The 57,671-nt window shown below is 59.4% G+C and carries 50 protein-coding genes and 2 pseudogenes (2 of these 52 running past the window's edge); 33 read left to right on the top strand and 19 right to left on the bottom strand.

Translation table 11 applies throughout. The features are described from left to right. Both AC07V8_RS03685 and AC07V8_RS03680 read right to left on the bottom strand, forming a co-directional pair. A protein-coding gene (locus AC07V8_RS03685; RefSeq protein ID WP_494677323.1) for a hypothetical protein crosses the window boundary here: on the bottom strand, window positions 1-652 show its 5' portion. The gene continues 1,598 nt to the left of window position 1, outside the view; only the first 652 of its 2,250 coding nucleotides appear in the window; it begins with the start codon at window positions 650-652; its stop codon lies off the left edge, out of view. Window positions 653-677: 25 nt separating this feature from the next. Next, window positions 678-3,118 (bottom strand): annotated as a pseudogene (locus tag AC07V8_RS03680) (type VI secretion system Vgr family protein). A gap of 584 nt (window positions 3,119-3,702) precedes the next feature. On the opposite strand from AC07V8_RS03680, the gene AC07V8_RS03675 reads away from it, so the two are divergent. Together AC07V8_RS03675 and AC07V8_RS03670 are read left to right on the top strand one after the other, a co-directional pair. Beyond that, window positions 3,703-5,331, top strand: a complete 1,629-nt coding sequence (locus tag AC07V8_RS03675) for a restriction endonuclease (RefSeq protein ID WP_494677322.1) — start codon at window positions 3,703-3,705, stop codon at window positions 5,329-5,331. Between the two features lie 180 nt (window positions 5,332-5,511). Then, window positions 5,512-6,309, top strand: a complete 798-nt coding sequence (locus AC07V8_RS03670) for an alpha/beta fold hydrolase (RefSeq protein ID WP_494677321.1) — start codon at window positions 5,512-5,514, stop codon at window positions 6,307-6,309. A 468-nt stretch (window positions 6,310-6,777) separates the two neighbouring features. On the opposite strand, the gene AC07V8_RS03665 is transcribed toward AC07V8_RS03670, so the two are convergent. Continuing rightward, a complete protein-coding gene (locus tag AC07V8_RS03665) occupies window positions 6,778-7,164 on the bottom strand; it encodes a hypothetical protein (RefSeq protein WP_494677320.1) in 387 nt (128 codons plus the stop codon). A 191-nt stretch (window positions 7,165-7,355) separates the two neighbouring features. Further along, window positions 7,356-9,002 carry a M66 family metalloprotease gene (locus tag AC07V8_RS03660; RefSeq protein WP_494677319.1) on the bottom strand — a complete coding sequence of 549 codons (1,647 nt, stop codon included), beginning with the start codon at window positions 9,000-9,002 and terminating at the stop codon, window positions 7,356-7,358. Between the two features lie 43 nt (window positions 9,003-9,045). Between AC07V8_RS03660 and AC07V8_RS03655 the strand changes: the two genes are divergently transcribed. Then, window positions 9,046-9,309, top strand: a complete 264-nt coding sequence (locus AC07V8_RS03655; protein ID WP_494677318.1) for a hypothetical protein — start codon at window positions 9,046-9,048, stop codon at window positions 9,307-9,309. 386 nt (window positions 9,310-9,695) lie between these two features. On the opposite strand, the pseudogene AC07V8_RS03650 reads toward AC07V8_RS03655, so the two are convergent. Beyond that, window positions 9,696-9,896: pseudogene (locus AC07V8_RS03650) on the bottom strand (CBS domain-containing protein); the annotation flags it as partial. Between the two features lie 302 nt (window positions 9,897-10,198). On the opposite strand from AC07V8_RS03650, the gene AC07V8_RS03645 reads away from it, so the two are divergent. Continuing rightward, window positions 10,199-10,630, top strand: a complete 432-nt coding sequence (locus AC07V8_RS03645; protein WP_211474901.1) for a universal stress protein — start codon at window positions 10,199-10,201, stop codon at window positions 10,628-10,630. Window positions 10,631-10,712: 82 nt separating this feature from the next. On the opposite strand, the gene AC07V8_RS03640 is transcribed toward AC07V8_RS03645, so the two are convergent. Beyond that, entirely contained in the window at window positions 10,713-11,084 is a 372-nt protein-coding gene (locus tag AC07V8_RS03640) for a hypothetical protein (protein WP_494677317.1), read from the bottom strand. 367 nt (window positions 11,085-11,451) lie between these two features. On the opposite strand from AC07V8_RS03640, the gene AC07V8_RS03635 reads away from it, so the two are divergent. Next, window positions 11,452-11,739, top strand: coding sequence for a hypothetical protein (locus AC07V8_RS03635; RefSeq protein ID WP_494677316.1), 288 nt, complete (start codon window positions 11,452-11,454; stop codon window positions 11,737-11,739). A 147-nt stretch (window positions 11,740-11,886) separates the two neighbouring features. Continuing rightward, window positions 11,887-12,741, top strand: coding sequence for an NAD(P)-dependent oxidoreductase (locus AC07V8_RS03630; RefSeq protein ID WP_494677315.1), 855 nt, complete (start codon window positions 11,887-11,889; stop codon window positions 12,739-12,741). 92 nt (window positions 12,742-12,833) lie between these two features. Here AC07V8_RS03630 and AC07V8_RS03625 read toward each other — a convergent pair whose 3' ends face one another. Beyond that, window positions 12,834-13,754, bottom strand: a complete 921-nt coding sequence (locus tag AC07V8_RS03625; RefSeq protein WP_494677314.1) for a bifunctional helix-turn-helix transcriptional regulator/GNAT family N-acetyltransferase — start codon at window positions 13,752-13,754, stop codon at window positions 12,834-12,836. 1,146 nt (window positions 13,755-14,900) lie between these two features. Here AC07V8_RS03625 and AC07V8_RS03620 point away from each other — a divergent pair. From AC07V8_RS03620 to AC07V8_RS03555, 14 genes are all read left to right on the top strand, one after another. Beyond that, entirely contained in the window at window positions 14,901-17,630 is a 2,730-nt protein-coding gene (locus AC07V8_RS03620; protein WP_494677313.1) for a TonB-dependent receptor, read from the top strand. A gap of 15 nt (window positions 17,631-17,645) precedes the next feature. Then, the gene (locus AC07V8_RS03615; RefSeq protein WP_494677312.1) at window positions 17,646-17,819 is read left to right on the top strand and encodes a hypothetical protein; all 174 of its coding nucleotides are present in this window, start codon (window positions 17,646-17,648) and stop codon (window positions 17,817-17,819) included. 110 nt (window positions 17,820-17,929) lie between these two features. Beyond that, window positions 17,930-18,580 carry an energy transducer TonB gene (locus tag AC07V8_RS03610; RefSeq protein WP_494677311.1) on the top strand — a complete coding sequence of 217 codons (651 nt, stop codon included), beginning with the start codon at window positions 17,930-17,932 and terminating at the stop codon, window positions 18,578-18,580. Window positions 18,581-18,663: 83 nt separating this feature from the next. After that, the gene (locus AC07V8_RS03605; RefSeq protein WP_494677756.1) at window positions 18,664-19,575 is read left to right on the top strand and encodes a MotA/TolQ/ExbB proton channel family protein; all 912 of its coding nucleotides are present in this window, start codon (window positions 18,664-18,666) and stop codon (window positions 19,573-19,575) included. A 2-nt stretch (window positions 19,576-19,577) separates the two neighbouring features. After that, a complete protein-coding gene (locus AC07V8_RS03600) occupies window positions 19,578-20,006 on the top strand; it encodes an ExbD/TolR family protein (protein WP_098495917.1) in 429 nt (142 codons plus the stop codon). A 116-nt stretch (window positions 20,007-20,122) separates the two neighbouring features. Next, window positions 20,123-20,557 carry an ExbD/TolR family protein gene (locus AC07V8_RS03595; protein ID WP_098495918.1) on the top strand — a complete coding sequence of 145 codons (435 nt, stop codon included), beginning with the start codon at window positions 20,123-20,125 and terminating at the stop codon, window positions 20,555-20,557. A 194-nt stretch (window positions 20,558-20,751) separates the two neighbouring features. After that, on the top strand, window positions 20,752-21,681 hold the full coding sequence (locus AC07V8_RS03590; protein ID WP_494677310.1) for a glucosamine kinase nucleotide-binding domain-containing protein: 930 nt from the start codon (window positions 20,752-20,754) through the stop codon (window positions 21,679-21,681). Continuing rightward, window positions 21,675-22,409 (top strand): GntR family transcriptional regulator, encoded by a 735-nt coding sequence (locus AC07V8_RS03585; protein ID WP_061938885.1) that lies wholly within the window; start codon window positions 21,675-21,677, stop codon window positions 22,407-22,409. The genes AC07V8_RS03590 and AC07V8_RS03585 overlap by 7 nt, the downstream gene beginning before the upstream one ends. Further along, window positions 22,406-23,569, top strand: a complete 1,164-nt coding sequence (gene nagA / locus AC07V8_RS03580; protein ID WP_494677309.1) for an N-acetylglucosamine-6-phosphate deacetylase — start codon at window positions 22,406-22,408, stop codon at window positions 23,567-23,569. Before AC07V8_RS03585 ends, nagA begins: the two co-directional genes overlap by 4 nt. Further along, window positions 23,562-24,587, top strand: a complete 1,026-nt coding sequence (locus AC07V8_RS03575; protein WP_494677308.1) for an SIS domain-containing protein — start codon at window positions 23,562-23,564, stop codon at window positions 24,585-24,587. The genes nagA and AC07V8_RS03575 overlap by 8 nt, the downstream gene beginning before the upstream one ends. 144 nt (window positions 24,588-24,731) lie before the next feature. Beyond that, window positions 24,732-26,258, top strand: a complete 1,527-nt coding sequence (nagZ, locus tag AC07V8_RS03570) for a beta-N-acetylhexosaminidase (RefSeq protein WP_494677307.1) — start codon at window positions 24,732-24,734, stop codon at window positions 26,256-26,258. 15 nt (window positions 26,259-26,273) lie between these two features. Then, a complete protein-coding gene (locus AC07V8_RS03565; protein ID WP_494677306.1) occupies window positions 26,274-27,638 on the top strand; it encodes an MFS transporter in 1,365 nt (454 codons plus the stop codon). A gap of 2 nt (window positions 27,639-27,640) precedes the next feature. Then, complete coding sequence (locus AC07V8_RS03560) at window positions 27,641-28,564, top strand: glycoside hydrolase family 16 protein (RefSeq protein WP_494677305.1); 924 nt, start codon at window positions 27,641-27,643, stop codon at window positions 28,562-28,564. Window positions 28,565-28,593: 29 nt separating this feature from the next. Further along, window positions 28,594-29,781: a glycoside hydrolase family 18 protein gene (locus AC07V8_RS03555; protein WP_494677304.1), complete on the top strand. Its 1,188-nt coding sequence runs from the start codon at window positions 28,594-28,596 to the stop codon at window positions 29,779-29,781. A 36-nt stretch (window positions 29,782-29,817) separates the two neighbouring features. Here AC07V8_RS03555 and AC07V8_RS03550 read toward each other — a convergent pair whose 3' ends face one another. Both AC07V8_RS03550 and AC07V8_RS03545 read right to left on the bottom strand, forming a co-directional pair. Further along, window positions 29,818-30,171 carry a hypothetical protein gene (locus AC07V8_RS03550; protein WP_494677303.1) on the bottom strand — a complete coding sequence of 118 codons (354 nt, stop codon included), beginning with the start codon at window positions 30,169-30,171 and terminating at the stop codon, window positions 29,818-29,820. A gap of 120 nt (window positions 30,172-30,291) precedes the next feature. Further along, window positions 30,292-31,575 carry a carbohydrate-binding protein gene (locus tag AC07V8_RS03545; protein ID WP_494677302.1) on the bottom strand — a complete coding sequence of 428 codons (1,284 nt, stop codon included), beginning with the start codon at window positions 31,573-31,575 and terminating at the stop codon, window positions 30,292-30,294. Between the two features lie 586 nt (window positions 31,576-32,161). On the opposite strand from AC07V8_RS03545, the gene bcaP reads away from it, so the two are divergent. Continuing rightward, window positions 32,162-33,559 (top strand): branched-chain amino acid transporter BcaP, encoded by a 1,398-nt coding sequence (gene bcaP / locus AC07V8_RS03540; RefSeq protein WP_494677301.1) that lies wholly within the window; start codon window positions 32,162-32,164, stop codon window positions 33,557-33,559. Window positions 33,560-33,852: 293 nt separating this feature from the next. Here the strand turns inward: bcaP and AC07V8_RS03535 are convergent, their stop codons facing one another. Together AC07V8_RS03535 and AC07V8_RS03530 are read right to left on the bottom strand one after the other, a co-directional pair. Beyond that, complete coding sequence (locus AC07V8_RS03535) at window positions 33,853-34,023, bottom strand: hypothetical protein (protein ID WP_494677300.1); 171 nt, start codon at window positions 34,021-34,023, stop codon at window positions 33,853-33,855. A 42-nt stretch (window positions 34,024-34,065) separates the two neighbouring features. Continuing rightward, window positions 34,066-36,828 (bottom strand): M16 family metallopeptidase, encoded by a 2,763-nt coding sequence (locus AC07V8_RS03530; protein ID WP_494677299.1) that lies wholly within the window; start codon window positions 36,826-36,828, stop codon window positions 34,066-34,068. 381 nt (window positions 36,829-37,209) lie between these two features. Between AC07V8_RS03530 and AC07V8_RS03525 the strand changes: the two genes are divergently transcribed. The 9 genes from AC07V8_RS03525 (at window position 37,210) to AC07V8_RS03485 (ending at window position 49,825) form a co-directional block, all read left to right on the top strand. Further along, a complete protein-coding gene (locus tag AC07V8_RS03525; protein ID WP_494677298.1) occupies window positions 37,210-37,974 on the top strand; it encodes an SDR family oxidoreductase in 765 nt (254 codons plus the stop codon). 59 nt (window positions 37,975-38,033) lie between these two features. Beyond that, complete coding sequence (locus AC07V8_RS03520) at window positions 38,034-38,888, top strand: fumarylacetoacetate hydrolase family protein (protein ID WP_494677297.1); 855 nt, start codon at window positions 38,034-38,036, stop codon at window positions 38,886-38,888. A 17-nt stretch (window positions 38,889-38,905) separates the two neighbouring features. Continuing rightward, window positions 38,906-40,183, top strand: coding sequence for an L-fuconate dehydratase (locus tag AC07V8_RS03515; RefSeq protein WP_494677296.1), 1,278 nt, complete (start codon window positions 38,906-38,908; stop codon window positions 40,181-40,183). A gap of 140 nt (window positions 40,184-40,323) precedes the next feature. Next, on the top strand, window positions 40,324-41,100 hold the full coding sequence (locus tag AC07V8_RS03510) for an SDR family oxidoreductase (RefSeq protein ID WP_494677295.1): 777 nt from the start codon (window positions 40,324-40,326) through the stop codon (window positions 41,098-41,100). 112 nt (window positions 41,101-41,212) lie between these two features. Continuing rightward, window positions 41,213-42,796, top strand: coding sequence for a sugar ABC transporter ATP-binding protein (locus AC07V8_RS03505; RefSeq protein ID WP_494677294.1), 1,584 nt, complete (start codon window positions 41,213-41,215; stop codon window positions 42,794-42,796). A gap of 33 nt (window positions 42,797-42,829) precedes the next feature. Continuing rightward, on the top strand, window positions 42,830-43,864 hold the full coding sequence (locus AC07V8_RS03500) for an ABC transporter permease (RefSeq protein ID WP_494677293.1): 1,035 nt from the start codon (window positions 42,830-42,832) through the stop codon (window positions 43,862-43,864). Between the two features lie 87 nt (window positions 43,865-43,951). Further along, complete coding sequence (locus tag AC07V8_RS03495; RefSeq protein WP_494677292.1) at window positions 43,952-44,902, top strand: ABC transporter substrate-binding protein; 951 nt, start codon at window positions 43,952-43,954, stop codon at window positions 44,900-44,902. A 230-nt stretch (window positions 44,903-45,132) separates the two neighbouring features. Beyond that, on the top strand, window positions 45,133-46,209 hold the full coding sequence (locus tag AC07V8_RS03490; RefSeq protein ID WP_494677291.1) for a porin: 1,077 nt from the start codon (window positions 45,133-45,135) through the stop codon (window positions 46,207-46,209). 211 nt (window positions 46,210-46,420) lie between these two features. Beyond that, window positions 46,421-49,825, top strand: a complete 3,405-nt coding sequence (locus tag AC07V8_RS03485) for a glycosyl hydrolase family 95 catalytic domain-containing protein (RefSeq protein WP_494677290.1) — start codon at window positions 46,421-46,423, stop codon at window positions 49,823-49,825. 142 nt (window positions 49,826-49,967) lie between these two features. Here the strand turns inward: AC07V8_RS03485 and AC07V8_RS03480 are convergent, their stop codons facing one another. Further along, window positions 49,968-50,240: an oxidative damage protection protein gene (locus AC07V8_RS03480; protein WP_211442121.1), complete on the bottom strand. Its 273-nt coding sequence runs from the start codon at window positions 50,238-50,240 to the stop codon at window positions 49,968-49,970. A gap of 94 nt (window positions 50,241-50,334) precedes the next feature. Beyond that, window positions 50,335-51,645 carry an amino-acid N-acetyltransferase gene (gene argA / locus AC07V8_RS03475; RefSeq protein ID WP_494677289.1) on the bottom strand — a complete coding sequence of 437 codons (1,311 nt, stop codon included), beginning with the start codon at window positions 51,643-51,645 and terminating at the stop codon, window positions 50,335-50,337. Window positions 51,646-51,830: 185 nt separating this feature from the next. On the opposite strand from argA, the gene AC07V8_RS03470 reads away from it, so the two are divergent. From AC07V8_RS03470 to AC07V8_RS03460, 3 genes are all read left to right on the top strand, one after another. Beyond that, entirely contained in the window at window positions 51,831-52,334 is a 504-nt protein-coding gene (locus AC07V8_RS03470; protein ID WP_494677288.1) for a hypothetical protein, read from the top strand. A gap of 65 nt (window positions 52,335-52,399) precedes the next feature. Further along, on the top strand, window positions 52,400-52,636 hold the full coding sequence (locus AC07V8_RS03465) for a type II toxin-antitoxin system Phd/YefM family antitoxin (RefSeq protein WP_494677287.1): 237 nt from the start codon (window positions 52,400-52,402) through the stop codon (window positions 52,634-52,636). After that, on the top strand, window positions 52,636-53,013 hold the full coding sequence (locus AC07V8_RS03460) for a type II toxin-antitoxin system VapC family toxin (RefSeq protein ID WP_494677286.1): 378 nt from the start codon (window positions 52,636-52,638) through the stop codon (window positions 53,011-53,013). The genes AC07V8_RS03465 and AC07V8_RS03460 overlap by 1 nt, the downstream gene beginning before the upstream one ends. An 88-nt stretch (window positions 53,014-53,101) precedes the next feature. On the opposite strand, the gene AC07V8_RS03455 is transcribed toward AC07V8_RS03460, so the two are convergent. The 6 genes from AC07V8_RS03455 to cueR all read right to left on the bottom strand — a co-directional run. After that, window positions 53,102-53,449: a copper-binding protein gene (locus AC07V8_RS03455; RefSeq protein ID WP_494677285.1), complete on the bottom strand. Its 348-nt coding sequence runs from the start codon at window positions 53,447-53,449 to the stop codon at window positions 53,102-53,104. 231 nt (window positions 53,450-53,680) lie between these two features. Beyond that, window positions 53,681-54,172, bottom strand: coding sequence for a cupredoxin domain-containing protein (locus AC07V8_RS03450; protein WP_494677284.1), 492 nt, complete (start codon window positions 54,170-54,172; stop codon window positions 53,681-53,683). A 35-nt stretch (window positions 54,173-54,207) separates the two neighbouring features. Next, complete coding sequence (locus tag AC07V8_RS03445) at window positions 54,208-55,599, bottom strand: multicopper oxidase family protein (protein ID WP_494677283.1); 1,392 nt, start codon at window positions 55,597-55,599, stop codon at window positions 54,208-54,210. A 2-nt stretch (window positions 55,600-55,601) separates the two neighbouring features. Next, window positions 55,602-56,996, bottom strand: a complete 1,395-nt coding sequence (locus tag AC07V8_RS03440) for a TolC family protein (protein WP_494677282.1) — start codon at window positions 56,994-56,996, stop codon at window positions 55,602-55,604. 148 nt (window positions 56,997-57,144) lie between these two features. Then, complete coding sequence (locus tag AC07V8_RS03435; RefSeq protein WP_494677281.1) at window positions 57,145-57,549, bottom strand: hypothetical protein; 405 nt, start codon at window positions 57,547-57,549, stop codon at window positions 57,145-57,147. A 21-nt stretch (window positions 57,550-57,570) separates the two neighbouring features. After that, a protein-coding gene (cueR, locus tag AC07V8_RS03430) for a Cu(I)-responsive transcriptional regulator (protein WP_494677755.1) crosses the window boundary here: on the bottom strand, window positions 57,571-57,671 show its 3' portion. Its footprint extends 289 nt past the window's final position; 101 of the gene's 390 nt are visible here — the last part of the coding sequence; the start codon falls outside the window, past its right edge; the stop codon is at window positions 57,571-57,573.

Below are 57,671 nucleotides of genomic sequence, written 5' to 3'. Positions count from 1 at the left end.
AGGTTGGCGTCGTTTCAGGAAGATAGATATAGATATCTCCAAATACCGCATCTGTTCTACCGTCGTTCGTTGGCGTTTTGGTGGGGTCTTGCCATGCTAGATCGCGGCCAATAATTTTCTTTAAATTGTCGTCATCGCACGAAATCGCTAGTTCGCATTGTCCGCTGTGCAGATAGACACTGCCGGTGGAGCCGATGACGTCCTTGCGGTAAATTTTCTGACCTTCGGTAAGAGTCGATTTGACCTCTGACAGATGCATGTAGGACGAATAAAATTTTACTGTAGTTACCGTGTTACCATCCGCGCCAATTTCGGTCTCATGTTCAATGATGACCATGCCGTTATCTGTCCAACTTGCCTCTGTCCCAAACGGATTATAGGCTTGCCCATCGGCCGCGTCGTTAACCCTGGCACGCGCTTTATTCACATAGATTATCTTGCCGTCCGCAATGGCCCGTGCGGGTGCATAGCCATGGTCGGCAGTCGGCGCTTGCAGATGCATGCCGGTGTGCCATAGCAAAGATTGACTAACAGGAAAATTTCCCTCAGGAGCAGAAGTGGTTGATTCACGTGAATCGACCGGACGTAATCCATTCTCCAGTATTTTATTTTCTTCAGTTTCGCCAGTTAAAAAAGGAGGGCTAATCAGCATTATTTAATTCTCGCTTTTACAAATTTCAAATGGAGATTTTGCGTTTGGTGATGACTTTGGTTCTCTGCATTGTTGGCAAAATTGGCGGCCCTAAACTCTTTGGCCCTGGCAAACTGTGCGTCGCTGCGTGGGCAACAAATGCGCCATTGGTGCCGTGCTCAATGCCGCCAGCATTGAACTTGGCATAGCTGCCGCCACCATTGACGACGACTTCTTCCTTGGCGGTGATGGTGATGCGATTAGCCGTTTGTGTGATGTTCAATTTTGCCAAAATGTTGATGCTGTCCGACAGGGCTTGCATATCAATATCGCCGGCGGCTGCCACAAATTTCATACCGGCTTTTTGCACCATCAAACGGAAGGTCTTGGCAATGCTGGCAAATAGGCTGTCGCCGCTGGCAATCGACAGGCTCTTGCCGGTGGTAATGGCGGTGTGGTCGCCGCTTGCTATATGGGTACTGCCGCCAGTAGTGGACTCGATACCCGCCGGGCTGGCCAGCACCAGGTGTGGTGCGGAGAGTTCTGGAAAGCTGCCGTCGTCGCTTGCGCCGCTGCCCTTGATTGCATCATTCTGCGCTTTCAAGATCTTGGCGATATCGACTTGCTGGCCAGCCTTGTCCTGCGCGCCGGCCTGTTGTGCCATATCGGCCAGTGTTTCATGCTGGTCGCGCGCAGCCGTGAGACGCTGTACTGTCTCGCCCATGTCTTTCATGTGAGACGCGGCGTTGTTGCGTGCCTCAGTGGTGATCAGCATCCCCTTTGCTGAACGCGCCACGCCATGGCCGTCTGTCCTCAGCTCCCAGCCGTCACCCCGCGCATCCTTGCGCCCCGCATTGTCCTCAATTCGGGTAATGCTGCCTAGACTCAGCTGGCTGTGCTGGTGATCGCTTTTCAGCTGCGCCTGGATTTTCCCGTTGGTATCGTCCAGGATCAAATGGTTGCTTCTACCGCCTGCCTGATTGCCGCCGTTAGGCGTCAGTTCCCGGCTTCTGAAGCCCATCAATGACTGCTGGGTCGCCAGCTTCCAGGGCGGCATGTTGCGTTGGTTGTAGACGCTGCCGGTGACGATGGGGCGGTCGGGATTACCATCGAGCCATTGGACCAGGCATTCCGATCCGACGCGCGGGATGGATTTGGCGCCCAGCTCGCCGCCGGCCCATGCACTTGCCACGCGCACCCAGGCAGAGCTGCGCTCATCGTTGTTGCCGATGCGGTCCCAGTGGAACTGGACACGGATACGGCCGAATTCATCAGTATGGACGCTGCCCTGGCCTGAAGGACCGACGACCGTTGCGGTTTGCGGAAATGTGATCCTGGTGTCGACGCTGTTGAATTGGCGGCCGGGCCGCCAAGGAATGGTTTTTCGGATGCACGTGAAAGTATTGCTGTAGGCGGATTTCTCCGTTGTCTCTTGCAGATAATTATTCGTTGCCGTGTGGCGTACCGTCAGGATCAGGAATTCATTTTTTCCTGCCTCTTTATAACCATAGTGGCCGCTCAAACGGAACCAGTACCCAGGGATGACAGAGCGGTTATTGCCTGCGGCTTCAAAGTGTTTGCCTTTCGCTTCAATCTCCTCCATGCGCAGCCGCGACAACTGGTCGGCGCCTTGCGTGTTCTTGACGCCGTAGGCGCCCACGTATTCATAGGATTCGATATCGAGGACGCTGCTGCCTTGCTTGTTCAGTGTCGGCACGCCGGCATTGATCGGCACCGGGTTCTTGAAGTTGAAGCCACCTATCGATACGGAACCGGGAACGATCTGGCGCACTGGCGAAAACTCGCCTATGCCGTCTTCCTCGGTCGCGCCGCCGTGGCGCTGGAAACGGATCTCGGGGCTGCCGTCGATTGCTTCTGCACGCGTCGAATCATCGGTGATGATCAGCTTGTGGCCTTGGGCGCTGTGCTGGAAGTGATACAGCAAGCCGGCGTTTTCAAGGCGTCGGTGAATGTAGTTGTGGTCGCTTTCGTCAAACTGAAAGGCGTCCGTCATTGCCGGGTCTTCTCCGCTGACCTGGAAATCCCAGTCGGGCAGGGTGCCGTAGTCTTTGAAAATGCCGTCGATCTGTTCGCGCAGCGTCTTGCCGTGAAAAATGTAGTTGTCTTTGCGCAGGCGTAGATACTGTGTCCACGGACCCAATTTGGCCTGGTAAAAGGTGATAGCCCCATCCGTGCGAGTCAATCTGAACTCGAAACAGAATCCGGAAAAATATCGGAGGCTGCCGTCAGCCTTAACCAGTTCCACGCAAAACAGCTTGCCTTGTAGGTCTTTGAGCGCCAGGCCAGGATCATCCGAAAGCAATTCAATCGAAAATTCAAAGTCCCGCGAGGGCTTTCGGCAGCATCGAGTTTGTTTACCAGGAGCTGAGCTTGCGGCCCATCGTTATGGGGAAACGAGAGGCGAAGGATACGGCTATTCTGTCGCCCCTGTATCAAGGCTGATATGGATTGAAGCAAACTACTCATGCGGGGTTCCTCGGAATTGAACCGTTATCAATAAGAATGTTTTTTTAGCAATGTAGACAGGGCATTCTACTTAATAAATGCTTCATTAAAGCATAACCGCCAGCGCCTTTGATTGCTATTGAGAAATGTTTGTGAGTGATGGATTTTGCAAGAGTTGACACTTTTGTTGAAATTTTGAGACAGCAGAGGGGATGACAGAATTGGGCGTCCCCGAGTAGGGGCATGGCGGCGGAGGGTATGCGCAACGCGGGCGGAATTTGGGCGAAAACGGAGACTTTTCCAGCCCTTCCCAGACCTAGCCGCTTTTGCGTACCTTAGTGTTTGCGCGTCTACGACGGTTTGGAGCGGTTTGTAATGGTGGAGGCGGCGGGAATCGACCCCGCGTCTCTATGGACACCAGGGGAGCGCTGCCAATGCGTCTAGCCGTCCCTAAGCATGGCGATTTATCACATTGGCCTGTTTTTTTGGTCAAATTTGCATGACAGTCGAAAAAGTGGGCAGGTGGTGACGTAATATTGATGTTGTTACGCCAGAAATATTGGTTCTCGCCAAGATAAAACTAAACATCTACCCCAATTATCAAAATGGCTCGAAATCTATTTGTTACTGCTTTGCGCGAAGCAGGTAAGCAAGCTCAACGAAGCGCCCAAGCAGCTACAAGAGAGCGCGCTCGGATGTTGAGAGAGGAAGCTCGATTAACTAGGGAAATGGAACGCAACAACAAGCGTGAAGAAAAGGAAAGGCAGAAGCAATATACAGAGGATCGTATTGCTGAAGTTGATGATCAAAACGATGAAATCAATGAGTCGATTGAAGTATTAAATACCTTACTAATTGAGGGTATGAATACGGATCCAAGTTTAAATTTTGATAGCCTGCGAGTTGTTCCGAAAGAATGTAAGTTGGAATTCGGGAACCTCGCTACCCCACTTGTGCCTCCGGCCAAGATTGCAATACCTAAACCAAACGTCTTAATTGCCTGGCTCCCTCCCGTGAAGAAGGCCTATGACGCAAAGCGTGTGGCTTCGCAACGATTTCACGAAAAAATGCTTGCCGACTATCAAACTAAAGAAGCAACCCGAAAGACCTTCGTCCAAAAACTGGAAGAAGCGCATGTTCGTGAAGTGCATGAAGCAGAAAAAGTTGCAAACGACGCCAATGCTGAAATTGATAAATGGCAAAGAGCATTTTTAAAAGGAGAGCCCGAAGCGGTTGCGGAATATTTTAGAACTGTACTCGAAAGCAGCGATTACCCGGAAGGATTTCCACAGGATTCGCGAGCCATCTATATTGCGGAATCAAGGCAGTTGGTTATTGAATATGCTCTTCCACAAATGAATGACGTCGTACCAATGGTAAAAGCATATAAATACGTCAAAGCAAGCGACTCTATTACAGAATCTGCTCGCCCGGAAAGCCAGCGTCGTTCAATTTACAGTGAAGTCGTGGCTCAAACTACCCTTCGCTGCTTGTGGGAGATTTTTACGTCGGATGGCAATTGCTTAGTAGATACCGCGGTTTTGAGTGGCTATGTAGATGCGATCAATCCAAGTACTGGCAAGGCGATTAGACCGTGTTTGGTTACTGTTCGGGTAACAAGGGACGCAATGAACAATATCGACTTGCATATGGCTGAAGCCATTCCATGCCTTCGAGAATTGAAAGCGTCATTTTCAAAGAGCCCGGGTGAACTAGCCCCTGTAAGGCCGATTCTTGAACTGAACATGTTTGATGCAAGATTTGTACAAGAAGCTGACGTACTGTCGACCTTGGACCACCGATCAAATTTGATGGATTTGACACCGGGTGATTTTGAGTCGCTTATCACCAATTTGTTTCAAAAAATGGGGCTGGATACCAAGATGACTCAAGCGTCGCGCGATGGTGGTGTCGATTGTGTAGCATTTGACCCACGTCCCATTTTTGGGGGGAAAGTGGTTATCCAAGCAAAACGCTACAAAAATACCGTTGGCGTAAGTGCAGTTCGCGATTTATACGGGACGATGCAGAATGAGGGTGCATCGAAAGGTATATTGGTGACGACAAGCGGCTATGGGAAAGCCGCTTTTGATTTTGCGAACGGAAAGCCTTTGGAGCTGCTTGACGGCGGAAATCTACTTTATCTATTAAAAGAGCACTCAGGGCTGGATGCAAAAATCGTCATGCCTGACGAGTGGCAAGATATCTCACTGGATAGGCGGGAAAATGAATAAATGGGGCAAGCAAAGATATCCCCGATACCCACCAGCTCGCCGCCGCGGTATGACGGTAGCATCTGCATCGATTCAAGCCGCCTCTGAGCGGCTTTTTATTATATGGAGATGACAGAGGGGATTGATAATTCAAAAATAATGTAGACTCAAAACGGTTTAATGGCTTGAAAATAATTGAGCATGAAAAGATTTTCTTTTGATAGCGATGGCGTCTGTCTGTCTTATCTCGATTCCGGCGTCGACGCACCGTTATTGCTGGCAATGCATGGGCACTTTGGCTGCGCTCGCAATTTCTTGCCTTTGACACGGGCATTGGCGCAGGACTATCGCGTGGTCGCGTTGGATCAGCGCGGCCATGGCTGGAGTCAGCATCCTGAAGATTGCTCCAGAGGCGCTTATGTCAAGGACATATACAACCTGGTCAGGCATTTAAGTTCGAAACGTCCGCTGTTTTTGCTAGGGCATTCGCTTGGCGGCGTAAATGCCTACCAATTTGCTGCTCAGCATCCCGATATGGTTAGTGCATTGGTGGTGGAAGATATCGGCGTGCACGTCTCCCCCAAGATCGGCTTTGCTGCCGACTGGCCGCATCGTTACGCCAGCTTGTCCGATTTGCTGCAACTACTGACCGACAAGGGGCTAAGCGGTGACCGACATTTCCTGGATAGCGCTTGCGAATATGAGGATGGCTGGGGTTTTCGTTTCAGCCCGGATTGGATCGCCCGCTCCCAGCAAGCTGTGACTGGCGACTGGCGCGGCGATTGGCTGCAACTGCAATGTCCTACGCTGCTGTTGCACGGTACGCGCAGCAGGGACATGCGAACGGAAGACGGACAGTGGATGCTGGCTAATCATCCCAATTGCGCCTATCTGGAGTTTTCCGCCGGCCATACTATCCACGACGAGTTGCCCGATGAATTTGCCGACGCGGTCAAGAACTTCTTGCGCGGCAAGGCTGAAGAATGCCCTCATTTTTGAGCGGACTATCCTGTGTTTCTATCCAAGTGACAGCAAAGGATGCGCTCAGGCGCACCGGACGCTGATGGTATGGACCGCTGCCGTTGCGCCGGCGCCGTATGCTTTCGCTTGCCGGTCGAGGGTGCGAATTCCTGGCCAGTTTTCTTCGTGGCGAGGTTGCGCCATTTGGCGAATGTGCCAGTAATGCCAGGATCTGGGTCGATCTCATCCTCGCGTTCGACTTCTGCTTCCGCGATGCACGTCTCCAGCAACTAATGCGCTCGATCAGTTCCGTGAACAATTGATTGAGCCTCTATTCGCTGAATGCATCAGCGAATAGAGGCTCGATCAAGAGAAATCCATTGTACGTCGCTTATTCCATTGCTGCGAAATTTGGGATTCTCACGCTGTACCAAGGAGCATTACACACGCCTGTTATTCAACTGATTTCTTTGCAAGAGGGCTGTATAACGACTCCGTCAGGCTGCATTAGAGGGAGAAGCGCATGGTTCCGAGACTGCCTACTTCGACAACGCCATCGCTGTTGACGAATGAACGGGTGCCTTCAACCAAGATAGTATTGTCCGTCAGATACGCCCCATTCCAACTATCAACGATATTGTAAGGACGCTGATCCGGGCGTTGAGCACCGCCGAAGGAAATATTAAATGGAGCTACGCCGTCTTTGCCCTGGCTTTTGCTGAAGACCCAGCCGTAGTTGCCGACATTCCCTTCCACTGAAAATGCGCCGATCGGGCTGTAGTTGGCGCTGTAAACGCCGGCGATTACGCCATTCGACGGATTCGCCGAAGAAATCTTCAATGTGAAATTCTTGTCCGCAGATTTATAAATTCCAATTGCAGGTACGTTACTCATTGTGAATTTCCTTTCATGGAAAGTAGGGGCAGCCAAGCGCATTTTTTGCGCTTCTGCGCGATTGATAGTAGTCCATAAAAATCTAGATAACATCCTGTTAAAAGTGGCAGGAAGCGCTTATAGGAACCGTATTAGACGGCGTTGCCGCACGTCTTCCTCGCTCGTTTTCCCCGTTGCTTCTCGCATGGTCATCAATGCGTGACCCAGCTGGCAATCGGATTGACCAGATTGGCCGCATTGGCTGCGCTAAAGGCAGGTTTGGCGCCAAACTCCGTCACATACAAATCCAGTCGCGCCAGGCTTTTGACGGCGCTGAAATTGACGGCGAATCGGATGAAACTGGCGCCGTTAAGCGGGTTGTCCGAATTCGGATTCACTGTATTGCTGTTGTTTTGATGATAGCCCTTTGGCAGCAATACATTTTGCGTGCTGCCATCGGCAAACGTCGCGCGCAGCGTATAGTCGCATCCTGTATTTTGGCAGTAGTTCGCATACTTCAACTTCATTTGATCCCAGTCTGGCTGACTGGTTGGATCAAAGGTGTGCGGTATATTTCCCTGGCCTGCCGTGCTTACCGCCAGGCGATTCAAGGTGGCATCGGTTTTGGAGATATTGCCCATCACGGTGACTACCTGTTGGTTGCCTTGCATATCTCGTTGCAACTGACTTACGGTGGAGCTGGCGTCGACGTATGCGCCTTGGGCTGCCGACCAGCTGCTAAAGCGGAATGCACCGCTGGCCGCGGCCGGATCATAAACGATACGACCGTTCATCCATCCCTGTATCAGCGCACTGCTGTAATCGGCAAACATGCTCCAGCGATAGCCCGCTGGATGGTCGCCGCTGCCGCCTTGCATCGGGTCTTGCCGATAGCAGTGTCCCGCAGCATCCAGCTGGCGGCCGCTGGATTTGCATGGCAAGGCGGGCAGCACTGGGGACAGCAGCTGATTGCGAACTGCGTCATAACCCCAGCTTGAGCCGGACAAGCTGCCGCCGGGATAGGGAAACGTGCCGCTGTTGTACATGTCGCCTGCGTGCGACATGCCGTAGCCATGGCCCATCTCATGGACGAAGATGCCGCCATAATTGTCGGAATCGCCGTCGGCATTTCCGGCGCCCACGCTGGTCAGGCCGCCGCCCATGCCGATGAGCTTTCCGGTGAGAGGATCTTCCAGCACCATTGGCGCCCAATAGGCGACATTCAGATTGCCGTCGTTGTTCGCAGTCACGCTGCGCAATTCTGGAAGGACGCTGAGCATCTGTCCCATCAGCACATAACCGTCCGCGCCAGGCGAACTCCTCGCCGCCGCGAAAGAAGAATAGGCTTGCGCAGCCGCAGTGCCGGTGGGAGGCAGGACGAAATCATTGAACGGCAGATCCCCTGAAGTTGCACCTTCCACTGTTGCCACAGGAATTTCCTGGGCATAGTCGAGCGCGATGCTGCTCCCGTCCATCCCTAATTGTTCGTGATTTGCATCTGTCATGGCGCGAGTAGCGCCGAAGAAAAAGACCGGTACGGTTCTTACTTTCAGATTGACGCCGGCGGTTACGGTCAATGGCACTGTGCTCACCTCATTACCGCGGGTGATCTTCAACGTAGTTCCCGGTTGTATCCACTCTTTAGGCAACAGCACGCTGTATTTGCTGGATGAATAGCTGGGCATGCCGTTATCCGTTGCCGGCAATTTGTCAGGCGTATTCAGAACGAGGCTGCCGAGGTTGCCGCCTGCTATCTCGACTTGAATGCTGCCGCCTGCTGTGGTCGGCTCGACCATCAGCAACGCGGCTCGGTTGGCGAGCAGATTCAAGGTCCGGCTTTTGCCATTGGCAGTATTCATCGTACGGCCCGCTGGAGGAATGACATGCGTTTGTGCCAATTCAATGCTGTTCAGTGACAGCGTCCCGCTGGTAGCGGGCGTGGTCGGCGTCGTCGCAGTACCAGGAGGCGCAACTGGCGTAGTCGGCGTGGTGGCCGTGCCGGGTGGCGCAGTCGGTGTCGTCGCAGTGCCGGGTGGCGTCGGTACGGTCGATGTTCCCGGGTTGGGAGCCACGGCAGTGCTGGAAGTGCTAGAACTATTGGCGCTATCGCCGCCGCCGCAGGCGGACAACAGCAATGAGAGGGTGGCGGCGGCAGCCAGTGAATGACGCTTGGTGAGGAAAGGGGAGAAAGGCATTGCTTGTGTCCGTCTAAAATAAAAGATTCATTAAGGCAACATCCGTGCCACGGCCAGGACACGCCGTTGTGCTCACCATGGTCAAAGACAAGTACTGCAAATAAATGTCCGCCGGCGGTCAAAATTTGTCACTTTAAAACCGCCGTCATTTTTTGGAGAGGGGACCCTGCCTTCTCCCGCAACCAAAAAAAGACGGACCAGCTACTTGCTTGGTAGCTGGTCCGTTGTCGTTTCTGCCTTCTGTAATCGCTGGAGCTCACTTCATCGGTGTAGAAAATCCGTGCGTCGTTTTCGCCGCCGGTCCGTGTGAAAATCCTTCCAGCCGATACATCGCTGAATCCATGGACTCCCCCAGGCTCAGCTTAACAGCCGCTCGCGTTTTTGTTCTTCATCGAAAAACAGCCGCGACGGCTTGATCAGGTCGCTGCGGCTGATGATGCCGGTCAGGCGGCGGCTTTGCAGATCGGTGACCACCGGCAGCCGTTCCAGGTGGTGCGTCGCCATGCGTGCCGCGGCGATGCGGCAGGTCTCGGACGGCAGCGCGACCAGGGCAGCGGATTGCGCCAGGTATCCGGGATTGAACAAGGTTGTCAGCGGATTGCTGCCATCGGCTTGCGGGCCGAAGCTGCTGCGTTCGATCATTCTCACTGGCAGCAGGCTGCGCTGCCGCAATTCCACCGCCAGCAGCATCGCCGCCGGTCATGATGATCGGGCCTTCCGCGCCAAACGGGCCAGAGATCATCCGTCCATGCGCGTCGCCAGAGAATTTCGTACGCTGAAATGCAAAGGGCGCACAATAGCCATATCGCTTGATCCATTCGCATGGACGGACCAGTGGCCAGTGGCGGCAGGAGGATGTCATGTACAAGAAAATTTTGGTTGCCTATAACGGCACTCCGGAGAGTCAGTCCGCGCTGCACGAATGTATTCGCATCAACCCGCCGCCGTCGACTGAAATCCATTTGCTGGCGGTAGTTCAGCTTTGTCCGTACGGCATGGCGGGAGGCTATGCTCCCGAGATGGCATTCACGACCAACAGTCAGATGATGGAGCAAGAGTTGGAGCGGGGGCGGGCGCTGATGGCCGACGCCGGACTCGATGTGGTGCCTCATTTTCAGATGGGCGAACCGGTCGAGGTCATCGGTGCGCTCGCGGATGCATTGGGGATCGATCTTATTATTGTCGGCCATCCACGCCGTAAAGCGCTTGCAATGCGCTGGTGGCGCGGTTCCATGGATGCATTGCTGATCGAGAGGGTTAAATCCAGCATTCTGGTTGCCGTTCACCCTTGACTGGGTCACAAAGCCGCAGCCGATTGCCCCTCCGCCTCGACAGGCGCAGGCGTAATCGGCTAAGCGTTATCTATTGCCTGGATCAGGAAGCAAAGACCCGTAAATATCCAGTGCTCCAGTTGGTCCACTGGCCGGTTGCTCCGTTCCAGGCGCCGTGTAATGACGATCCATTCCAAATGGAGCACTGCACTGTATGGTCGTTGAACCAGATTGTTACTGGACTGCCGGAATTCTCCGGATTCCACGACCATTGCAAGGGATAGGAGGTTTCCTGATCAGGCGAAAACAACACTGTGACTTGCGTCGGCGACCTGCCCAGTCCATGGGTAAACGCCATGTTGTGATTGGTCTGGTTGTTGGCATCTACCCAGCCTGAGTCATAGCCGGCTGCTGGCGCAAAGGAAGCTTTTTCTTTGGAGACTTTCGAATCGGTGTAGACGACATTAGATTTCATGATTAATCCATCCATGGTTTTAAGTGTGCTTCTGAAAGGGAGGCAATAGCCAACAGATGCAAAAACGATGACAGGCTTAGATACTGAAATCTTTTCCGCTTGCCATGCCCGGCGCATATCCCTCGGATATGAGCGGCCATTAAATCACGTTGCCGTATGAAAATATGCTGTCACTAGTGATAGCTTGAAATCCCTGGAACTGGCTGTTTATGAGCAGAACAGGGGCTGAAAAATGCCGCCAGTCATTAAATATTTCTCTCGATTTAACAAATTTGAAAATGATTGTGAAATCGCTTATTTAACATTGGACAGCGCAGCGTGGTTTCCACGATGATTTTGCTGAGCAGTGTTTTTTAGGGGACTTGAAATGGAAGCGCTCATCAACGATACATATCTCAACAAGAGCATCGAAAAGATTCTGGGATGCGCGACGCTGGCGCTTTACGGCGAGGATATCCGCTTCTCGGTGCTTCTCGCAATCCGCGACGTTCGCGACTATCTGACTAACGTCAAGGCAGGAGATCCGGCGTTCAACCAGCGGGTGTTCCAGAACAGTTTGACCGCACTGGCAAACAGCACGCATCCCAGCATGCCCGACTATAAGAAAACCATCGAGTACGCGGCGACGCTGATGACTGTTGAATTGGGCGAATAACCATCGCTATCGCTATCGGCTGATAAGGAAGCATGTAGTCCTCAAGCATCAAGCCATCACAAAACCTTCGGTCGCAAACCGTTAAATTGATCCGGTGTTATATTTCGACACTCTGTTGTTCAGGCTCAATTTAAAAGGAATACGATCATGGCAAATATCGCTTTTCTCGGCACCGGCTTGCTCGGAAGCGCATTCGCGGAGGCCGCCGCAAAACGAGGCGATTCGGTCGCCGCATGGAATCGCTCCATCGACAAAGCACAAGCCCTTTCCCAGTTCGGCGTGAAGGCGGCAGCAACGCCTGCCGAAGCGGTGCGGAATGCCGCAAGAGTGCATATCGTGCTCAAGGACGACGCGGTGGTGGAGGAAGTAATTGCGGCGATCCGCAGTGAATTATCTCCCGACACAATCCTGATTGATCACACCACGACATTACCCGCGCTCACGGCCGAACGCGCCGCACGCCTGCATGCTGCCGGCGTGAAGTATTTGCACTGCCCAGTCTTCATGGGACCGGCGGCTGCTCGCAATGCGCAAGGCTCGATGATGGTCGCGGGGCCGGAGGCGCTGTTCGAATCGGTCCAGGCGGAGCTCGCCAAAATGACCGGGCGTCTCGCATACATGGGCGAGCGCGCCGACCTTGCTGCGGCCAACAAGCTGTTTGGCAACGCCATGATCATCGGCCTCTCGGCGGTGATGGCCGACGTGCTGACCCTGGCGCAGGCGAGCGACGTCAACGGCGAGGACGCCATCAAGCTGCTCGGGCTGCTGGATTTGAACGGCATGGTGGCGAGCCGGGGCGTGAACATGGCCAAAGGCAATTTCACCCCGAGTTTTGAATTGGCGATGGCGCGCAAGGATGTGCGGCTGATGCTGGAGACCACAGGCAAGCGGCCGATGGCGGCATTGCCCGCGATCGCGGCCAGAATGGACCAGCTCATTTCAGCAGGACATGGCGCTGCAGACGCCAGTGTCGTCGGCATCGACGCGGTGCCGCGGCCTTAGGGCCTGTTAACATTGGATTTGGGAGTGCGAACGCGCGGCAGGCGTTACAGGCCCTAGGCGCTGGCCGCCCTGCAAAGCTGAATCGATCGCGCTCACAGATCGCGCGCCCAGGTCTCGCCAACCAGATCCTTGCCGAAGCTGTGATGGGATTCCTCCGCGATCTTTTCAAAACCCGCTTTCGCGTAGATATCGCGGGCGCCCACCAGGATGCTGTTGGTCCACAGCAGCATCTTCTTGTAACCCGCGAATTTCGCGAACTGCAGGCATTCCTCGACCAGCCGCCGGCCTATCCCCATGCCGCGCGCGCTTGGCTCGACGTATAGCATCCGCAGCTTGGCCGTCGTTTCATCGTGGCGCACGACGAACACAGAGCCGGCTACCTTGCCGTCCTTCTCGGCGATCCAGCAGCGTTCACAAGCAGCGTCGAAATCGCGCATGTACTTGGCGACGATGTCGGCGACCAGCGCTTCGAAATCCGAGTTCCAGCCATAGTCCTGCGCATACAGCACGCCGTGGCGATGCACCACCCAGCCCATGTCGCCCGGCCGCGGATCGCGCAGCAGATAGGAAGCGGTGCGCTGGCCCAGCAGGCCTTCTATCTGCTGCATGGCGTCGACCAGCTGATGCTGTTCCGGCACCGATAATTTCCCTAGCATGGCGGCGACTTCGCGCTGAGACGCATCATTCAACGGCGCGAAAGTGGCGTGCCCGAGCTCGGTCAGGCGCAGCTGCGCAATCCTGCCGTCGGTTTCCGAACGCACGCGCTCGAGCAGACCTTTTTTCTCGAAGCCGGATATCACGCGGCTCAGGTAGCCGGGATTAAGGCTCAGCTCACGCGCCAGATCCGCCGCCGTCAGCGTTGACCGGTGCGCCAGCTCATACAGGATGCGCAGCTCGGTGAGCGAAAATGCGCTATCCAGCAAGTGCTCGTGCAGCACGCCTATCTTGTCGGTATAAAAGCGGTTGAAACGCCGGACCATATTGGCGCGATCGTCCAGTTGTTCAAGAGTCATATGATCTCAATAAGTTGCTTAAGGCTTCAATATAAGTGCTTTAGGCAACCAAATCAAGGCGGCGTGAGATTGTTGCCGGTAATCGGCCGTGTGGTCATTTTGCGGTGCACCAAACTGGTCCTTCCAATGTTGCCGGCCAGTGATGGCTGCAGGCGAATCGAGACCATGCCTCGCCGCCAGAGAAGCGCGACATCCCGCCCTTCATGCCGCTCAATTTGTCGTTTCGGCCGCAGCGTCGTGACTATATCCGCGGTAAATCACATTCACCATTTTGGGTATGGATGCACCAAAGTGGTATTACAAAAAAACTACCAATACAAACTGGTCTTGATCATTTATTCAACGATGGAAATGATGCTGCAATGCAGCGTTGTTTAGTGCCTTGGATAAGGCCGCTTGATTCACATGACGGCTTATATATTTTTATGAAAAGCATATAAAAAAATCATCGCTGATTGTTTTTAATTTAATTAAATATCTTTTTTGCACTGAAGAAAAGCTGCTTTCATATCAGCTATAAGTCCATGTTTTTATAGGGAAAAATGGAAATGTTAGGCGTGCGGAAGTGTCTGTTGAAACGCAAATGCATCCATGCGAAAGAAGTTCAACAAAAAATCCAATAATTTTTATTTTCTCGAAAAATCCATTTTTTCCAGGCCGGCTTTTCAAAAAAAGCGACCAGTCCAGTCGACTAAACAACACACATGTAGTTTGCGAAATAGTGAATGTAAACAACGGTATATATAGTTATACGAATTGTGTTTTTTGATACCAATAATTTATTTATGTAATACCAGTTGAATGCCTATTGACAGCCACTTTTCCGGTCCATAGAGTGTCCCCAGCGCAACGTTTCTAAATGGAATTTTGAAGCTTGGGCGCAAGGCAGGTTGGGGTGATGTGCGGGGCAGAGTACGCACGGCCTCTTCGCCGCCAGGTCTTTGGAGAAGGAACTGGCGGTGAAGTGGAAGCACCCGCGGTGACATGCGGCGTCTTGTTGGGTAGGTCTTGTTGTATTGGCGACTGTATCGAAAAAAGGTTCTCCCTTTGCCGGCTTGAAGCGACGTCAAACCGCATCGTGGAGAAGTAAATGAAAAATGGCCTGCGTCAGATAGGCTGGGCCGCAATCGATGGGGAGAACAGTAAGTGAATAAGAATTTGACACCAATAGCATCTGCCGTTGCACTGCTGGTCATGGCGGCAGCTATGCCGGCGTATGCGCAGCAAGCGGATGATGCAGCTGCAAAAGCTGACAGCAAGGCTACCGACAAGGGCGGCCAGATCGAGCAGGTCACCATCAGCGGCATTCGCGGTTCGCTGCAAAAATCCCTGGCGCAGAAACGCAATGCCGATTCGCACGTGGAAGTCATCACCGCCGAAGACATCGGCAAGATGCCGGACAAGAACGTTGCCGATTCGCTGTCGCGCGTGCCAGGCGTCACCATCGGTAACGCCGGCGCCACCGAAGGCGGCTTCGATGAAGCCGACCGTGTCAGCATGCGCGGCACCAGCCCGAGCCTGACGCAGACGCTGATCAACGGCCACAACGTCGCCTCCGGCGACTGGTTCGTGCTGGACCAGTCTGGCCAGGTCGGCCGCAGCGTCAGCTATACCATGCTGCCTTCCGAACTGGTCGGCTCGGTGGTGGTCCACAAGAGCTCTGAAGCCAGCCTGGTGGAAGGCGGGGTCGCCGGTTCGGTCGACATCATTACCCGCAAGCCGCTGGAGTTCAAAAAGCAATTTACTGCTGAAGCAACCCTCGGCGCCGTGTATGCCGATCTGCCGGGCAAGACCGATCCGCAGATGAGTGCATTGGTGAACTGGAAAAACGACGCGAACACCTTCGGCATCCTGGTGCAGGCATTTTCGGAAGAGCGCCATCTGCAGCGGCAAGGGCAGGAAATCCTCGGCTATACCAAGATCGCTCCGGGCAGCGCCATCGCTACCGCACATCCCGACCTGGCCGGCGTGTATGCGCCTAACCTGATCAACTCGGCCCTGTTCGAGCAGCAGCGCAAGCGCACCGGCGGCTTGATCGATGCCCAGTTCAAGGTCAGCAACGATTTTTCTTTCGACATCAACGGCTTTACTTCAGAAATGAAGGCTGCCAACTATAACCGGAGCTATGAATTCTGGGGTGCGCAGGTCATCAACGCCGGCGCCGGCCAATCGCCGAATCCTGGCTACACGGTGAAAAACAATACGCTGACATCGGCGACTTTTGCGCCGGTAGCGGGCACCAACTACGGCGTCTACGACCAGATTTCACGCCCGGACGAAAGCGCCAGCTCAAATTTCATCGAGCTCGGTACCAAGTGGCGCGCAACCGATTCGCTGAACTTCACCACCAAGCTGGGCACCTCTACCGGCGAAGGCAAGACGCCTACTCAGAACGTCGCTGAATGGAATGTCGGCGTTGGCGCCGGCGCCGGTTACCAGTTGAACGGCATCGGTACCGCCGCCAACTGGAACCTGGGCGCTACCAACAACGCCAGCCCTAACACCGGCACTACAGCGTTCGGCTGGATCTTCGGCGACCAGAACATCGACGTCAAGGACAAGGAAAACTGGGCTCAGGTCGATGGCGAATATTCCGCAGGCCTGGGAGCGTTGAGGACCGTTCAGTTCGGCTTGCGTTATAACGACCACAAGCGCAGTTCCGATGGCGTGATTGGTCAGGGTCCGTCGGCTGGCGCCAGCAATCCAGCCAATTTCCCGCAGGGCTTCCAAAATTTCCCTTCCAATTTCGGCAGCGGCCTGGGTAGTGGCTTCCCGACCAATGTCTGGTATTACACGCCGGGCCAGCTGGCAGCGTACAACGCCTTCACCAATCGCGATCCGGTCACGCGTGAAGACTGGAATTCCGAGTTTTCGGTCAAGGAAAAAAATACGGCCGGTTACCTGCAAGGCAATCTCGAAGGCGATCACTGGAGCGGCAATATCGGCTTGCGTCTGGTGCAGACTAAAGAGAGCGTCATCTCCAACGTCGCCGCGCCAGCCAGCGCGCCAGGTGCGGTCACGACCTCCGCTTTCGGTCCGTTCGTCAAGCAGCACGACGACAATACCTACAATGACGTGTTGCCGAGCATGAACCTGAAGTTCGACCTGAGCAAGGATGTGGTCGCCCGTTTTGCCGCATCCAAGACCATGACCCGTCCGGACTATTCTGCACTGGCCGGCCAGGTAACGTTGACGCCGCCGGCGCAATTCGGCTCCATCGGTTCCGGCAGCGGCGGCAATCCAGACCTGAAGCCTATTACTTCGAACAACTTCGATGCTTCGGTGGAGTGGTACTTTGCTCCGCGCTCGCTGGTGTCGGCAAGTATCTTCAACATGAACCTGACCAGCTATGTCGGCTTGGGCAGCGTCACCAGAAGCTATGTCACCAGCACGCCTGACCATCCTGCCAATTACATGGCGGATTATGTGCTGACGGTGCCAACCAATACCAGCGGCACGGTCAACGGTATTGAGCTCGCCTATGAAATGCCGCTGGGGAAAAACTTCGGTTTTGCCACCAACGCCACTTTCATCAACGCCTATGACGCCAGCAACGGCCCTCTGGTCGGCGCTTCGAAACGTACCGCCAACCTGACGGCTTACTTCGAAGATGAACGCTTCAATGCGCGCATCTCGTATAACTACCGCAGCGCCTTCTACAGCGGCCTGGATCGCAGCACAGCGTTCTATCAAGCCGGCGTCGGCACCCTGGCCATGTCTCTCGGCTACAAGTACAGCGAACAGCTGGCCTTCACGCTGGATGCGCAGAACCTGAACAACCCGACCCTCAAGTACTACGCGCTGAGCGAAGACCAGCCACGCGCGTTCTACAAGAACGGCCGCCAGTTCTACCTGAATGCCCATCTGAAGTTCTAGTAGCAAACTGCCGGCATGCCGTCGCAACACGCGGCCTGCCGGCAGCAACTGAAGTTGTGTGCGGTTGAAGTAAGAGTTGACGTTGATTTTGCCGGGAGAGCGCTGATGACCGGATTTTTTTGCAGCTTGGCTTTGATGAAAGCGCTCTCCGGTCTTTTTACCGTTCAGGTCAGATACGGTTCGATGTAATTATCAGCAAACCAGTACAAGTTCAGGACGCCGACAGACGACATGCCGCGCCGATGTCGTTGTCAATACCGAGATTGCCCGCAGTCAGGCAAACAAACAGGAGTCGTTGTATGGATTTCGCGCAGGATGGGAAAAATCCCTCCAAGAATGTAGTCGGCATCAGTGTCGTTGTTGTTCTGCATGTTCTTCTGATTTATGGACTTCTCACAGGATTGGCGCGCAAGGTTGTGGAAGTGATCCAGCAACCGGTCGAAACCAAGATCATCGAAGAGATCAAGCCGCCGCCCCCGCCGCCACCGGACAAGCCAGTGCCGCCGCCGCCAAAATCGGTCGCGCCGCCGCCGCCATTCGTTCCTCCACCCGAGGTCAAGGTCACGCCGCCACCCACAGACAATGTGATTGCCGCGGTCACCAATGTCAAACCGCCGAGCAACGATTTGCCGACATCCGTGGCGCAGCCGGCCACTAACGGCGAGGCCGGCCCGGCGCACACCAGCGCCAGGATTGCAGGAAATTGCGAGAAGCCGGAATACCCGCGGACTTCCTTGCGCAACGAGGAAGAGGGCATGGTCACGGTCAAGCTGACGATCGGCGCCGACGGCAATGTGCTCGATTCCGCGGTTGAAAAGAGCAGCGGTTTCAAGGATCTGGACCGGGCCACGGTGAAAGCCTGGAGCCTGTGCCATTTCACCCCGGCCATGGCCGACGGCAAGCCCGTGCAGTCTTCGACAAAAATGCAGTATGTCTGGAAGCTTGAGTAGGCTCGGCATCGAACGGCGCAAGCCTTACACCACGTCGCGATTGCGGCAATCTACTTTCTAAAATTTGGAGCAACAGCATGTCTATCACACGTAATCGCTTATCCGCCCTGGTCACAGCCCTGATGATTTCAGCCGCGGCGCTGTCGGCGCCGCTGGCCGTTGCGCAAACCGCGGCTTCGGCCCCGGCTGCATCCGCGGCAGCCGTTGCTGCACCTGCTCCGGCTGCTACTGCCGCAGCGTCGCTGGCCGACGCTCCAACCCCGCCGCCGGCTCCGGCAGCCAAGGAAACCGTCGACAATCCCTACGGCCTGGACGCCCTGTGGAAAGGCGGCGACTTCGTTGCCCGCGGCACCCTGATCATCCTGGTGCTGATGTCGATGGGCAGCTGGTACATCATCATCACCAAGCTGATCGAACAAGTGAAGCTGATGGGCCAGGCGACAAACGCCAAGAAGACCTTCTGGAAAGCCGCAACGGTTGAAGCTGGCATCGCCGGCCTCAAGCCAAACAGCGCTTACCGCTTCATCGCACAAAACGGCAGCACATCGACTTTGCACCACGACGGCGCCTTGCTGGAACAGATCGACCTGAACACCTGGGTGACGATGTCGATCCAGCGTTCGGTGGAAAAAGTCCAGAGCCGCCTGCAAGACGGCCTGGCTTTCCTGGCAACCGTCGGTTCGACCGCACCGTTCGTCGGTCTGTTCGGCACCGTCTGGGGTATTTACCACGCGCTGACGGCAATCGGCATCGCCGGCCAGGCGTCGATCGACAAGGTTGCCGGTCCGGTCGGTGAAGCGCTGATCATGACTGCAATCGGTCTGGCAGTGGCTGTGCCTGCGGTGCTGGGCTACAACTGGCTGGTTCGCCGCAACAAGAGCGCCATGGAAGAAATCCGTTCGTTCAGCGCCGACCTGCACTCGGTCCTGCTGAGCGGCGTGATGTCTTCGAGCTCGGCTAGCCAGGTTGCTCACATCAACAAAAAGGTTGGCTAATCATGGCGATGTCACTCGGCTCTCCCGATGGGGATGAAGACGAAGTGATCGGCACGATCAACACGACGCCGCTGGTCGACGTCATGCTGGTCTTGCTGATCATCTTCCTGATCACGATCCCGGTGGTGACACATACGATTCCAGTGAAGCTGCCGAACGAATTCGACGAACCTTATAAAACCAAGCCGGAAAACATCAACCTGGCGGTGAATAAGCAAGGCGACATGTTCTGGAACGAGCAACTGGTGCCGAATACCGCGACTTTGCTGTCGAAGCTGAAGGAAGTGGCGGTAGAAGTGCCACAGCCGGAACTGCATATCCGCGGCGATCAGCAAACCAAGTATGAATACATCGGCAAGGTGATCCTGACTGCGCAGCGGGCAGGGATCGCCAAGATCGGGTTCATTACCGAACCGCCGGCACGCAACTGATCCCTTTGTCAGGGACGTAGGGTGGGCAGGCCGTTTTGCCCACGCGTTATGCGCAGGACATGCGTGCAGCAACGCGTGGGCACAGGTGCCCACCCTACAATCTTAGGAGTATTGCAATGGGTATGAATGTAGGTTCTTCCGGCGGCAACGCCAATGATCCGGAACCGATGATGGAAATGAACATGACGCCGCTGATTGACGTCATGCTGGTGCTGATCATCATGCTGATCATCACGATCCCGATCCAGAATCATGCGATCAAGCTGAACATGCCGACCGGTAATCCGCCGCCGCCGCTGGCTCTGCCAGTGGTCGACACGGTGGATATCGATCCGAGCGGCACGGTGATGTGGAACGGTACGCCGATGGCCAACCGTGCAGAGCTGGAAGACCGTCTGAAAACGGTGGTCGCCGGCGGCAATATCGATGAAGTGCATCTGCGTCCGAACAAGCTGGTGGAGTACAAGTCGGTCGCTGCCGTGATGGCATCGGCGCAGCGGCTGGGCGTCACCAAGATCGGCATCGTCGGCAACGAGCAGTTCATGGAATAGAAATAGTATTTTTTTAATCAGAAAACACAGCCTTCAAGTGGTATTTTGGTCTAATTTTTAATACCACTTAAAGGCCGGTTGACAGCCGCTTTCTGTCCTCATAAAGTGAATCCAGTTTGTTTCCGCGAATAAGAACAATGCTAGTGGACTGTTACAGCCCACTGGCGGCAGATGAAAGCGATGGATGCAACAACATGATTGAATACCTGATAGGCGTCGATGGCGGTGGCACCGGCACCCGCGTGCGCCTGGCGCGCAACGATGGCGGCCGTGCCGAGAGCGTGCTGCTGGCAACTGGCAGCGGCGGCCCCTCCGGACTGATGCACGGCGTCGAAGCCGCCTGGTCGGCGGTGCTGGAGGCGCTGCAGGGCGCATTCTCAACCGCGGGTCTGGTGCGGCCGGCGCTCGACAGAATGGCCATCGGACTCGGCCTGGCCGGCGTCAACAACAAGCAATGGGCAGCCGAATTTTCCGCCAGCAATCCAGGCTTCCGCGACACCGTGATCGAAACCGATGCCTTCACTACATTGGTGGGCGCGCATCAGGGCCGGCCAGGCGTGATCATCGCCATCGGCACCGGCAGCGTCGGCGAAGTGCTGACTGCCGAGGGCAAGCGGCGCGAAGTCGGCGGCTGGGGCTTTCCCGCCAGCGACGAAGCCGGCGGCGCCTGGCTCGGCATGCGCGCCATTACCCACGCCCAGCATGTGCTGGACGGCCGCGCTGCCGGCAGCGATTTTGCCAGCGCGCTGATCCACTTTTGCGACCGCGGCAACCAGGCTCGCGGCGCCCGCTTCGACAGCCATCGCGACAGCATGTTCGCCTGGCTGGCAGGCGCCAGCCAGACCAGTTATGCGCAGCTGGCGCCGCTGGTGATCCAGCATGCCGCCGGCGACGCCGCTGCACGCCGGCTGATGCTGGCGGCCGGCCAGGAAGTGGCGCGCATCGCTGCCGCCCTGGATCCGGATGGACAACTGCCGATTGCACTGTGCGGCGGTCTCGCCGCGCATTTACAGCCATACCTGCCGGAGCCGCTGCTGGCGCTGGTAGTCAAGCCGCATGCAGATGCCGCAGCGGGCGCCTTACGCTTGATCGACCAAAGATTAAAAGGGAAGCAAACATGCTAGCTCAGATAGAAAAACTCAAGCCGGACGGCGCCAGCGACACGCCTTTGTACCTGCAACTGGTCAACCGGCTGTCGGAGCAGATCAACGGCGGCGTCTGGCAGCCGGATGAAGCGCTGCCTTCCGAACGGATCCTGGCGGAATCGCTGGAAATCTCGCGGGTGACGGCGCGCAAAGCCATCGATGTCTTGTGCGAGCGCGGCATGCTGATCCGCAAGCGCGGTTCCGGCACCTACATCACGCCCAAGCTGGAACAGCCTTTGTCGCGCCTCACCAATTTCAGCGAAGAACTGCGGCAGCGCGGCTTCCGTCCGGGTTCGCAATGGCTGTTGCGCGAGACCGGCATCGCCGTCGCCGAGGAAATCCTGGCGCTGGGCTTGTCGCCGAATACCGTGGTGTCGCGCCTGAAGCGCCTGCGTACCGCCGACGACGTGGTGATGGCGATCGAAACCACCACCATTCCCGCCTTGTACCTGCCGGATCCGAAAGCCGTCACCGATTCGCTGTATGTGCACCTGGAGACGCTCGGCGTGGCGCCGGTGCGCGCCTTGCAGCATATCCGCGCCATCAACGCCAGCGCCGATCAGGCCAAGCTGGCCGACATCAAGACCGGCGCCGCCATGCTGCATATCACCCGCGTCGGCTATCTGGAAAACGGCGCGGCGATCGAGCTGTCGCATTCCTATTGCCGGAGCGATTACTACGACTTCGTTGCGGAGTTGCGGCGATGACCGATGGCCGCCACCCAGGCGGCGCATCGAGCCACGGCAATGATCTGCCCAGCGTGACGCTGAGGGGCAATATCCTGACGCCGCAAGGCTGGGTCAGCGGCAGCCTGCATTTCGACGGCTGCATCACGGCGATCGACGGCATGCCGGTCGATCCTGCCGACAACCTCGATCCCTACATCCTGCCCGGCTTCATCGATCTACATGTGCACGGCGGCGGCGGCAAGGACATCATGGACGGCGGCGACGCCGTCGATGTCATCGCCGCCATCCACGCGCGGCATGGCACCACCAGCATGCTGGCCACCACCATGACGTCGCCGCTCAGCGACCTCGAAAACGCGCTGGAAGCCTGCGGCCACGCCTGCCGCACGCGCCGTCCCGGTACTGCGCGGGTGCTGGGCGTGCATCTGGAAGGGCCGTACATCAACCCGGGCAAGCTCGGCGCCCAGCCCGACTTTGCACAGCCGGCAACCCTGCAGGAAGTGACGCGGCTGAGCGCGCTGGCGCCGGTCAAGCTGATTACAGTGGCGCCGGAAATCGCCGGCCACCTGGAGGTGGTGCGGATGCTGAGCGATTCCGGCATGCGGGTGCAGATCGGCCATACCCTGGGCAGCTATGAAGACGGCGTCCAGGCCCTGGCGCACGGCGCTTCCGGCTTCACGCATCTGTTCAACGCCATGACCGCCTTCCAGGCGCGCGCGCCTGGCATGGTCGGCGCCGCGCTGGCGCATGCGCGCTACTCGGAACTGATTCCCGACCTGCTGCACGTGCATCCAGGCGCGATCAAGGCTGCCTTGCGGGCGATTCCGCGCCTGTACTGCGTAACCGATTCGACCGCCGCCACCGGCATGCCGGACGGCGACTACATGCTGGGGCGCCAGCAGGTGCATAAATGCATGGGCGGCGTCAGGCTGGCCGACGGCACCCTGGCCGGCAGCACGCTGACCATGGACCAGGCGCTGCGCAACCTGGTCGGCCTCGGTCTCGACCTGGCCGATGCCTCGCGCCGGGTCTCGACCTATGCCGCCGACCATCTCGGCTTGCCGGAACGCGGCCGCCTGGCAAGCGGTTGTCATGCCGATCTGGTGGTACTGGACCGGAAACTCAATTTAACCAAGGTATATGTAGAGGGAGAGCAGATTGGTCTCACAGATGTTTAGTTCACTGATGTTGCAGGAAGCGTGTTCGGCCGCCGACCACGTGGCTTTACAGCTGGCGCGCGACGGCGACAGCTACGCCGCGCTGGCCGCCCGCCTGCGCCAGGCGCAGCCGGCCAGCGTGCTGACGGTGGCGCGCGGCAGTTCCGACCACGCCGCCAATTACTGCGCCTACCTGATCATGGCGCGCCTGGGCCGCATCGTCGCCTCGCTGCCGATGTCGCTGGTGACGCTGTACAAATCGCCGCTGCTGACGCGCGATGCGCTGGCGATCGCGGTGTCGCAATCCGGCCAGAGTCCGGACGTGATCGAACCGATCCGCTATTTCCGCGAAGGCGGCGCCACCACGGTGGCACTGGTGAACGATGCAGCATCGCCGCTGGCCGCTAGCGCCGAATGGACGCTGCCATTGCACGCCGGTCCGGAGCTGAGCGTAGCGGCGACCAAGAGTTTCATCGCCAGCCTGGTGGCGGCAGCGCGCCTGGTGGGACACTGGCAGGGCGATGCCGAATTCCTGGCGCAGATCGAAGCCTTGCCGGAAGCCTTGCAAAAGGCGACAGAAGTCGACTGGTCGCCGGCGATCGAGGTGCTGGCGCCGGCTTCCAGGATCATGGTGGTCGGCCGCGGCGCCAGTTTCCCGGTGGCGCTGGAAGCGGCGCTGAAGTTCAAGGAAACCTCGGTGCTGCAAGCCGAAGCATTCAGCGGCGCCGAGATCAAGCATGGCCCGATGGCCTTGATCGACGAAGGCTACCCTTTGCTGATTTTCGCCACGCGCGGACCGACCCAGGCCAGCCTGCTCAAGCTGGCGGAAGAAATGCGCGGCCGCGGCGCGCGCGTACTGCTGGCGGCGCCGGCCGATATCAATGAGCGCGACCTGACCTTGCCGCTGGGGCCGACACCCGACCTGGATCCGATCACCGCCATCCAAGCCTTCTATGTGATGGCAGCCAATCTGTCGATCGCGCGCGGTCTTGATCCGGACCGCCCGCGCCATCTGAGCAAGGTCACCAAGACTTCGTAGGGTGGGCAAGCGAGCTTGCCCACGCGTGACGACAGAGGTACACAGATCACGCGTGGGCACAAAGGCGTGCCCACCCTACGCCGTCGGCAGGTATAAATGATAAACGCCGCGCCGGATATCGTAGCGGCGCAATGGAGATGCAACATGAGTAACACAGCCAGCAAGCCCGGCCGCAGCGCGCGTGAAAGCGCCGGGCAACTGATCATGATCCGTTTTCCGGGCACGGTGCTGGATGACGATACCGCGCAGTTCTTGCGCGACAACCATATCCGCGCAGTCTGCCTGTTCCGCCAGAACATGGTCGACGCCGCGCAGCTGAGCAAGCTGACCGCCGACCTGCGCGCCGTGATGGGACCGAACGCCCTGATCGGCATCGACCAGGAAGGCGGCGCGGTGGTGCGCGCCACCTGGCTGCCGGCGCCGCCGGCGGCGATGTCGCTGGGCGCCGGCAACGACCTGGCGCTGGCGCAGGCGGTCGGGGCGGCGGTGGCGCGCGGCATCCGTTCGCTCGGCTTCAACTGGAATTTTGCGCCGGTGCTGGACCTCAACAACAATCCGGCCAACCCGGTGATCGGCGAGCGCTCCTTCGGCTCCGATCCGCAGCGCGCCACCGAGCTGGCGCTGGCGTGGATGGAGGGCAGCCTGGCGGAAGGCGTGGCTTGCTGCGTCAAGCATTTTCCCGGTCATGGCGATACCCACGTCGATTCGCATCGCGACCTGCCTACCGTCGACAAGCCGCGCAGCGCGCTCGATGCGCTGGAGCTGGCGCCGTTCAAGGCAGCGCACCGGGCGCCGGCCATGATGAGCGCGCACATCGTCTATCCGGCGCTGGATGCCGAACATCCGGCCACCTTGTCGCGCAAGATCCTGACCGATCTGCTGCGCACCGAATGGGATTATCGCGGCGTCATCATCACCGACGGCATGGACATGCATGCCATCGCCGGCCGCTACGGCGTCGGCAATGCAGCGGTGCAGGCCTTGTCGGCCGGCGCCGACATGGTCATGGCGCTCGGCAACCGCAGCACGCAGGAGGAAACGCTGGCGGCCCTGACGGCGGCGCTGTCCGCAGCCGAGGAGGGCGGCAACCTTGACCGCGCCGGCATCGATGCCCGCCTGGCGCGTCTCGACGCGCTGGCCGCTGCCTACCCCTGTGCCGCCGGCAGCTATCTCACGGAAGCCGAAGACCGGCGCCTGATGGCCGCAGCCTGGCGCCGCGGCCTGACCGTGACCGGCAATCCGCAACCGCTGGCCGACGGCGCCAAGGTGCGCCTGCTGGCCTGCGCCGATGCCGCCGGCGACGGCGTCTCCGAAGCCGGTTTGCCGGCCAGCGCGGTGGCAGCCTTGCTGGCGCGCCGCTACGATGTCGAACTGGTGACTTTCGACGATGACGACAGCTTCGACTGGAGCTCGCTGCCGGACGATGGCCGGACCGTGATCCTGGCCTCCACCACGCGCCTGCGCTACGGCGAACGGGCGCGCAAGGACTGGCGTCCCGATCTGCACCTGGCGCTGTGGAATCCGTTCCAGACCCTGGACATCGCCGCGCCGGCGCTGATCAGCTACGGCTTTGCCGATGCGGCGCTGGAAGCCGTGGGCGACTGGCTGGCTGGAACACAGGCCGCAGAAGGCAGGATTCCTCTGGCATCCATGGCCAGTGGCCCGCAATAAACCTCAGGAACCAGAATGGCTTACCAACTCGGCAATCAGGAAACGATCATCCTACCCACGGCGGCTGTCGACATGCGCATCGAAGAAAAACCCGAACACCACCCGGCGCTCTGGGTGCCGACCCTGTACTTCGCCGAGGGGCTGCCATATTTCGTGGTGGCGACCATCGCCGGCCTGATGTACAAGAGCATGGGCATGGGCAACGACCAGATCGCGCTGTGGACCGGCATGCTGGGTTTCGTCTGGGTCTTCAAGCCGCTCTGGAGTCCGTTCCTGGAAGCGGCGCGCAGCAAGAAGGCCATCGTCCTGCTGTTCCAGTTTTTCGGCGGCGCCAGCCTCGGGCTGGTGGCGCTGGCGCTGCATTTGCCGAATTATTTTGCCGTCAGCATTGCCTTGCTGGGACTGGTGGCGATTGCTTCCGCCACCCATGACATTGCGGCCGACGGCCTGTACATCGCCAGCCTCAGTTCGACCCAGCAAGCCACCTACGCCGGCTGGCAGGGCGGCTTCTACAATGTGGCGCGTTTCTTTTCGCTGGGCGGGCTGGTGGTGCTGGCCGGCTATTTCGAGAAGCACATGGCGGTGGCGCAAGCCTGGAGCCTGATCTTCGGCATGCTGGGAGTCAGCATGCTGTTGCTGGCGATCTATCATCTATGGGCCTTGCCGGCGGGACGCAATCCGCCCCGTCCGGCCGGCGGCAAAGGGGTTATGCGGGGCGTCTGGCTGACCTTGCGCGAAGTGATCATCGATTTCTTCCAGAAGCCGGGCATCTGGCTGGCGATCCTGTTCATCATCCTGTTCCGCGCCGGCGAAGGGCAGATCACCACCATCGGCCCGCTGTTCCTGAGGGCGGCGCGCGCTGAAGGCGGCCTCGGGCTGGCGACAGCGGAAGTCGGCGCCGTGTATGGCACGCTGGCCACGGTCGCCTTCATCGGCGGCAGCCTGCTGGGCGGCTATTTCACCGCCTGGCGCGGCTTGAAGCGCAGCATGTTCTTCCTGATCCTGGCGATGAACCTGCCGAACCTGGCTTACTTTTTTCTGAGCACCGCCATGCCGACCAACCTGGGCGTGATCGGCGCCGCCCTGAGCCTGGAAATGTTCGGCTACGGCTTCGGCTTCGTCGGGCTGATCCTGTTCATCATGCAGGAAGTCGCGGTCGGCAAGTACCAGATGGCGCACTATGCGCTGGGCACCGGCATCATGCAGTTGGGCTATGTGCTGTTCAAGATCGTCAGCGGTTCGGTGCAGGCGGCGCTCGGCTACCAGCATTTTTTCCTGTGGGTGCTGGTGTCGGCGATACCGGTGCTGCTGTTGTCGCGCATCGTGCCGATCGGGCGCCATGAAAAAGCTGTCGCCGATGCGGCGCAGGCGGCAAGCTAGCGATGCGGCATTTCCGATATGGCTCATTGGCGTTGACCTTGGCGCTGGCGTGCTCGCTGGCGGCGGGCGGCGCCATGGCTGCTGCCGATTCGATCTTCTTTGACGATTTCCACTATGCCGACACCACGGCGCTGGCGGCCGGCGGTTGGAAGATCCGCGACCAGCAGGGCCATCCCGGCATAGAGCACGGGCTGTGGGGGCCGGATACGGTCAGTCTGGTCGACGACCCGCAAGCCGGCGACGCGCGCCTGCTGCGCCTCAATGCGCGCACCGACGGCACGCCGCAGGGCACCTTCCAGGCCCAGCTCTGCCATCAGCGCAAGTATTTCGAGGGCACCTACGCCGCCCGCATACGTTTCAGCGATGCGCCGGTAGCAGGGCCTGGCGGCGACCTGGTGGTCGAGTCCTTCTATACCTCCAGTCCGCTCAAGCATGATTTCGATCCGCAGTACAGCGAACTGGACTGGGAGTATCTGCCCAACGGGGGCTGGGGCAATCCGCATAGCCGCCTGTACAGTGTGTCCTGGCAGACGGTGCAGATGGAACCCTGGAATGCTTTCAACCAGGTGCACGAAGAACAGCGCGCGCTGGGCGGCTGGCACACGGTGCTGATGCAGGTCGGCGCTGGCAAGATCCGCTATTTCCTGGATGGCGTGCAGCTCGACGAGCACGGCGGCCGCAATTACCCGGCGCAGCCGATGTCGATCAATTTCAACCTGTGGTTTTCGCCTAGCGGCGTGCTGGCCGACAGCAAGGCGCAGCGCAGCTACCAGCAGGATGTGGCCTGGGTGCTGCACGCCAGGGATCAGCTGCTGTCGCCGGCGCAGGTCGATGCCGCCGTCGGCGCCTACCGCAAGGCCGGCGCCCACCGGATCGATACCGTACCCGCGATGACGCCGGCCCTGGCGTCGAACTGTGATTTCTGATTGTACTGAGCGAGCGCCCGATGAAACTGATGAAACTGATGAGATTGTCGATGTTGATGACGGCCGTGCTGCCGCTGTTGGCGAGCGCGGCTGGACCGGCGGCCGCAGGCAGCCAGCCGGCGTACAAAGTCGTTGCCTACTATTTGCCTTCGCAACGTCAATACTCGGCCGCGGATATCGATCCCGGCAAAATCACGCATCTGAATTACGCTTTCGCCGTCATCAAGGATGGCGAGGTGGCGGCCGACCAGGCCGTCAGCGCCGAGCAGGGACCGCGCGATTTTGTCGTGCTGCGCGCCCTGAAGCAGCGCAACCCGGCCTTGAAAACACTGATCTCGGTCGGCGGCTGGGCCGGATCGAAGGATTTTTCCAATGTCGCGCTGACGCCGCAGGCGCGCCGCAAGTTTGCCGCCAGCGCACTGGCTTTCATCCGCAAGAACGGCTTTGACGGCGTCGACATCGACTGGGAGTTTCCTGTAGCCGGCGGCGATGCCGGCAACGCCATGCGGCCGGAGGACAAGCAAAACTACACGCTGCTGCTGCAAGCCTTGCGCGACAAGCTCGACAGCGCCGGCAGGCAGGAACACCGCAGCTATCTGCTGACTGCGGCGGTCGGCAACAACCAGGCATTTTTCCAGAATACCGAAATGGCCAAGGTGGCGGCAATTCTGGACTGGGTCAACATCATGACCTACGACTTCAGCGGCACATGGAACAAGTTTGCCGGCCACGTCGCGCCCTTGTACAACGATCCGGCGCTGGCGCGGCCCGAAGCCAATCCCAAGTTCAATGTCAGCAGCACGGTGGAGATGGCTTTGCAGGACGGCATCCCGGCCGCCAAGCTGGTGCTGGGCATGCCTTTCTACGGCTACAGCTGGAAAAAATGCGCTGCGCTTCAGCACGGCCAGCATCAGGATTGCGACGGCAAGGGGCGCGGCAGTACCGAGGAGGGCGAGCTCGACTACAGCGACATCGCCGCCACGCTGGTGAACCGCAATGGCTTCACGCGCTACTGGAACGATGCGGCCAAGGTGCCTTATCTGTTCAATCCCGATACCGGCGAATTCGTCAGCTATGACGATCCTGAATCGCTGGATTACAAGATCAGCTACCTGAAGCGGATGGGACTGGGCGGCGCCATGTTCTGGCAATTGTCGGCCGACCGCAATGCGGTCTTGCTGGACAAGGTGGCGGCCGGCTTGCTGCCGCCGAAATAATCCGGCCTGCCCGCCCGGGCAGGATATTCCTCTTGCTTACTCCAGGTGCCAGCCGCGCGCGTACAGGCAGGATTTGACCATCTCGTCGCGCTCGCGGTCATTGATATCGTATTGCGAATAGCTGGGCGGCGTGTACATCCCAGGATAGGTCGTGCACCTGGTTTCGCCGTTGTCGTTTTTCTTGCAATAGGTATTGCCCGGCGTTTGCATGCCCGGATTGAACTGGTTCACCACCACGATCGGATAGATGCGCATGGCTTCCTGCTTGCAGGCGAATTCGTCGGGATAAAGTTCGGTGGAGGGCTTGCTCGGATGGACCCAGGTGGAGGCGCAGCCTGACAGGATGGCGGCGGCGAGGATAGCGATTGCGGGTTGTAAAACTTTATTCATGGCTGCTTTGGAACGATGTGAAAACGGTGTTCATTGAACAAATAGTAACATCGACTTTGCAGTGGACAAAAAAAGCCGGCTCCGCAGAGCCGGCTCTTGCTTCATGCCGCGTGCTGAGACTTACAGGCCCAGTTTCGAGATGAAGGCGTTGGTGAAGCCCAGCGTGCCTGCCGTGCCGTAGGTATTGCAGGTCGGCGAAGCGGAGCCCGGCGCGCAATCGCGGTCGCGATCGAAGGACCAGTAATGGATGCCGGCCAGACCGTTCTGCTGTGCGAAGCTGACCAGCGTTGCGACATCGGCGATGGAGAAGGTTTCATTTGCCGAATCGTTGCCGCCTATCATCGGCGTCACTTCGATCTGCTTGTACGGCACGCCGTTCTGATTGTGCAGATTGATGGCCGATTGCACCGCCGACGCTCCCATGTCGCAGCCGCCGCTGCTGTTGAGCATGCAGTTGCCGCCGGCCGGGCTGCCGTAGTCCATCGCCATCAGGTTGATGGTGTAGTTGGTCAGGCCGTAAGCCTGGATAGCCTGCATCACTTGCACGCCATAGTAGCCGAGGCTAGGCGAGACATTGCCGCCCAGGGTCGCCACCGTGAAGCTGAAACGCAGGTTGGGATAAGCCGCCTGCGCGTTTTTCACCCGCAGCACCAGGTTGTTGATATCCGCAGTGGTCTGTCCGGCTTCGATATCGAAATCGATGCCGACCAGGTTGGCCGAATAGTAAGTCTGGATGAATTTCTTGAAGTCGGCGTCGCTGGTGCAAGTGAAGGAGCCAGCCGCACCGCCGGTGGAGACAATGTACTTCTTGCCGGCGTTGACGAAGGCTTGCACATTGGCTGCGGCGAAGGCCGATGCCGATACGCCGCCCCAGTTTTCGCTACCGCAGGCGCCGGTCGCAAAGGCCCAGGTCAGGGTAGTGAGCTTGGCTGGCATGGCGCTCAATACCGTCTGCGTGGAGCCGGTGACGGCGGTGCTCATGGCATAGGTATTCCAGTTCAGGTTGATGTTGCCATCCTTGTACGGACTGAACACGAAGCCGGCCGGTGTGGTGCCGCCGCCCGGAGGAGGTGGCGGTGGAGGCGGTGGTGGCGGTGGAGGAGGGGGCGGCGTCACGACGCCGCAGGTCTGGACGATGGTCCATGGCTGGCCGCTGCCCGAGCCGCCGTTGCTGGTCGAAGGATTGTTCCCTTGGGTCCACCAGTTGGCCTTGTAGTTGACGCCGTTGTAGCTGACGGTGGCGCCGCCGGTATACGCCGTGCTGGCGTCCCATGCCGCATAACAAGCCACTGTCGTTGCTGCCTGCGCGCTTGCCGCCGTCAAGGGGCTGGCCTCGGCGCCGCCGGCCATGATGGCGCTGCATGCAAGCGTAAGCATGAGGCCCTGTATAAGTTTCCGTTTCAATTTTCTCTCCTGAGAAGGTTGGTCGGGCAGCGTGGGAGACCAGCTGCCGGAAGGCATGTCCAGACTTGCCATGCGATGTGAGTTAAATCCGAAGCTGTAGCAATTGCCGCCGCCGTGCACCTTGCCTATGCGCGGATATGTGGGCAACGGGCAATGTCTTGTTCATCTTCAGTATTTCCATATGGAAATATCGAATTAAGCGCACTGTAAGAGCCTCGAAAGTGGCTGTCAATCTGTATCTAACTGGTATTGCTTTAATAAATTTGTGGTCTCGTTCTGGTGCCATCAAGTTACAGCTAATGCATTGTTTATATTGATTTATAAGAATATTGCCCAGACTGCTTTTTTGATAAGTGGACTGGTCGCGGTTTTGTGCGGCAAAGCCGGAATGTGCGTTTTCGGCGAGGTTTTCGGCGTTCAAATGCGCACGAAATCCGCCGGCGGAAATTGTCGTTTGGGGGGGGGCAAGGCGGCAGCAAGTATAATTCTTGCCTTTTTCATTATTTTCCCGGTTTCTCGTGGAGAAGCGCCCGCCACTCAAGCGCTGGCTTGGGGCGATGTCGTCGTTTTCAAAGGAAGTTGTTGCATGAGTTTATTTCGTACCAAAGATCTGGATAAGATGATTCATTCCAGTCGCACCGATAGCGGCCTGCAGCGCACGCTGGGGTCCATGGACCTGACCTTGCTGGGTGTCGGAGCGATTGTCGGCACCGGTATTTTCGTGCTGACCGGCAGCGGCGCCTTGCTGGCCGGACCGGGCCTGTCGCTGTCCTTCATATTGGCCGCCATCGCCTGCGGTTTCGCAGCCCTGTGCTACGCCGAGTTTTCTTCCACCGTGCCGGTGTCCGGTTCGATCTATACCTATAGCTACGCGACCATGGGTGAAATCGTGGCCTGGATCATCGGCTGGGACCTGATGCTGGAATACGGCCTGGCGACGTCGGCGGTGTCGGTGGGCTGGTCGGGCTATATGCAATCGCTGCTGTCCGGTTTCGGCATCGGCTTGCCGACCGTGCTGACGGCGGCGCCGGGCGCCGTGCCTGGCGTGACTACCTGGTTCAACCTGCCGGCTTTCTGCATCCTGCTGGTGATCAGCGGCTTGCTGTCGCTCGGCATCCGCGAATCGGCGCGCGCCAACAACATCATGGTGTTCATCAAGATCGCGGTGGTGCTGCTGTTCATCGTGGTCGGCGTCAGCCATGTGCAGCCGGTCAACTGGCAGCCGTATCTGCCGTTCGGCTATAACGGCGTGTTCAATGCCGCGGCGATCGTGTTCTTTGCTTTCATCGGTTTCGATGCGGTGACTTCGGCGGCCGAGGAAGTCAAGAATCCGGCGCGCGATTTGCCGGTGGGGATCATCGCTTCGCTGGGGATTTGCGCCTTGCTGTATGTGGTGGTGGCTGGGGTCATGACGGGTATCGTGCCGTTCCAGAAATTTGCCGGCGTCGATCATCCGGTGTCGCTGGCTTTGCAGTATGCGGGGGAGAACTGGGTGGCGGGGTTTGTCGACCTGGGGGCGATCATCGGCATGACTACGGTGATCCTGGTGATGACTTACGGGCAGACGCGGATTCTGTTTGCGATGTCGCGCGATGGCTTGCTGCCTAAGAAGCTGTCTAGCATTCATCCGCGTTTTGCGACGCCTTTCTTTACTACCTGGCTGGTGGGTATTGTGTTTGCGTTTATTGCGGCTTTGATTCCTTTGAATATCCTGGCGGAGCTGATCAATATCGGGACTTTGATGGCGTTTTCCTTGATTGCTGTGGCGGTGCTGGTGTTGCGGCGGACGCGGCCGGATCTGCCGCGGGCGTTTCGTTGTCCGGGGGTGCCGTTCGTGCCGCTGGCGGCGATCGGGTTTTGCGTGTTTCTGATGTTCCATTTGCAGGCGGTGACCTGGATTGCTTTCCTGTGCTGGCTGGCGATCGGTTTCGTGGTCTATTTCGGCTACGCCCGCCGCCGCTCGCTGCTGCATCCAAAACCATAGCCAAAGCAGTTAACTGGGGTCGGAGTCTGACCCTATTTAACGGGCTACGGAATAGATGTGTTGGCATGCTAAGAACGGTCTTTGGGTTGATAACACGGTTGCTACTCCGTGGATGCTTGCCGGGGGTGGCCCGGCAGCCAGTCACTTTTTCTTGCTTCGCCAAGAAAAAGTAACCAAAAAGAAGGGCAGGAGCACAGCTCCTGCCAAAGCCGTCACCTCCGCAGGAGGTCCCCAAATCCGGCGCGCGCCAGCCGGGTGAGGGGCAAAACTCGCCTTCGGCTCAAACATGCCCCTCACAATTCCCGGCTGACACGCGCCGGATTTGGCAACGTCTCAATGCGGGGCACTTCAAAAGCAACAGCAACCCCAACGTCAAAAGCAACAGCAACAGCAACGGCAACTTCAAAAACAACCGCAACCCCAACACCAACACCAAAAGAAAAAAAGCCGCTGACAGTTCGCATTTTTTTGCGAACCGCCAGCGGCTTTTTGGTTGCTGACTGGTCTTACGGTTTTGCTGCTACTGCTGTCGCTGCCTTTGCTTTTACCTCGTCACGCGCCATCACCACGCTCAGCTTGCTTGGGTCGATGTGTTTGCGGAAGGCTTCGTTGACTTGCTCTACCGTCAGGGCGCTGATCTTGTCTTCGATTTGCTTGCTCCAGACGAAGGTGCGATCCAGGTCCAGGTATCTGGTCCAGCCGGCGCTGAGGGCGCTGTCCTGGGAGCGGGCGCGCTGGTTTTCCTGCAGGATGCCGGATTTGGCGCGGGCCAGTTCTTCGGCGCTGAAGCCTTCTTTCAGTACGCGCGCCAGTTCTTCCTTGACTGCCAGGTCGACTTTCTCCAGGTTTTGCGGAGCGGCGATGGCTTGCACCGAGAAGCGGGCGGCGCGGCTGATGGCGCTGATGTCTACCGAGGAACCGATGCCGTAGGACAGGCCTTCTTTTTGCCGCACGCGGTCCATCAGGCGCGATTTCAGGCTGCCGCCGCCGAACAGGTAGTTGGCCACCGTCATGGCCGGATAGTCGGCGTCGTCGTCGCGCATGTCGAGGTTCTGGCGCGCCACGTAGAAGCCGTTTTCTTTGTCCGGCGAGTTGATCACTTTCTGCATCGGCGCCACATCGAAGTTATGGCGGATCACACGCTGGTAGGGCGCCGCGCTCTTCCAGCCGCCGAACTCGTCCTGCACCACCTTGGTCACGGCCGCGACGTCGAAATCGCCGACGATCGCCAGTTCGCCTTGCGAGGCGCCGTAGAAATCATGATGGAAGGCAGTGACGTCCGCCAGCTTCGCGGCCTGGATGCTGGCGATCTGCTGGGCGGTGCTTTGCGCCGCCAGCCAGTGGCCTTGCGGATATTGATTGAAGTGCTCGGCGATGGCTTCCGCCGCCAGCGTGTTCGGCTCATTGCGCGCCGCTTCCAGTCCGACCAGGGCTTCCTTGCGCAGTCGTTCAAATTCCGCCGGATCGAAACGCGGCTGCTTGAGCACGCTGGCGACCAGTTTCAAGGCGGCGGGCAGGTTGGCGCGGGTCGTCTGGAACTGGGTCAGGCCGCCGCTGATCTTGAGCTTGGAAAACTCGTCGGCCAGCTGCTCGCGCGTCAGCGCGGTGGTGCCGCGCATCAGCATCGCATCGGACAGTTCGGACGCCGTCTTCTTGCCGAACAGGCTCTTCTCGTCGCCCCATTTCAGATCGAGATTGACCGAGACGGTTTCGCCGCGAGTCTTCTTCGGCAGCAGCGCGACTTTCAATCCGCCTATCTGCGAACGCTGGGTACGGGCATCGATATTCGCTTGCGAAGGATCGAAAACTTCGCCGTCGGCGATGGCCTGCGCCGGTTTGTAGTCTTTCAGGACCTCGGCCAGGCCGGGCGCGGCGGGGACATCCGCGCGCAGCGGCTGGTCTTCCGGCAGGAACAGGCCGACGGTACGGTTGTCACGCGTGAAGTAGTGCGCTGCCGCTGTCGCCACCTGCGCAGAGGTGACCTTGTTGGAGCGGTCGCGGCCGAGGAACAGCAGGCGCCAGTCGCCCAGCGCAATCGTGCTGGACATGGCGACGCCGACGCGCTGGTGGTCGTTCAGCAGCTTCTCGAAAGCGTTGGCGTTGGCCAGCCGTACGCGTTCTATTTCTTCGGCAGTAGGCGGCGTCTTGGCAAATTGCTCGACGCCGTCGATCAGCGCTTGCCGCACCGGTTCGATCGCTTCGCCCTTCTTGACCACCGCTGCGATGATTTCCAGGCCTGGCGCATAGCCGGTCATTTCATAGTTGAACACCGCGGTGGCCTTGCCGGTTTCGACCAGCGACTTGTGCAGGCGGCCGTTGGGCGTATCGGCCAGGATAGCGCCGGCGTAAGCCAGCGCATCGGTATCGGCATGCAGTTCGCTCGGGATCTTGTAGGCGACCGCGACAATCTGCACGTCGCCCTGGCGCCGTATGGTGACGCTGCGCTCGCCGTCCTGGGTCGGCTCCACGGTCCAGAAGTCGCGCATCTTGCGGGCCGGCTTAGGCAGCTTGCCGAAGGCCTGATTGACCCATGCCAGCGTGGCGGCGGGATCGAATTTGCCGGCGATCAGCAGCACCGCATTGTCGGGCTGGTAGTAGGTGCGGTAGAAAGCCTGCAGGTTTTCTATCTTGACGTTTTCGATGTCGCTGCGGTTGCCGATGGTCGGCTTGCCGTAGTTGTGCCAGTCGTAGGCGACGCCTTGCAGGCGCTTGATCAGCACGCCGAACGGCGAATTTTCGCCCTGCTCGTATTCGTTGCGCACCACCGTCATTTCACTGTCCAGGTCCTTGCGGGCGATGAAGGAGTGCAGCATGCGATCGGCTTCCATGTTGATCGCCCACTTCAGGTTGTCGTCGCCGGCCTGGAAGATTTCATAGTAGTTGGTGCGGTCGACATTGGTGGTGCCGTTGAACGACATGCCGCGCTGGCTGAAGTCCTTGGGAATCGAAGGGTGGCTAGGCGTACCCTTGAACATCAGGTGTTCCAGCAGATGCGCCATGCCGGTTTCGCCGTAGTTCTCGAAACGCGAACCGACCAGGTAGGTCATGTTGACGGTGACGGTAGGCTTGGAAGCATCCGGGAACAGCAAGACTTTGAAGCCGTTGGCAAACTGGTATTCGGTGATGCCTTCGGCGGACGGCCCTTGAGTCACGCCGGCCGGCAGTGCTGTGGCGGCTTCTGTGACGCCGGTGAAGCCGATGCCGCAGGCCGCGGCCAGCAGACAGGACAACACCCGGTTTGACCAGGGACGCTTACGGAATAAATGCATGAAATTTCCGATCTGTGGAGAGGTGGATGGACAAATATACGCTAAGGACGGATGTAAAGAATCAAAGAATCAAAGAATCTGGATTCGGATTGTGGCGGATACGCCAGTGGGGGAATGCTGCCTCCGGACAAGATAAACCTTGTTTATTTTGCCATAGAGACTGATGGAAAAAGAAATATTTGCGAAGCCGGCACAGAAAATCCCGACAGGCGGTTCGTGCGCCATAGGCGCGAACGTCAAACGTTGCGATGGCATGCGGCCTGCATATTTTGATTGCAAAGCCCAAACTTAAGCTCTATTATTGGTCCAACCAATGGACCAATAAGTGGTTTTTACATGAGCACTGCCAGGTCCGGATAAAACAACAAGGAGACAGAAGCAATGAGATTGCAAGGAAAACGCATCCTGGTGACTGCTGCCGGCCAAGGCATAGGCCGCGCCAGCGCCCTGATGTTCGCCCGCGAAGGCGGGCAGGTGCTGGCGACCGATATCAACCCTGCCGCCCTGGCGGAAACCGCGGCGCTGGCGCGTGCTGACGGCAGCGCGCTTGTCACCCAGCTGCTTGATGCCACCGACGCCAAAGCCGTGGCTGCGCTGGCGCAAGCGGAAGCGCCGTTCGACGTGCTGTTCAACTGCGCCGGCTACGTCCACCACGGCAGCATCCTCGACTGCACCGAAAAGGACTGGGATTTTTCCTGGAATCTCAATGTGTCTTCCATGTACCGCCTGATCCAGGCGCTGCTGCCGGGCATGCTGGCGCAGGGACGCGGCTCCATCATCAACATGGCCTCCGCTGCCTCCAGCGTGAAAGGCGTGCCTAACCGTTTTGTCTACGGCACCACCAAAGCGGCAGTGATCGGCCTGACCAAGGCGGTCGCCGCCGATTTCGTCGCCAGCGGCATCCGCTGCAACGCGATCTGTCCGGGCACCGTCGAATCGCCCTCGCTGGAAGCGCGCATCAGGGAACAGGCCCAGTTGCAGGGCAAGCCGATCGCTGAAATCCAGGCTGCCTTTGTCGCTCGCCAGCCCATGGGGCGGGTCGGCAAGGCGGAAGAGATCGCGGCGCTGGCGCTGTACCTGGCCTCCGACGAATCCTCATTCACCACCGGCGCCATCCATCTGATCGATGGCGGCTGGTCGAATTAACCCCGATTCATCCCGATTGAAGACGACACTGATTAACCAGGAACCAGGAAAGCGAAGCCATGAAGTTGTTGAGATACGGCCAAAAGGGCCAGGAAAAACCCGGCGTGCTCGATGCACAGGGGCGTGTGCGTGACTTGTCGGGCGTGGTGACGGATATCGCCGGCCGCTGGCTGGCGCCGCAGGAACTGGACAGGCTGCGTTCGCTCGACCTGGATTCCCTGCCGCTGGTGGACGGCACGCCGCAGCAAGGCCTGCGCCTCGGCCCCTGCGTGGGGGCGGTCGGCAAGTTCATCTGCATCGGCTTGAATTACTCCGATCACGCCGCCGAATCGGGCATGGAAGTACCCAAGGAACCGGTGGTGTTCAACAAATGGACCAGCGCCATCTGCGGCCCGGACGACGATGTCGAAATCCCGCGCGGCTCGCTCAAGACCGATTGGGAAGTCGAACTGGGCGTGGTGATCGGCAGCGGCGGCCGCTACATCGAAGAAGCCGACGCCCTCAAGCACGTGGCCGGCTATTGCGTGATCAACGATGTCTCCGAGCGCCAGTACCAGCTGGAGCTGGGCGGCACCTGGGACAAGGGCAAGGGCTGCGACACTTTCGGTCCGCTCGGCCCCTGGCTGGTGACCGCCGATGAAGTGGCGGATCCGCACGCGCTGAATTTGTGGCTGGAAGTGGATGGCCATCGCTACCAGAACGGCAATACCGCCACCATGGTGTTCCGGGTGCCGGCGCTGGTCAGCTACCTGAGCCGTTTCATGAGCCTGCAGCCGGGCGACGTGATTTCTACCGGGACGCCGCCGGGCGTCGGTCTCGGGCAAAAGCCGCCGCTTTATCTGCGCGCCGGCCAGGTGATGCGGCTGGGCATCGATGGCCTGGGCGAGCAGCGCCAGCGCACCGTCTCACTTTGACCAGGAAGAGCACCACGATGACCACAATTCGCTCGATACGCGTACTGGATGTGCGTTTCCCTACCTCGCAGATGCTGGACGGCTCGGACGCCATGAATCCGGATCCCGATTATTCCGCCGCCTACGTGATCCTGGAAACCGACCAGCCAGGCCTGGAGGGCCACGGCCTGACTTTCACCATCGGCCGCGGCAATGAAATCTGCTGTGCCGCCATCAAGGCCATGGAACATCTGGTGGTTGGCCTCAAGCTGGACTGGATCAGCGCCGACATGGGGCGCTTCTGGCGCCACGTCACCTCCGACAGCCAGCTGCGCTGGATCGGCCCGGACAAGGGCGCCATCCACCTGGCCACCGGCGCCGTGGTCAACGCGGTGTGGGACCTGTGGGCCAAGGCCGAAGGCAAGCCGCTGTGGCAGCTGGTGACCGACATGTCGCCCGAGGAACTGGTGCGCGCCATCGATTTCCGCTACCTGACCGACTGCATCACGCCCGAAGAGGCGCTGGCTTTGCTGCGCGCCCAGGAACCCGGCAAAGCCGAACGCATCCGCTCGCTGCAGCGGGAAGGCTATCCCTGCTACACCACCTCGGCCGGCTGGCTGGGTTATGAAGATGCCAAGTTGCGGCGTCTGTGCCAAGAGGCCGTGGACAGCGGCTTCAACCATATCAAGCTCAAGGTCGGGCGCGACCTGGAAGACGATATCCGCCGCGTCACCATCGCCCGCGAGGTGATCGGCCAGGACCGGCAGCTGATGATCGACGCCAACCAGGTGTGGGAAGTCGACCAGGCTATCGCCTGGGTCAATCAGCTTGCTTTTGCCAAGCCCTGGTTCATTGAAGAGCCGACCAGCCCGGACGACGTCGAAGGGCACCGCAAGATCGGCGAAGGCATAGGCGCGGTCAAGATCGCGACCGGCGAAATGTGCCAGAACCGCATCATCTTCAAGCAGTTCATCATGCGCGGCGCCATCGACGTGGTGCAGATCGATTCCTGCCGCCTGGGCGGAGTCAATGAAATCCTGGCGGTGCTGCTGATGGCGGCCAAATACAAATTGCCGGTATGTCCGCATGCCGGCGGCGTCGGCTTGTGCGAGTATGTGCAGCATCTGTCGATGATCGACTATGTGTGCATATCCGGCAGCAAGGAAGGGCGGGTGACGGAGTACGTCGACCACCTGCACGAGCATTTTGTCGATCCCTGCATCATCCGCGACGCCAGCTACATGCCGCCGACGGCGCCGGGGTTTTCGATTACGATGAAGCCGGAGTCGCTGGAAAAATACCAGTTCCGCGGCTAGCATAGTAGGGTGGGCACATCGTGCCCACGCGTGTTGGCAATAGCAGGAACTTGTGGTCAAGAAGGTATGTAGGTGAATTGAATTCCGGCGTGGGCACGATGTGCCCACCCTACAAAACAAATAAAAACGGAGACGGCAAGGTGGACTTACATTTAGCAGGAAAAGTGGTGATCGTGACCGGCGGCGGCGCCGGCATCGGCGGCGCGATCTCGCTGCAGTTGGCGGCGGAAGGCGCGATTCCCGTCATCCTGGGAAAAAGCCAGCCGGCGCCGGAATTCAAGACGGCGCTGCTGGCCCTGCAGGGCAAGGCGCGCATCATCCAGCTCGACCTGATGGACGAGGACAAGTGCCGGCTGGCCGTGGCGCACACCGTGGCGGAATTCGGCCATCTCGACGGCCTGGTGAACAACGCCGGCATCAATGACAACGTCGGCCTCGATGCGGGCCGCGCGGCCTTCGTCGAGTCGCTGGAAAAGAACCTGATCCACTATTACACCATGGCGCATTACTGCGTGCCGCACCTGAAAGCCAGCCGCGGCGCCATCGTCAACATCTCCTCAAAGACCGCAGTGACCGGCCAGGGCAACACCAGTGGCTATTGCGCTGCCAAGGGCGGCCAGCTGTCGCTGACGCGCGAATGGGCGGCGGCGCTGGCGAACGACGGGGTGCGGGTGAATGCCTTGATCCCGGCGGAAGTAATGACGCCGCTGTACCGCAACTGGATCGCCAGCTTTGACCATCCCGAGGAAAAGCTGGCCGCCATCACCGGCAAGATCCCGCTCGGCAAGCGCCTGACCACGGCGGAAGAGATTGCCGATACGGCGGTGTTCCTGTTGTCGCCGCGCGCTTCGCATACCACCGGGCAGTGGGTGTACGTGGATGGCGGTTACAGCCATCTCGACAGGGCATTGACCTGACGCCGCCTTACGACTCGACAGGAGGCAGGCGCTTGCCTGCACCTTGATAGATTGATTTAGATTGATTTAGCGCGACCGGCCTTGCCGTCAGTCGTGCATCATGAGAGTAGATATGCTGCAATCAGAAAACCCGGGCGAAGACAGGCAGGCCGAGGCAGCGCTGTCGGACTACATCATTTCCCTGGAAAACGTCACCAAGCGCTTCCCCGGCGTGCTCGCGCTGGACAACTGCCGCTTCAACCTGCTGCGCGGCGAAGTGCATGCGCTGATGGGGGAAAACGGCGCCGGCAAATCGACCTTGATGAAGGTGCTGGCGGGCGTCTATCCCAAGGATAGCGGCGAGATCCGCATCGAGGGGCAACTGGTGGAGATTCCCAACCCGCGCGCGGCGCAGGCGCTGGGCATAGGCATCATCCATCAGGAACTGAACCTGATGAATCACCTGAGCGCGGCGCAAAACATTTTCATCGGCCGTGAGCCGCGCGGCCGTTTCGGCATGTTCCTCGACGAAGAAGCGCTGAACCGTAAAACGCGCGAAATCTTCAAGCGCATGCGCCTCGATCTTGATCCCGCCACGCTGGTGAGCGAGCTGACCGTAGCCAAGCAGCAGATGGTGGAAATCGCCAAGGCCTTGTCCTTCGATTCGCGCGTGCTGATCATGGATGAACCGACCGCGGCGCTCAACAATGCGGAAATAGAGGACCTGTTCCGCATCATCCGGCAACTGCAGTCGCATGGCGTCGGCATCATCTACATCTCGCACAAGATGGACGAGTTGCGGCAAATCTCCAACCGCGTCACGGTCATGCGCGACGGCCAGTACATCGCCACCGTGCCGACCGCCACCACCTCCATGGAAACCATCATCGGCATGATGGTCGGGCGCCAGATCGACAATAGCGGACCGGAGGCGCCCGACACTTCCGGCAATGAGATCGTGCTGGAGGTCAAAGGCCTGCAGCGCGGCGCCTTTATCAAGGATGTGAATTTCAAGCTGCGCAAAGGCGAGATCCTCGGCTTTGCCGGTTTGATGGGCGCCGGCCGCACCGAAGTCGCGCGCGCCGTTTTCGGCGCCGACCGCATCGATGCCGGCGAGATCCTGGTGCACGGCGCCAGGGTATCGATCAGGTCGCCCAGGGATGCGGTGGCCCATGGCATCGGCTATCTGTCGGAAGACCGCAAGCACTTCGGCCTGGCCACCGGGCTGGACGTCAAGACCAATGTCGCCATGTCCAGCATGAACCGGTTCCTGAGCCAGGGCTTGTTCCTGGACCAGGCGGCGATCCGCGCTACCGCCCAGGGTTACGTGCGCCAGCTCAGCATCAAGACGCCCTCGGTCGACCAGCCGGTGCGCCTGCTGTCCGGCGGCAACCAGCAAAAGATCGTGATCGCCAAATGGCTGCTGCGCGATTGCGACATCCTGTTTTTCGACGAACCCACGCGCGGCATCGATATCGGCGCCAAGAGCGAAATCTACAAGCTGCTGAACAGCCTGGCGGAGCAGGGCAAGGCGATCGTCATGATTTCCTCGGAGTTGCCGGAAGTGCTGCGCATGAGCCATCGCATCGTGGTCATGTGCGAGGGCCGCATCACTGGCGAACTGTCGGCCGCCGAAGCTTCGCAGGAAAAGATCATGCAGCTGGCGACCCTGCGCGACGACAAACGCGACGACCAGCGCACGGCCCAAGCCGCCTGACACCCGAATCACTTACCTACAATGAAAACCACCATGGCAAATACCCAGAATCCCGCGTCGCAGGTACAGCAGCCCGGCCAAGGCGCGCTCGCAGCTCTCAAGGCCAAGATCTTCCATCCCGCCACGCGGCAGAAGCTGCTGGCGTTCGCCAGCCTGCTGGCATTGCTGGTGTTTTTCAGCTTTGCCTCCTCGAATTTCCTTGAGATCGACAACCTGGTCAGCATCCTGCAGTCGACCGCCGTCAACGGCGTGCTGGCGATTGCCTGCACCTTCGTCATCATCACTGCCGGCATCGACCTGTCGGTAGGCACGCTGATGACCTTCTGCGCGGTCATGGCGGGCGTCTTCCTGACCTATATGGGATTGCCGATCTATGTCGGCATCGTTGCCGCCATCTTCTTCGGCGCCCTGTGCGGCTGGATTTCCGGCGTGCTGGTGGCCAAGCTAAAGATTCCCCCGTTCATCGCCACGCTGGGCATGATGATGCTGCTCAAGGGTTTGTCGCTGGTGATTTCCGGCACCAAGCCGATCTATTTCAACGATACGCCGGGCTTCTCGGCCATCTCGCAGGATTCATTGATCGGCAGCCTGATTCCGGCGCTGCCGATTCCTAACGCCGTGCTGATCCTGTTCCTGGTGGCGATCGCCGCCGGCATCATTCTCAACAAGACCATCTTCGGCCGCTACACCTTTGCGCTGGGCAGCAATGAAGAAGCGCTGCGGCTGTCGGGCGTCAACGTCGATTTCTGGAAGGTGGCGATCTATACCTTCGGCGGCGCCATCTGCGGCATCGCCGGCCTGCTGATCGCATCGCGCCTGAATTCGGCGCAGCCGGCGCTGGGGCAGGGCTACGAGCTGGATGCCATTGCCGCGGTGGTGATCGGCGGCACTTCGCTGTCGGGCGGCACCGGCACCATCCTCGGCACCATCATCGGCGCCTTCATCATGAGCGTGCTGATCAACGGCCTGCGCATGATGTCGGTGGCGCAGGAATGGCAAACCGTGGTGACCGGCGTCATCATCATCCTGGCGGTCTACATGGATATCCTGCGCCGCCGGCGTCAGTGAAAAAGCATGAGCAAGTTTTGTACGTGCAATGAAGTTACGGGGGAGTTCAGTTTCACCCGTCGTTAATCACCATAGAGGAGACTTGAAATGATAAAGAGAAGAGCAGTGAACATTGCCATCGGCCTGGCGCTTGCGCTGGGATTCAGCGCCGCGGCGAGAGCGGATGAAGTCTCGCATGATACTTATATCCCGCTGATTTCCAAGGGCTTCCAGCACCAGTTCTGGCAGGCGGTGAAGTCCGGCGCCGAGCAGGCCGCCAAGGATTTCAATGTGAAGGTGTCGTTCGAAGGCCCGGAAACCGAAGCCATGGTCGACAAGCAGATCGACATGCTGTCGGCAGCCTTGGCCAAGAAGCCGAAGGCGATCGGCTTCGCCGCGCTGGACAGCAAGGCCGCCTTGCCGCTGCTGAAGAAGGCGCAGGCCGCGCACATCCCTATCGTCGCGTTTGACTCGGGCGTGGACAGCGACATCCCCGTGACCACTGCCGCCACCGACAACAAGGCGGCGGCAGCGCTGGCGGCCGACAAGATGGCTGAATTGATCGGCAAGGAAGGCGAAGTGGCGGTGGTGGCGCATGACCAGACCAGCCGCACCGGCATCGACCGCCGCGACGGTTTCGTCGAGCGCATGAAAGCCTATCCCAAGATCAAGATCGTCAGCATCCAGTACGGCGGCGGCGACCAGCTGAAGTCGACCGAGATCACCAAGTCCATCCTGCAAGCCTATCCGCACCTGAAGGGCGCTTTCGGCACCAATGAAGGCTCGGCCATCGGCGTGCTTAACGGCGTCAAGGAAATGAAGCGCAAGCTGGTGATCGTCGGCTATGACTCCGGCAAGCAGCAGAAAGACGCGATCCGCGACGGCAGCATGGCCGGCGCCATCACGCAAAACCCGGTCGGCATCGGCTACAAGACCGTGGAGGCCGCAGTCAAGGCGCTCAAGGGCGAGAAGCTGCCTAAGGTGATCGACACCGGCTTCTACTGGTACGACAAGAGCAACATCAGCGACCCCAAGATCGCTGCCGTGCTTTACGACTGATCTTCCAGGCTCCATCACGGGCCGCTGCGGCTAGCAGGCGGCAGCGGCCCGGCAATTCAGCGCGATAGCAGACTCCCTTGACGGGTGCTGCCGGTACTGGCGTCATCGACGCCAATGCCGGTTGCGATCTGCTGCGCGCGTGCATTACGACTTCTAGCGAAGGTTCGAATCTATCTCCGGTGCTGAGAGGAGGGCGGTCGGACAAAATTTAACTATAACGGGGACTCAACATGAAAAAAATCACATTGCAGTGCATGCAGGCGGCCGCGGCTACCATGCTGATCGGCGCTGCCTGCAGCCAGGCGCAGGCGCAAACCAATGTCACCATCTACGGCCGGGTCGACGCCGGCGTCGATTACCAAAGCAGCGTCGCGCTGAAAGACGCCAACGGCAACCTGACCGGCCAGACCGGCAGCAAGCTGGCGGCTTCCGGCAACCAGTGGGGCACCAGCATGATCGGCTTCAAGGGCACCGAGGACCTGGGCGGCGGTCTGGGCGCCTTCTTCCTGCTGGAATCCGGCTTCGACGCCACCAAGGGCACCACCAACGGCAGCGCCTTGTTCAATCGGCGCTCGTACGTCGGCCTGAACGGCAGCGCCGGTTCGATCAAGTTCGGCAAGAACCTGTTCATCGTCAACGACGTCTGGTACCTCGATCCGACCGGCCAGCAGTTCATGGGCACGGCCAGCCTGGTCAAGGGCCGCAACTGGCCGGGCGCCAACAACGTCATCGAATACCAGACGCCGACCTGGAGCGGCTTCAACGCCACCGCCCAGACCAGCCTGGGTGAAAAAGCCGGTTCCACCAAGAATGGCCGCAGCGACGGCATCTCCCTGGTGTACACCAATGGCGGTCTTGAACTGCGCGGCATTTATGACGTGATCCGCGACACCAATGGCCGCTATACCGATGTCTACACGGCGTCCAAGGATCTGATCGTGGGCGGCACTTACACGATAGATCAGCTGAAGCTGTTTGCCGGCTACGAGAATATCTCGGCGCCGGACACCGCCGCGCCGACTGCGCCCGACAAGCTGAATCACTACTGGATAGGCGCCAACTACGCGGTGACGCCGGCCCTGACCCTGATCGGCGGCGCCTTCCATGCCAAGCTCAATCATGACGCCGGCAGCGCCAGCCTGTTCATGGTCGGCGCCAACTACAACCTGTCGAAGCGGACCTTGCTGTACGCGGCCGTCGGCACGGTGCGCAACAAGGGCAATGCCGACTTTGGCACCGAGTTCGACAATCCTTTGCCGGGACATGCGCAGAATGGCGGCTATGCCGGCATCAGCCATTCGTTCTAAGGCATCAGCCATTCGTTCTAAGGCATAAGCCGCCGGCCTCGCCGGTGTCTCGCCGATCTTGCCGGATCTCCGAGGTTGAGGCAGCAGTTGCAGCAATGTCGCTGTTGCCTCTTTTTTTTTGATTGCATCCAGCCTCTGGCCCAGGCATGGATGGTGCGGACGTTGAAGAGATTTTCAAATCGGGGCCGCTACATAACTGGAGACGAGCGTCATGACGAAAAGCAAAAATGCTGAATTTCTTCCTGCTGTCGCTGCACCGATCACATCGGCTAAAGGCGTACCGGCCAATCCCGCGCGGCGCAAATTGCTGAGCCAGATGACGGCGCTGGCGGCATCGCCGCTAGTGGCCGCCTGCGGCGGCGGCAGTGCCGACAGCCCTGCCGCAACGGCTGCGTCTGCCGCCCCCAGGGCAAGCAGCAAAGCCGACCTGCCCGGCATAGCGCGGACCGCGCCGATCGCCGGCAACGCGAGCCAGAACCTGTTCTACCAGACTGCGGGCAACGACTGGGCCAGCACCTGGCTGCCGATCGGCAATGGCCGCGCAGGCGCCATGCTGGCGGGCGGCGTGCTGCTGGAGCAGATGCAATTCAATGAACAGAGCTTGTGGACCGGTATCAATAATTACGATGGCGACGCCTACGGCGATCCCTTCGGCAGCTACCAGAACTTCGGCAACCTGTCGCTGTCCTTCGGCGCCAGCCTGCCGCCGGCGATCACCTCGCCGAATGTCAGCGCCAGCGCCTCCAGTTCAGGCGAGGGCATCTTGTCCACCGTGGACGGCAATCTCAGCACGAAATGGTGCATCGTCAGTCCGCCGAACCTGGTCACCTGGCAAGCGGCGCTCTCCGCTGCTGCCGTCGTTTCTGCCTATACGCTGACTTCTGCCAACGATGTGCCGGCAAGGGACCCGCTCCAGTGGGTGGTATCCGGTTCCAATAACGGCAGCAGCTGGACTGTGCTGGATAGCCAGAATTTCACAACGACGCCGTTCGCCAGCCGTGGGCAGACCAACAGCTACACGTTTTCAAACGCCACGGCCTTCAGCTATTACAAGATCGATTTCACGGTATCGGCAGCCGCGCTCAACGACGGTCATTTCCAGATTGCGGAAATTGGATTGAACGGTGTGAGCCTGCTGCAAAACCCGTCGTCGCAGTCGCTCTATGCTTTCTCGCCGTCCGGCCATGGCATGGGTGCGCTGACCAGCTCCGGCAGCGAGCGCATCGACAGCTCGGTCGACGGCAAGGTAAATACCAAATGGTGCGTGTTCGTGAACCCGGGCGAGATCGTGCAATGGCAGATGGACCTGGGCACGGCGCAAACCATTTCCAGTTACGCCCTGACCAGCGGCAATGACGTTCCGGCGCGCGACCCGCAGATCTGGACGCTGGCGGGCTCGAACGACGGCGTCGGCTGGACCCAGCTGGACAGCAAATCGATAGCGCCGTTCTCGGCGCGCGGGATGCAGCAGACTTTTGCATTGAGTGGCTCAAGCGCTTATCGCTACTGGCGCTTCAGTTTCGATACCTCTAAATGTCCGGCGGATGCGGGCTCTGGCGACCCCAGGAAGGGACACTTCCAGGTTGCAGAAATTGTACTGAGCGGCGCTACGTTTACTACTGCCGGAAAAGCCGTCACCTGCGAATACGAACGGCGCCTGAATCTGCAGAACGGTTTGCAGACTACCAGCTACCTTTACGGCGGCAACTATTTCATTCGCGAGACATTTGCCAGCAAGGTCGACAACGTGATCGTCATGCAGCTGCGCTCGGAAGCGCCGGGCGGCCTGTCCGGCCTGCTGCAGCTGGCGTCAGGACAAGCCGGCGATGCCGTCGCGGCGCTGGTTTCGGGCAATGAAGAAAGCCTGTCCTTCAGCGGCAGCCTTGCCGGCAACGGCTTGAAGTACGCAGCCAAGGCGCGGCTGATCCGCAGCAACGGCAGCGCCACGCAGAGCGGCGCAAATATCAAGTTCAGCGCTTGCGACAGCATCATGCTGCTGCTGGATGCCAGGACCAATTACGCGGCAAGCTATAGCGGCGGCTGGCGCAGCGGCAGCGATCCGCTTGCCGTGGTTAACGCCACCCTGAGCGCGGCTGCGGCGCAGTCGTTCGCCACGCTGTATGCCTCGCATTTTTCAGATTTCCAGCCGCTGATGACGGCGGTGGACGCCAACTGGGGCAGCAGCTCGGCCGCGCTGCTCAAGCTGCCGACAGATGTGCGCCTGAGCGCTTATCAGAGCGCCGGCGGCAGCACCGACCCTGCGCTGGAGCAGGCGCGTTTCCACCTGGGGCGCTACCTGCTCGCCAGCTGTTCAAGGAAAGGCGGCCTGCCGGCCAATCTGCAAGGCTTGTGGAACAATTCCAACAGCCCGCCGTGGCACAGCGATTACCACAACGACATCAACGTCCAGATGTGCTACTGGTCGGCGGAATCCACCGCCTTGCCGGACTGCCACCTGCCTTTGTCCGACTTCATCGTTGCCCAGGCGCCGGCCCTGCGCGTCTCGACGCAGGCGAACTTCCCCGGCAGCAGCGGCTGGACCGCGCGCACCAGCCAAAGCATCTTCGGCGGCGGCAGCTGGAACTGGTACACGCCGGTCAATGCCTGGTACATGCAGCACATGTGGGAGCACTATGCTTTCACGCATGACATGAACTATTTGCAGACGACTGCGTATCCGATGCTGAAGGAAGTCGCCCAGTTCTGGACCGGGCAGCTCAAGCTCAATGCGAACCAGCTGTACGTAGTTCCCAGCACAAATGCCGGCTCGCCCGAGCAGGGGCCGGCGGAGGATGGCGTGATGTTCGGCCAGGAACTGGTGTGGGATGTGTTCCAGAATTTCCAGAGCGCCAGCGCCGCCTTGACCAGCGCCGGCCTGGCTCCTGCAGGCGACAGCAGCTTGCTCGGTACCGTGAAATCGATGCAGGCCAAGCTTGCGCCTAACCTGATCGGCGCCAAAGGGCAGTTGCAGGAGTTCCAGGAAGACTATGAGTCCAGCCCCGCTCTGATGCAAAGCAAGGGGCTCAGCCTGACGCATCGCCACACCTCGCATCTGATTGCGGTGTATCCGGGCCGCCAGATTACCCCGGCCGCCACGCCGGCTTTTGCGCAAGCCGCCAAGGTCGCTTTGCTGGCGCGCTGCGGCCTGCCGCTGGGGACATCGTCCGGCAACGTCTCCCTGGCGAACATCAGCGGCGACAGCGTCGAGTCGTGGACCTGGACCTGGCGCTGCGCCTTGTTCGCGCGCCTGGCGGATGCCGAGAACGCGCTGACCATGATCCAGGGCAGCCTGAAGGACAGCACCTTTCCCAACCTGTTCACCGCCATGATGCCGGAGACCTTCCAGATCGACGGCGACCTCGGCATGCCTGGGGCCATGGCCGAGATGCTGCTGCAAAGCCACGAGGGGGTGATTGTGCTGCTGCCGGCTTGTCCCGCAGCCTGGCAGGCGTCCGGTTCGTTTAGCGGCTTGCGGGCGAGGGGCGGCTACAGGGTCAGTTGCGCCTGGAGCAACGGTTCGGTGACGTCATACAGCATCATCGCCGACAAGGCGCCGGACAAATCGGCGGTGAAGGTCAGAGTAAATGGCGTGGTGAGCAGTATTGTTCCTGCATGAGCCTGGCGGCAAACGCGGGCCGATGAAGGAAGCTTGAATCCGGATCGGCATTGCGGCGGGGAGATGCTGCTTCTGCGACAAAACGAGCGATGCCTGTTTTGTCGCAGAGGAGGGCGGGAAGGGATTTTTCTGCGAGGCCTGCTTACTCGGTCGGCGGCACATAGCCGGTAGCGGCGTCGGCGCCGTCGCCGAAGAAGTGTTTTTCCATCTGCGCCGCCAGGTATTTGCGGGCGCGCACATCGGCCAGGTTCAAGCGGTTTTCGTTGACCAGCATGGTCTGGTGCTTGAGCCAGCCGGCCCAGGCTTCTTTCGAAACGCTCTCATAGATGCGCTTGCCCAGTTCACCCGGGTAAGGAGGGAAGTCGAGGCCTTCGGCTTCTTTGTCGAGCTTGATGCAATGAACGGTGCGTGCCATGGTTTTTCCTTGTAGATGATGCGAGCCCGGGCAACGGGCTCACTGATAAGATCGATAGATTGGAGGATGGTTCGACTGGCGCCGGATCTTGATGTTAAAGAGTCTTGATCAGCACCAGCGATTTTCGTTGCCAGTTATACATGTGCTGGCGATCCTTGGGCAGGTCGTCGACCGTGGCGTGGACGAAGCCGCGCCGCAGGAACCAGTGCGAAGTACGGGTGGTCAGCACGAACAGCTTGCTGAAGCCGGCCGCGCGGGCGCGGCTTTCCATATGCTTGAGGATGCGCTCGCCGTCGCCTTGCGCCTGCACTTCCGGATTGACGGTGAGGCAAGCCATTTCCGCCATGCGCTCCGACGGGAAAGGATACAGCGCAGCACAGCCGAAGATCACGCCGTCATGCTCGATCACCGAGAAGTAATGGATCTCGCGCTCGATCAGTTCGCGGCCGCGCTTGACCAGCGTGCCGTCGGCTTCCAGCGGTTCGATCAGCTTCAGGATGCCGCCGACGTCTTCAATCGTGGCTTCGCGCAGGCTTTCCAGGTTTTCGTAGGAAATCATGGTGCCCACGCCATCGTGGGTAAACAGTTCCAGCAGCACCGAGCCGTCGGTGGCGAACGGCACCACGTGGGCGCGCGGCACGCCGGCGTTGCAAGCCTTGATGGCGTGCTGTAGGTAGAAGGCGGAATCGGCCGGCAGGCAGCCGCTGTCCAGCACGGCTTGCGCCTGGTGCGAAGACAGTTCGCGGATTTCGGTATCGCCGGCATCCTTCATCAGCGGCGTTTCGCTGATGAAGATCAGCTTTTCGGCACGGAGGGAAATCGCAGCCGAGACAGCCACGTCTTCCATGGTCAGATTGAACGCTTCGCCGGTCGGCGAGAAGCCCAGCGGCGACAGCAGCACCAGGCCGCCGGCGTTCAGGATCGGATGGATGGTGTCGTAGTCGATCTTGCGCACCACGCCGGTCAGCTGCAGGTCGGCGCCATCGATCACGCCGAGCGGACGGGCGGTGACAAAATTGCCGGAAATGATGCGGATGGCCGCATGCGCCATCGGCGTGTTGGGCAAGCCCTGGCTAAACGCGGCTTCGATATCCAGGCGCAGTTCGCCGGCCGCTTCCTTGGCGCATTCGAGGGCGGCGATGTCGGTGATGCGCAAGCCGTTGTGAAAGCGCGCTTCGACGTTGCGCAGCGCCAGCTGCTCTTCCACCTGCGGCCGCGAGCCGTGCACGATGACCACCTTGATGCCAAGCGCATGCAGCAGCGACAGATCCTGTGCCAGCACCGGCAGCGCGCCGGCGGTCACCAGTTCGCCCGGAAAGGCGACCACGAAGGTCTTGCCGCGGAAGGCATGGATATACGGCGCGACAGAGCGCAGCCATTCTACGAATTCATTGGGGTTTTCCATGCCGCACATTATATACAGGACGTGATGCCGACTGCAGGGATTCAACGATTTGCGCACGGTTTTATTGTGGGTAGGGTGGGCACCTGTGCCCACGCAGTGCCGAATGGAATGCAGCCAGGAGAGAATTCACGTGTGGGCACGATGTGCCCACCCTGCGTGCAGGCCCGCAATGCGATAATCCGGCCATGATAAATACGATTACAGTGGAATTTGAGCCCGCCGATGTGCAACAGTTGTTGCAGCACGCCGAGGCGGCGACGGAACACCTGCCCTGCATGGGCGACCAGTTTGTCGCCAAATATTACGAGGGCGGCAAAGTGATCACCAAGAACGACTGGCCGGATGTCAGCCGGCTGGACCTCGCCAGGATCCCGCCAGCCCTGTTCATGGTCAACGATTCATTTCTCATGAGCAATGGCATCGCCGCCGAGCAAGCCGTCGCTTGTATCTACAAGAACGGTCACATTCCTTCCGACCAGCAGAACGAAAGCGATGCCTTCGCCCTCGGTTCGGAGGAGTTGCCTACCGTGACCAGGATACTGGCCAGGGATTTTGCCGGGATCGAGACTGCGCACAAGGTTCGCATCACCTTCCTGCACGATCCGCGCAAAGGGCCGGTGGTCACGCTGGAGCTGGTGAATCCGGCGAACGAAATGCCGGATGTCAGGGTGGTCAATCGGCGTCCGTGACGTAGCGGCTTGCTATGGTAAGCTATGTGGACTAGACTTAGTCCAGTTCATTTAATGGAGGGCTTATGCAAACAATGAATATTCACGAAGCAAAGACCCAGTTTTCCAAATTGATTGAAGCGGTGATCCAAGGCGAGGAAGTGATCATTGCGCGCGCCGGCAAACCGGTAGCGAGCATGGTGGCGATTCGCGCTGTGGCGCCGGTACGCAGCCCAGGCGCCTTGAAAGGAAAAATCAAGATTGCCGACGATTTCGATGCGGCGCTGCCTGATGACGTCATGGCCTCTTTTGAGGGAAGCTGATGCGTATCTTGTTGGATACGCATATTTATCTTTGGTGGTTGCAGGATCATCCGAAATTGTCTGCGCCGGCCCGCGGAAAAATCCTTGCGGCAACCGAGGTCTATGTCAGTAGCGCTTCGATTTGGGAAGCGTCAATCAAGATAGGCATAGGCAAGCTTGAAGCTGATATCGAAGAGCTGGTGGCGCAGATTGCACAGAGCGGTTTCCTCGAACTGCCTGTAAGCGCCAGGCATGCCATGCAGCTGACACGGTTGCCCGAACTTCATCGTGATCCATTTGACCGCATGCTGGTTGCACAGGCCATGTGCGAGCCTTTACGCTTGCTGACCGCCGATGCGCAGGTGGCGCGTTACTCCGAATTGGTAGATCTGCAGTAATCACCTATCACTGGTCAGACTGTCTCGGCAGGCGGCTGCCCGATATGCCACGCCGGCATAGCTGGATACCGGCGCTGCCGCCATCCAGTTATTCCGCCGCCAGCTCCAGGCTGACGATGGTCAAGGCGCCATTCACCTTGTCCACCGCAAACTTCACCTTGTCGCCCGTCTTGAACTGTTCCAGCATGGCCGGATCGCCGGCCTTGAACAGCATGGTCATGGCGGGCATGCCGAAGTTGGGGATTTCATCGTGCTTGATGGTGATCTTGCCGCTGCCGGTATCGACTTTGCGGATTTCTCCTGCGACCATGGGCAGCGCGGTTTCGTCGGCCGGCGTGGTTTGCACTTCCTTGGCGTCGCTGGTGCTTGCCATGCTGCTAAGAGGGATGCCGACGATCAGGGTGGTGAGAATAACGAATATTTGCAGGTATTGCATGGTCTTGATCCTTTCAAACTGAAGTGTTCGGTGTGTTCAATTTGGCATGTTGACATCGCTTATGCCGGGGGATGGCTGAGAAGACTCTGGCTGTTCTACTGTATATGCGGCCGCCCGAATGCTTATCAAGCGCCGCTTCAGAGGTCCATACTCGGCGACCGCAGGCAAAAAGTACCGGCTTTTTACAGCTCGTTACCAAATGTCAAAATGTCATTGTTTTGGAATTTTTTCTCAGTTGGCCGAGGCTTTGACGGGCGCGGCGACGACTTTTCCGACCATGCCGGCTTCGTAGTGTCCCGGTTCCAGGCAGGCAAAATCCACCGTGCCGGCGCGGTCGAATTTCCATACCAGCTCGTCATTTTTACCGGGATCGACGGTCACCTGGTTGGCGTCCGCATGTTCCATTTCCGGCATCTTGCGCATCAGCGCCGCGTGCTCCGCCAGCTGGGCGGGACTGCCGATCACCATTTCATGCTTTAGCTTGCCGCTGTTGCTGACCAGGAAGCGCACGGTTTCGCCTTGCCTGACGCGGATGTCGGCGGGCGTGAAGCGCATGTTGTCGCCCATGGCGATCTTGACGGTGCGCGTGACGTCGGCCATCAGGCCGGGCTGGCCGATGGCGCTATCGCTGTCGGCGTGATGGTGGCCGGCGTCGGCATGCGCGGCGCCGGCGATGGCCAGCGAAGCGGACCAGAGCACGGAGATAAAGAGGGAGGTTTTCATGGATGGGCTCCTTTGATTGATAAAAATATAACGCCCTATTGATGGCGATGTGCGGCAGGCTTGACGACGTTGACGATCGTCTCCTTGTCTGCAGCATCTGATGCCGTCGGGCCGGGACTGCCGGCGGCCGGCAAATCGGCGGCCGCGCCTTGCCATTCATAAGCAACGCTGCCGGCGGGTGCGCGGTACCAGCCGGGATCGCGATAATCGTTGCGCGCCAGTCCGGCCCGCACCTTGACCACGCTGAACATGCCGCCCATCTCCAGCGAACCGTAGGGGCCTTGGCCGCCCATCATCGGCAGGGTGTTGTCCGGCAGCGGCATTTCCATCTCGCCCATGGATCCGCCCGTGTCGCCCATCACCATGTAGTCGGGGATCAGCTGGTTGATTTTCTTCAGCACCGATGTCTGGTCGACGCCGATCATGGTCGGCACCTCGTGGCCCATGGCGTTCATGGTGTGGTGCGACTTGTGGCAATGCAAGGCCCAGTCGCCCAGCTCGCTGGCGTCGAATTCGATGGCGCGCATCTGGCCGACGGCGATGTCGACGCTTACTTCCGGCCAGCGGCTGGCCGGCGGGGTCCAGCCGCCGTCGGTGCCGGTCACCACGAATTCGTGGCCGTGGAGATGAATGGGATGGTTGGTCATGGTCAGGTTGCCGACCCGGATGCGCACCCGGTCGTGCTGCCGCACCACCAGCGGATCGATGCCGGGAAAGGCGCGGCTGTTCCAGGTCCACAGGTTGAAATCGGTCATTTGATTGACGCGCGGCGTGGCGGCCCCGGGTTCGATGTCGTAGGCGTTGAGCAGGAACACGAAATCGCGGTCGACCCGCATGAACGAGGGATCTTTCGGATGGGTGATCCAGAAGCCCATCATGCCCATTGCCATCTGCACCATTTCATCGGCATGCGGGTGGTACATGAAAGTGCCGGCGCGCCGCGCCACAAACTCATAGACAAAGGTCTTGCCGGGCTTGATGCCGGGCTGGGTCAGGCCGGTGACGCCGTCCATGCCGTTCGGCAGGCGCTGGCCGTGCCAGTGCACGGAGGTGTGCTCGGGCAATTTGTTGGTGACGAAAATCCGCACGCGGTCGCCTTCCACCACTTCGATCGTCGGTCCCGGACTCTGGCCGTTGTAGCCCCACAGGTTGGCCTTCATGCCGGGTGCTATCTCGCGCACTACCGGTTCCGCCACCAGATGGAATTCCTTGACGCCGTTGTTCATGCGCCAGGGCAGCGTCCAGCCGTTCAGGGTGACTACCGGCTGATAGGGGCGGCCGCTGGCCGGGTTGTGCGGCGGCTGCGTGCCGGGCTGGGTTTGTATGACGGCTTCCGGCAGGCCGGCGGCGGCGATGCGGCTGACCGCGCCGGCGCTGACCGCCAGCGCGGAGCCTTGCAAAAAGGCGCGTCTCGATAATTGGCTCATGCTTATTTTCCTTGTGGATTGGCGCTTGCCGCGCTTTGCGGCGGCTGGTTGACGGGACCGCCCAGCGCCAGTTGCATGGCGTTGTCCGCCATCCAGAAATCGCGGCTGGCGTCGATGGCGGCATTCACCGCATTGGCTTGTTCGCGGGCGTCCGCCAGCAGCTCGAAGACGCTGGACAGCATGCCGTTGTAGCGCAGCAGATATTCATCCGAGACTCGCTTGCGCAGCGGCAGCACTTGATCGCGATAGTGGCGCGCCAGGTCGTAGGCGCTCTGGTAATCGGCATAGGAAACCCGTACCTGCGATTGCGCGTTCAAGACGGTTTCCGCCAGCCGGTGCGCGGCTTGCATGTAGATCGCTTCCGATTTGGCGACGCGCGCGCCGCCCCAGTCGAACAGCGGAATCTCAAGGCTGACCCGGTAGCCGGTTTCGCGCGAGGCGCCGGGTTCGGAATTGTGCAGATAAGCCAGCTCCAGCACGTTGATAAAGCGCGTGGCGCGGTTCAGTCCGAGGGTTTGCTGCAAGCCGTCCACTTCCAGTTTCGCTGCCGCGATATCGAGCCGCTGAGTCATTGCCAGCTGTTCGCTATCCTGCAGGGACGGGCGCTCTTTGGGCAGCGCGGGCAGTTGTTGCGGCAGCGTGAATCCGCTTTGCTCGCCGCTCAGGCCTAGCAGGCGGATCAGCTGTTCCCGCGCCGCCATCGCCAGTTGCCGCGAGCGCGCCAGCTGGGTCACGGCGTCGGCATGAAACGCTTGCTCGCGCGCCAGTTCCAGCTGGTTGAAATTGCCTGCCTTTGCCATTTTTTCAGCGAGTTCGCTGCCGGCTGCGGCGGCGCTTTCGACCTGTTCCTGATAGCGCACGCTCTGGCCGGCGGCAATGCTCTGGTAGTAGGCGTTGCGGGTGTCCGCGGCAACCTGCAGGATGCGGTTGGCGGTGTTCAGCTTGCTGACCTGGAATTGCCGGGCTTCGATGCGGGCAGTCACCGGCAAGGTCAGCAAGCCCATCACCGCCATGGAAAAACTGCGGTCTATCTTGATGTCGTCGCCGCTGCGCGTGCGGCCGAAGCTGAAGCCGGGATTCGGCAGGCGGTTGGCTTGCACCCAGCTGGCTTCGGCGATGCCCAGCGCTTCATAGTCGGCCTGCAGGCCGCGATTGTTGAGCAGAGCGATCTGCACGGCGGCGTCGACCGACAGTGGTTTTTGCAGCAATTGCTGCACCATTTGCCGGCTGGCGGCACGCTCTTCATCGGTGCGCGCCCGCGGCGGCGTCTGGCCCAGGCCCGGCTTGGCGAGCGCGGCGACTTCGCCAAAACCCTGGTCAGGGCTCAGGCTGGCGCAACCGGCCAGGACGGCCAGCAGCGCAGCAGGCAGCACGCGCCTGCGTAAAAAAATGAACATGGCATCCTCGATAAGGAATCAAATGCAGCGCGATGCAGCAGCGTTGGCGAACGCACTCACAGGCGCGGACGACGACTACGGTTGCTGCATCGGCTGTCTGGCAAGCTCGCCGCTGCGGAGCAGGCGGCAAGATCCTGGAATGACAGCGTCAGGCGAGGAGAGAAGGGGGGCGTTCAGGGTTTTCCGGCGTGTAGCCGACGAAACCCGAGAGGGGGAAAGCAACAGGATGAATCACCGGCAAAGGCTGCACCGCGGCGAGCGGCGCATTGACCGGCAGCACGCCAACGCAGCAGGCTGCGCAGGAACTGCATGAAGTGGAGGACTTGTCGTGCGAGGCTGCATGATCGAGATCGCCATGCTGGACCTGGCCGGCGCTTTGCGTCTCGGCATGATGATGCGCCATGCCGGCATGGCCGTCGGCATCCGCGACCAGGGCTACTGCAGGTTTTTCCGGGCCGCAGAAAACCATCGCCGCCGCCGCATATCCCTGCAAGGGGATAGCCAGCGCCAGCAGCAGGATCAACAGGTTCTTGAGGCGGGTTAGGGAAAACATGGTCTGGATTCTAGCATCGATCTACAAATTGGCAAGGCCGTCGAGAATCGGGCAATCCGGCCGCGCATCGCCATGGCAATGGCAAGCCAGTTGCTCCAGCGTACCCTTCATCGCCTGCAGTT

The sequence above is a fragment of the Collimonas sp. GW821-FHT02H07 genome (assembly GCF_059421505.1).
Note: the sequence above shows the minus strand (reverse complement) of the source record. Positions and strands in the feature narration are given on the sequence as shown.

Bases quoted from the DNA above. Each gene is read 5' to 3' on its own strand.
- nagZ (WP_494677307.1), top strand. From the start codon at position 24,732: ATGAGTAACACAGCCAGCAAGCCCGGCCGCAGCGCGCGTGAAAGCGCC.
- AC07V8_RS03455 (WP_494677285.1), bottom strand. From the start codon at position 53,449: ATGCAATACCTGCAAATATTCGTTATTCTCACCACCCTGATCGTCGGC.
- AC07V8_RS03450 (WP_494677284.1), bottom strand. From the start codon at position 54,172: ATGAAAACCTCCCTCTTTATCTCCGTGCTCTGGTCCGCTTCGCTGGCC.
- AC07V8_RS03670 (WP_494677321.1), top strand. From the start codon at position 5,512: ATGAAAAGATTTTCTTTTGATAGCGATGGCGTCTGTCTGTCTTATCTC.
- AC07V8_RS03525 (WP_494677298.1), top strand. From the start codon at position 37,210: ATGAGATTGCAAGGAAAACGCATCCTGGTGACTGCTGCCGGCCAAGGC.
- AC07V8_RS03595 (WP_098495918.1), top strand. From the start codon at position 20,123: ATGGGTATGAATGTAGGTTCTTCCGGCGGCAACGCCAATGATCCGGAA.
- bcaP (WP_494677301.1), top strand. From the start codon at position 32,162: ATGAGTTTATTTCGTACCAAAGATCTGGATAAGATGATTCATTCCAGT.
- AC07V8_RS03470 (WP_494677288.1), top strand. From the start codon at position 51,831: ATGATAAATACGATTACAGTGGAATTTGAGCCCGCCGATGTGCAACAG.
- AC07V8_RS03575 (WP_494677308.1), top strand. From the start codon at position 23,562: ATGTTTAGTTCACTGATGTTGCAGGAAGCGTGTTCGGCCGCCGACCAC.
- AC07V8_RS03585 (WP_061938885.1), top strand. From the start codon at position 21,675: ATGCTAGCTCAGATAGAAAAACTCAAGCCGGACGGCGCCAGCGACACG.
- AC07V8_RS03675 (WP_494677322.1), top strand. From the start codon at position 3,703: ATGGCTCGAAATCTATTTGTTACTGCTTTGCGCGAAGCAGGTAAGCAA.
- AC07V8_RS03435 (WP_494677281.1), bottom strand. From the start codon at position 57,549: ATGTTTTCCCTAACCCGCCTCAAGAACCTGTTGATCCTGCTGCTGGCG.
- AC07V8_RS03530 (WP_494677299.1), bottom strand. From the start codon at position 36,828: ATGCATTTATTCCGTAAGCGTCCCTGGTCAAACCGGGTGTTGTCCTGT.
- AC07V8_RS03565 (WP_494677306.1), top strand. From the start codon at position 26,274: ATGGCTTACCAACTCGGCAATCAGGAAACGATCATCCTACCCACGGCG.
- AC07V8_RS03660 (WP_494677319.1), bottom strand. From the start codon at position 9,002: ATGAATACTGCCAATGGCAAAAGCCGGACCTTGAATCTGCTCGCCAAC.
- AC07V8_RS03560 (WP_494677305.1), top strand. From the start codon at position 27,641: ATGCGGCATTTCCGATATGGCTCATTGGCGTTGACCTTGGCGCTGGCG.
- AC07V8_RS03590 (WP_494677310.1), top strand. From the start codon at position 20,752: ATGATTGAATACCTGATAGGCGTCGATGGCGGTGGCACCGGCACCCGC.
- AC07V8_RS03630 (WP_494677315.1), top strand. From the start codon at position 11,887: ATGGCAAATATCGCTTTTCTCGGCACCGGCTTGCTCGGAAGCGCATTC.
- AC07V8_RS03600 (WP_098495917.1), top strand. From the start codon at position 19,578: ATGGCGATGTCACTCGGCTCTCCCGATGGGGATGAAGACGAAGTGATC.
- AC07V8_RS03655 (WP_494677318.1), top strand. From the start codon at position 9,046: ATGCTGTTCAGTGACAGCGTCCCGCTGGTAGCGGGCGTGGTCGGCGTC.
- AC07V8_RS03485 (WP_494677290.1), top strand. From the start codon at position 46,421: ATGACGAAAAGCAAAAATGCTGAATTTCTTCCTGCTGTCGCTGCACCG.
- AC07V8_RS03640 (WP_494677317.1), bottom strand. From the start codon at position 11,084: ATGAAATCTAATGTCGTCTACACCGATTCGAAAGTCTCCAAAGAAAAA.
- AC07V8_RS03550 (WP_494677303.1), bottom strand. From the start codon at position 30,171: ATGAATAAAGTTTTACAACCCGCAATCGCTATCCTCGCCGCCGCCATC.
- AC07V8_RS03500 (WP_494677293.1), top strand. From the start codon at position 42,830: ATGGCAAATACCCAGAATCCCGCGTCGCAGGTACAGCAGCCCGGCCAA.
- AC07V8_RS03645 (WP_211474901.1), top strand. From the start codon at position 10,199: ATGTACAAGAAAATTTTGGTTGCCTATAACGGCACTCCGGAGAGTCAG.
- AC07V8_RS03635 (WP_494677316.1), top strand. From the start codon at position 11,452: ATGGAAGCGCTCATCAACGATACATATCTCAACAAGAGCATCGAAAAG.
- AC07V8_RS03445 (WP_494677283.1), bottom strand. From the start codon at position 55,599: ATGAGCCAATTATCGAGACGCGCCTTTTTGCAAGGCTCCGCGCTGGCG.
- nagA (WP_494677309.1), top strand. From the start codon at position 22,406: ATGACCGATGGCCGCCACCCAGGCGGCGCATCGAGCCACGGCAATGAT.
- AC07V8_RS03555 (WP_494677304.1), top strand. From the start codon at position 28,594: ATGAAACTGATGAGATTGTCGATGTTGATGACGGCCGTGCTGCCGCTG.
- AC07V8_RS03495 (WP_494677292.1), top strand. From the start codon at position 43,952: ATGATAAAGAGAAGAGCAGTGAACATTGCCATCGGCCTGGCGCTTGCG.
- AC07V8_RS03480 (WP_211442121.1), bottom strand. From the start codon at position 50,240: ATGGCACGCACCGTTCATTGCATCAAGCTCGACAAAGAAGCCGAAGGC.
- AC07V8_RS03520 (WP_494677297.1), top strand. From the start codon at position 38,034: ATGAAGTTGTTGAGATACGGCCAAAAGGGCCAGGAAAAACCCGGCGTG.
- AC07V8_RS03515 (WP_494677296.1), top strand. From the start codon at position 38,906: ATGACCACAATTCGCTCGATACGCGTACTGGATGTGCGTTTCCCTACC.
- AC07V8_RS03665 (WP_494677320.1), bottom strand. From the start codon at position 7,164: ATGAGTAACGTACCTGCAATTGGAATTTATAAATCTGCGGACAAGAAT.
- AC07V8_RS03610 (WP_494677311.1), top strand. From the start codon at position 17,930: ATGGATTTCGCGCAGGATGGGAAAAATCCCTCCAAGAATGTAGTCGGC.
- AC07V8_RS03490 (WP_494677291.1), top strand. From the start codon at position 45,133: ATGAAAAAAATCACATTGCAGTGCATGCAGGCGGCCGCGGCTACCATG.
- AC07V8_RS03615 (WP_494677312.1), top strand. From the start codon at position 17,646: ATGCCGTCGCAACACGCGGCCTGCCGGCAGCAACTGAAGTTGTGTGCG.
- AC07V8_RS03465 (WP_494677287.1), top strand. From the start codon at position 52,400: ATGCAAACAATGAATATTCACGAAGCAAAGACCCAGTTTTCCAAATTG.
- AC07V8_RS03535 (WP_494677300.1), bottom strand. From the start codon at position 34,023: ATGCGAACTGTCAGCGGCTTTTTTTCTTTTGGTGTTGGTGTTGGGGTT.
- AC07V8_RS03440 (WP_494677282.1), bottom strand. From the start codon at position 56,996: ATGTTCATTTTTTTACGCAGGCGCGTGCTGCCTGCTGCGCTGCTGGCC.
- AC07V8_RS03625 (WP_494677314.1), bottom strand. From the start codon at position 13,754: ATGACTCTTGAACAACTGGACGATCGCGCCAATATGGTCCGGCGTTTC.
- AC07V8_RS03505 (WP_494677294.1), top strand. From the start codon at position 41,213: ATGCTGCAATCAGAAAACCCGGGCGAAGACAGGCAGGCCGAGGCAGCG.
- argA (WP_494677289.1), bottom strand. From the start codon at position 51,645: ATGGAAAACCCCAATGAATTCGTAGAATGGCTGCGCTCTGTCGCGCCG.
- AC07V8_RS03460 (WP_494677286.1), top strand. From the start codon at position 52,636: ATGCGTATCTTGTTGGATACGCATATTTATCTTTGGTGGTTGCAGGAT.